The following is a 56,355-nucleotide window of genomic DNA, read 5'->3' on the forward strand; positions in this document are numbered from 1 at the left end:
GGCGTCGGCGGCGCTGCCGGCCGCGTGCGCGGAGGGTGCGGCGGCGGGGTTCAGCGGCGCTGCCGCACCGGCGGCGAGGGCGGCGTGGAGCAGGGTGCGGCGGGACAGGGAGGGCATACGGGGAAACCTCCGAGGAGGGGCGGGGGCGACGGAGTGGCGGGTGACACGCGGTCAGGTGCCCGGGGCCCTTCTGAGCACCTGTTCGTCTTGTCTTGCCTCCTGGCGGCCCCGCCCGAAACGCGACGGGGTGACCGGACGGACCGGCCACCCCACCGAGCCATACGCCGTATGCCGTAGGCGGTACCGCGTGTGCCGTACGCCGTGCTCAGTCGCGCGACGCCTTCTTCGCCGACGGCCGCGGCGACTGTTTCGACGACCGCTTGGCCACGGCCCCGTTGATCACGAACTGCGAGCCCGGTTCGATCAGGACGTCGCCCTCGGCCGAGCCGGTGATGCTCACGCCGGTCAGGGTGGCGCTGCCGCGTGCGCCGCCCATGGCGAGGATGCCCGACCCGTTGGTCGACTTGTCGATGTTCACGTTCGTGATCCGGACGCCGGGCATCGCGCCGCCGCCCGTCTTGAACTGGATGCCGTCGTACGTCGAATCGTGGATGTCGGTGTCGCGGATGGTGACGCCGGGGATGTCGGGCCCCTGAGCGAACAGGGTGATCGCGCCGAACTCCTGGTCCTCGTTCCAGAACGCCCCGCCCGTGCGGTACAGGCCGTTGTCGGCGATGAGGGTCTCACCCGAGAAGGGCAGCGGGTCGTGGTCGGTGGCCAGCATGATCCCCGGGTAGTTCATGGTGTCGGAGACCAGGTTGTTCTCGATGCTGTTGCCGTATCCGCCGTAGACGGCGATGCCGTTGGCGCGCCAGGGCAGCTGGACCGTGTTGTTGCGGAAGTGGTTGTCGTGGCCGACGTCGACCGAGGTGTCCTTCACGTACTTGCTGGCCCATACGGCGAGCGCGTCGTCACCGGTGTTGCGGAAGGACGAGTTGAACACGGTCGAGTCGCGGGTGCCGTTGGCGAAGTTCACGCCGTCGGCGTACGTGTCGCGGATGCGGACGCCGTGGAACTCCACACGGTCGCCGGGTCCCCACAGTTCGGGAATGTTGGAGTAGTCGCGGCCGACCCAGGCACCGACGTTGGCGTGCTCGATCCACACGTTGGTGATGCTGGTGTCCTTGCCGAAGCGTCCGTTGAGCGCGACGCCGCCCTCGGCGTTGCCGTCGCCGCCCCGGATGGTGCCCGAGCCGAAGATGGCGATGTCAGAGATCTTGGTGTTGTCGTCGATGTCGAAGCCGAAGTTGCCCTCGTGGGGGTGGTTGATACCGCCGGCTTGATGGGGCGGGATGAGCGAGTACAGCTGGGAGTGCCACATGCCGGCGCCCCGGACGGTGACGTCCCGGATGCCGACCTGGTTGTACTGCCCGCGGTCCTGTGGGTCGTCGGTGAGGATCTTCTTCTCCTGACGCCACTGCCCGGCCGGGATCCACACGCAGGGAATGTCACCCTTCTGGTCGGCCGTGACGGCACGCTGGACGGCGTCCGCGTCGTCGATGCCGTCGTTGGGCACCGCGCCGTACTCGGTGATGGACACACACCCGGTCGGCTTGTCCGCGGGCGCCGCGACCTGCTCCAGGTCGACCAGGTCGATGACGTAGAACGCCGCGTCGTCCCCGGCGTCCCGCTGGAGGCGGAACGTGGTGCCCGCCGGGTAGGTCTCGGTGAGCAGCGCGTGCGACTCGTCGAACAGGCGGCGGGCGTCACCTCCGGGCCGGTTCGTCAGCCCCTCCGGGTCGTCGGTCGTGCCGTAGAGCCAGCTGTGCTTGGAGGACAGCTGGAGCTTGCGGACGAACCTGCCGTCCGCGTAGAGGCTGATCGTCTTCTCCTGGCCGCCGCCGTCGGCCGCGTCGGGGATCGAGTTGCGTACGACGATCGAGTTGGAGGGCGCGGTGGAGGTGAACTCGACGTACTGGCCGGTGGAGTTCAGGCGCACCGACTGCCGGCCGGACGACTCGGAGGCGAAGTTGGTGTGTCCGAAGGTGCGGGTGGCGTCCGCCTTCAGCAGCGTGCCGTCGTAGCGGCCGGCCTCGGCCTCGTACTCGGCGTACGGCACCGCCGCGCCCCGCCCGACGACCAGGGAACGGGCGAAGGTGTTGTTGTTCTCGTCGGTCTCCGCGATCACGCCGGTGGCGTCGGCCGACGCGGTGAGCGTGGCTCCGCCGCCGACGGCTGTCCAGGTGCCGCTGATCGCGACCTCGGCCGAACCGCTCGCCGCGATGCCGCCCGTCGTCCCGCTCAGGGTCGTGTCACCGGCCGTGACCCGGGTGACGGTTCCGGCGGGCACGCCGCTCGTGCCTCGGTTGTGCACGGCGACGGTGAACGCGACCTTCGCGCCGACCGCCGGGTCGGCCGGGCTGGTGGTGATGCCGGTGACCTCCAGGTCCGGGCCGGGCGCCTGGCCCACGACGAGCCTGGAGGCGGCGTTGCGGCTGTTGTTGGTGTTGTCGAGTTCGGCGACCGCGTCCGTCGGGTCCACGACGGCGGAGACGGTGTAGCTGCCCATCGGGTGCGTGCCGGCCTTCACCGGGACCTTCACCGAGGCCCCGGCGGCGAGCGCGCCGACGTCGGCGCTGCCGGCGACCGTGCCCTCGAGGCTGACGTTCACCCGGGTGGCGGGCGCGCCGGCGGTTCCGGCGTTGCGTACGGTCGCGTCGACGGTGACGGGGTCGGTCTCGGACGGCGAGGCGGGTGACCAGGTCAGGTCGGTGACGGTCAGGTCGGGGGCGGGTGCCGCCGTGCCGACGACCTCGAACTCGGCGACCTGTCCCCCGCCCGCCCCGGTGTTGCCGGAGAACTGCAGGCGTACGTCCGCGTACCGGCCGGTGACGGGGATGGTCACGGTGTTCTCGTTGTCCACCGGGCTGAAGGTGTAGTCGGCGCGGTCCTTCAGGGAGGTGAAGCCGGTGGTTCCCGCCCTGCGTCCCAGGACCTGGATGCTCTGCGTCCGGGTGCCCCAGGCCGGGTCGGGGTTCAGCCTCAGGACGACACCGGTCAGATCGGCGTCGGCCCCGAGCATCGTGGTCAGCGTCGCGGACTGGCCGCCCGCCTCCCAATAGGTGGTGGCGCTGCCGTCGTTGGCGTGGGACGCGACGTAGTTCTGGGTGACGGAGGAGGCCTCGATCGGTTTGCGCAGGGCCAGGTTGGTGCCCGCGGGCGGATCGCCCGGGTCCTCTCCGCCGGCCGCGCCGCGAATCTCCACCTCGGACAACTGGGACGCGCTCCAGCCGGTGTTGCCGGTCACCCGTACCCGTACGTAGCGCGCTTCGGCGTCGACACCGAGGGTCACGGTGTTGCCTGCCGACGGCGAGAAGGCCTTGGCCGCGCCGGCCGACAGGGTGGTGAAGTCCCGCCCGTCGGTGCTGCCCTCCACGCTGACGGTCTCGCTGCGGGCCTCCCACGACGCGGGGAGCTTGAGCACGACGTCGTCGATGCCGGCCGTGTTCCCGAGGTCGACCTGTACCCACTGCGGGAAGGAACCGGCCGGCCCTTCCCAGTACGTCGCCTGGCTGCCGTCGGTGACGTTGGACGCCGCGTAGGAGCCGTGCGCCCCACTGGCCGTCACCGGCCTGCCGAGCGCCAGGTTCGTTGCCGCTTGCACCGCGTGGGCCTGCGTCACGGGCAACAGCCCGGCCGTCAGCATTCCCGTGGTCACCAGGCCGGCGAACAACCGCCGGCCCTGCACTCTCCCTCTCATGAGGCCCTCTCGTTCCCTTTCCCGGGGCGGCCGGCATCCCCGGCACCGCCGAGGGGCCCGCGGCATCCGTTCGACAGCCGTATCCGTCGTACGTCAGCGGGGTCCGTGCGGTGGGGCGGGCGGAGCCGGTGCGCCTGATGGACGACGACGCGTGAACACGCGTCAGCTGTGCGCTGGTGCGCTGGTGCGCTGAATCAGCCTGAGGTGAGCCGGATGGACGCCATCGGATGTCGCAATCAGAAAGTTGAGCGACTCTGTCAATCTTTTGCACCAGTTGAGTGACAGGTTTCTACCAGGTGTCGTCTTTGTCAACGCCCCCGCGTATGACAGCGATGACCGGGGTCAGTGGCAGACGCGCGCGAACACGTGCGCAGGTCCATGAAGAACGCCATGAGGAACCCGACGGGCCGTTCGCCGTCGACGACGAGGCGGGGCCACGCGACGCCGGGATGGACGTACGCCTCCGCCGGCGACTTCACGACGGGGTGACCAGGTGCGCTCCTGCTCCGGACGGACCCGCGCGCCGATCGCCGCCTCGAAGCCGGCTCCGGTGATCTCCCGCAGCCCGGGCGGGCTCGTCATCCGCGGACCCTCAATTCAGTTGCGGCGGCGCAGGTCGACCCGGTGAGGATAGGGGCATGGACAGTGCGGCGGACAAAGGGTTTCGGCGCACCGGACTGCCCGGCCGGCTGACGGTGGTCGCGGCCCTCATGCTGGCCGCGTTCACCTTCAACACGGCGGAGAACCTGCCGGTCGGCCTTCTGGAGCTCATCTCCGAAGGGCTGGGGGTCCCCGTGTCCTCGGTCGGCTACTTGATCACCGGCTACGGCGCGACGGTCGCCGCGGCGTCGTTACCGCTGGCCCACGTCACACGGGCCGTGCCCCGGCGCCACGTACTCACCGGGCTGCTGGCGGCACTCGTCGTGTCCAGCCTGGTCGCGGCCGCTGCCACCTCCTACCGGCTGCTGCTCGCGGCACGTCTGCTCACCGCGCTCGCCCAGGCGCTGTTCTGGGCGGTGACAGGGCCGGTCGCGGTCGGCCTGTTCGCACCGGGAGTGCGCGGGCGGGTGGTCGGGGCGCTGTCCGTCGCCGGTTCACTCGCCCTCGTGGCCGGAGTCCCCGCCGGGACCTGGCTCGGCCGGCACACCGACTGGCCGGTGCCGGTCGCGTCGCTGGCGGGCCTGGGTTCGGTCAGCCTCGTCACGATCGCCGTGCTGCTGCCCACGTCACGTCCGGAAGAAGGGCACGCGGCCTACGGGAGCCATCCCGACGCCCGCCGGTTCGGCGCCGTGCTGGCGGCCGGGACCCTGTCCGCCACCGGGGCGTTCGCGGGTTACACCTACATCGTGAGATTCCTCGGCGAGGTGAGCGGCTTCTCGCCGAGCGCGGTCAACGCCCTCTTCGTGGCGTTCGGCATCGCGTGCCTGGCCGGGGTGACCGTGACCGGGGCACTCCTGGACCGCTTCCCGCACTCCGCGCTCACCACGGCGGTGGCCACACAGACGGCGGGCATGCTCGGCCTGTACGCGGCGGGCACCGACCGCACGGCGACGGTGGCGTCGCTGCTGCTGGTGGGCGGAGCACTCGGTCCCGTCTTCATGGCCGCCCAGAACGAGATGCTCCACGTCGCGCCCCGCCGCACGGACCTCGCCCTCGCCGCCAATTCCGGCGCCTACAACGCCGGAATCGCGACCGGCGCCGCGCTCGGAGGCCTGCTCCTGCCGCACGTCGGCGTACGGAACACATTCCTCGCCGGCGGCCTCCTGACGGCCACGGCCTGCACGGTGCTCCTGATGGAACGTCTGCTCCCCACCCGCCAGGTCTGACAACTCCGGCGAACGACGCACAGCGATCCCCACCAGAAGCGTCACATCTCCTTCACCACTCCTCTACTCTTAGTGCTTCCACGTTCAACCAAGGGGAACGACGTGACCAACCCGTACACGACGCCGAACCGGCCCGCGCGGAAGTGGGCGCGGAAGCGCTACGTCCTGCCCGCCCTCGGCCTCGCCTTCCTCCTCGGCATCGGAGCCGGTGCGTCCGACTCGCAGCCGAACGACGACGCCGAACCGGCCGCGGCCACGGCGCGGCCCACCACGACCGTCACGGCCACGACCACCGCCACCACGACGGCGGAGCCCGACCCCGCGCCCACCGTCACACGAACCGTGAAGGTCAGGGTCACGGAAACCGTCACCGCCGCGCCGGCCGCCGGACCGGGCCCCGACGACAGCAGCGGCGGCGGCAGCGTCTCCTACCAGAACTGTGCCGCCGCCCGGGCCGCCGGAGCCGCACCCGTCCACCGCGGCGATCCCGGCTACGGCCGTCACCTCGACCGCGACGGCGACGGAACCGGCTGCGACTGGGGATGACGCCCACGCCCCACCCCGGCCCCCGGGCCCGGCCGGTCCGCCCGGCACATCACCCCGCGACCGCCTCCAGCTCCGCGCGGAAGCGCGAGGTGTACGGGTGCTCCGCCCCGAGGGTGCCGACGCTGACGTCGACCACCGTCTGCATCAGCGCCCGCGCCTGCCCGGCACGGCCCGCGGTGCTCAGCACCATCGCCAGGTCGGCCTGGGCCCTGAGCGTGTCCGGGTGTTCGGCGCCCTGGTGCCGCTGTCGTACGGCGATGACGTCCCGCGTGACGGTCTCGGCCTCCGCCAGCCGGCCCGCCGTACGCAGGACGACCGCCAGGAGATGGCGTGCGGACCAGCTGTCGCGATGCCCGGGGCCGAGCACCCGGTCGAGGTCCCGCAGCGCGGCGCGTACGACGGGCTCGGCCTCGTAAGGCCTGGTCAGGGCCAGCGCGCGGCCCAAGCTGAGGCGCGCGGTCAGCGCCACCGCATGGTCGGCGCCGAAGGCCCGCAGGGCGTGGGTGACGGCGCTGCGGGCGAGTTCGTAGGCGGGTGCGCAGCGGCGCTGCTCACCGAGGTTGTCGGCCAGCCGGGCCATCGTGGTCAGCGTGGCCGGGTGATCCGGGCCCAGCAGGCACTTCTGCCCTTCGAGGGCGTGCTGCAACTGGACCTCGGCGCGCGTGTACCGGGCGAGTCCGTTCAGGGCGAGCGCGTAGTCGGCGCGGGCCTGGAGGATGTCGGCGTCCTCGGTGTCCGGCCCGGTGGGCGGGCGGCCCAGGGCGCGGGCGTAGAGCCGCGCCGAGGTGGCGAAGTCGCCGTCGTCGAGGGCACGTCGGGCCTGCCGGAGGTCTTCGTCGACGGTGGGCGCGGTCATCGCGGCTGATCCTCCACGCGTGATCGAGTACGGGTGGGCTCACACGCCCCTGCCCCGGCACCGTGACGGCCGTGGGCGGTACGGACAGCGACGCGCACCGACCGTGTGGGAACGGCCGAGGACCCGCGATCGACGATCCGGCGGTCTCGGACGATCACCGAAGGGCCGCGTCCGGTGGGGCGGCGGTGCGGAGCGGGGCCGAGGAGGCGGGGCGGCGGGGCGGGCCCGGGCCCCGCCCGGCCGGGCTCCCGCCGCCCGGCATCCACCTACCGGCTCCCCTGTCCGCGACGATCACCGGCCGGCGAGCGCGGCGGCGCCGGAGATACGGCGGGATACGGCGGTGACGCATCGTCGGTACCGGCCGGGGACCGCGGCGCGTGCGTGAGCCCGCGCACCGGCGGCCGGTTGTCACGTCCCGCATACCGCGTGCCGCGCGCCGTCGAGCCGGTCAGTCGACCAGCGGGCCGCCGCCCAGTCGCTCGAACTGCTGCTGCACGTTGGCCGCGAAGGCCTGCGGCTCACCGCCGGAGTAGCCCTGCCCGCCGGTGCTCATGGCCACCGTGAGTACGCCCTTGAACGGGGCGCCCGGGGAGGTGCGCACCGGGGTGCACAGGAAGCTGTACTCCTGCGGCATCGGGGCGTCGCACGTCCTGAGCGCCACCTGAGGCACCGAGACGGGCCGGCCCGAGCCGAGCGCGTCGTCCATCGCCCGGAAGACACCGACCGCGTCGAGGCCGGGCAGCACCTGTCGGCCCGGGCTGAACTGGCGGACCATGCCGAAGGCCTGGCCCTGCCTGCCGTTGGCGTAGCGCAGCAGGTGCTCGGGGCCCTCGGTGAGCATGATGGGGAACGGCGCCCCGTCGAAGACCGCGAACAGCTCCTGCTGCTGGGCGAGCAGGCTGTCGCGCAGCCGGAACTCGGAGAGCAAGGTGTCCGTCAGCTCGTGCATGCCCTGGCGCAGCTGGCGGTCCCAGGCACGGGGCTTGAAGTCCGCGACGCACACGGTGCCGAGGATCATGCCCGTGTTGTCGCGCAGCGGGGTGCCGAGGTAGGAGCGCACGCCGAGGTCGTTGACGAGTGCGTTGCCCTTGAAGCGTGGGTAGTCGAAGACGTCGTCGAGGGCCAGCTGGGTCTGCTGGGCGACGACATGGGGGCAGAAGCCGTAGTCGCTCGGCGCCTCACGGGCGAGGTTGCTCAGGTCGAACGGGATTCCGCCGCCGTCCGCGTCCGCCGGGTCGTCGGGCGAGGACGTGGGCGTGTACAGGCCCCGGAACATCTGCCGCTCGTCGTTGATGAAGTTGACCATGGCCAACGGCGCATGGGTGAAACTGGCCGCGAGGCGCGCAATACGGTCAAACGTGGCTTCCGCCTCGTTCGTATTGAGGCCGAGAATCCTCAGCCGCAGCGTCCTCTGTTCGCCGGCGAGACGATCGTGTTCGGATGACAGGGATTCCATGAGAGCCGATCAAACCAGAGATTCGGCGCCGATGGGCCACCCCTCTCGGTCATTCCCTGCTCTGCTGTCACACCGTCACCATCATCGGTCCTCTGCGAACTTGACCCAAAGGCGGTCGGAACCGACCCTTCGGATCCGGTCGACAGGTGACCATTCGAGGATTCTGTCCACGTTTCCCGATGTTTGAACCTCGGCCGATCACTTCCCGTCATTTCTCGCATGGCGAAGAACGGAAACGGTTTTGCGCCGGACAATCGTGCGGTGGGCTTGTTTCCGTCGCCGGTTCCCCCAGACCGACGTGACACACACTACTCGAACACCCCTTCGAACCTGAGATGGCAGATGCCACAGGAATTGGTGTTACGCACGTTCACATCGCTCCTCTGGGGGGCAACACCCCCCACTGGGGGTCGCGGCCCGCGTCTGGCCCGTTCACAGCGGCCACCGCGTCAAGGCTGCCGTTGAAAGCGGCAGTTACGTTGGAGCAAGGTCAACTACGCCATAACGTAGAACAGTGGCGATCGCATGGAACGGAGTGCTCTCAATGAACAGGTCCGACGTGGACGCTCGGTCAGTGGCGGTGATCGGCATGGCCTGCCGGCTGCCCGGTGCGTCAGGACCGGACGAACTGTGGGCTCTGCTGCGCGCGGGCATCGACGCCACGAGCGAGACACCCGGTGACCGGTACGACGTGGATGCCCTCCATGCGCACGAGCCCACGCGTGGCCGGATAGCCGGTCGCCGCGGTGGCTACGTCGACGGCGTCGCCGACTTCGACGCCGAGTTCTTCGCCATGTCCCCCACCGAGGCCACCGAGCTCGACCCGCAGCAGCGCCTGTTGCTGATGACCGCCTGGGACGCGCTGGAGAACGCCGGCCAGCGTCCCGACGGTCTCGCGGGCACCCGGACCGGGGTGTTCGTGGGCAACGCCCGCGCCGACTACCTCGAAGTCAGCCTGCGCGGCCAGGAGACCGTGACGGCCGCCAACCTCAACAACTTCCGTTCCCTGCTGCCCGCCCGGCTCTCCCACTTCTTCGACTTCCGCGGCCCCAGCGTCGTGGTGGACACGGCCTGCGCCTCGTCGCTCGTCGCCGTGCACCAGGCCGTGCAGAGCCTGCGGGCCGGGGAGAGCCCGCTGGCCCTGGCCGCCGGTGTGAACATCCCGCTCCGTGCGGACGAGAGCCTCGTCCTCAGCCACGCCGGCGCCATGGCCCACGACGGACGCTCCAAGTTCGGCGACGCGAGCGCGGACGGATACGTGCCCAGCGACGCCGTGGCGGTCGTCGTGCTCAAGCCCCTGGCCGCCGCGCTCGCCGACGGCGACCGCATCCGCGCCGTCATCCAGGGCAGCGCCGTCGGCAACGACGGCCGCACCAGCGACACGGTCCTCAACCCGTCGCTGCAGGGCCAGATCGACGTACTCCGCTGGGCGTACGAGGACGCCGGGGTGAACCCGGCCGACGTCGACTACGTCGAGGCGCACGGCTCGGGTTCGCCCGCCCTCGACCCGCTGGAACTGACCGCGCTGGGCCAGGTGCTCGGCGCGGGCCGCCCCGACGACCGGCCACTGATGGTCGGCTCGGTCAAGACCAACATCGGGCACGCCGAGGCCGGCGGCGGCATGGCCGGCCTGATCAAGGCGGTGCTGTGCCTGGAGCACGGCCAGATCCCGGCCAGCCTGCACCTGAACACCCCCAACCCGAACGTCGAGTGGGAGCGGTTGCCCATCACCGTGCCACGCAGACTCACCCCGCTGCCCGAGCGCGGCAAAGCAGCCGTCGCCGGGATCAGCGGACAGGGCTCCTCGGCCCTCAACGCCCACGTGGTCCTGCGCCAGGCCCGCTTCCCCGTCTCCCCCGCCCTCCCCGCCCCGGACGGCACCCCCTATGTACTGACGATCTCCGCGCACAGCGCCACCGCCCTCCAGACGCTCGTCCAGTCCTACATCGACTGGCTGCGCCCCGGCGGCGCCGGAACCGCGTACGCGCTGCGCGACATCTGCTACAGCGCCCTGGCCCGTCGCGGGCACCACGCGTACCGGACGGCCGTCCTCGGCAGCAGCCACGCGGACCTGGTGGCCGCCCTCACCGGGACGCCGCAGCTGGACGGGCGCCCCCTGTCGGCCCTCGCCGAGCGCTACCGCCAGGGCGAGGACGTGGACTGGGCGGCCGTGTTCGGATCGCCCGGGAACTTCGTGCCACTGCCTCCCTACCCGTGGCAGACCCGCCGGTACTGGCCCGGCGCGGCGCCCGACGACGGCGGCGGCAGCGACCTCGCCGCCTGGGTGCTGCGCGAGCACGCGCGCACCGGCTTCGACGACGCCTCCTCTCTTACCGACATCGGTATCGACTCGCTGGCGAAGCTGCGGATCGTCGTGGAGCTGGCCAAGCGCTGCCGCCAGGAGGTCGACCCGGAGGGCTTCGGCCGGCTCCGCACGGTCGGCGAACTGCGGCAGTGGACCCGCGAACTGCAGACGGCCGGCCGATGAACGAACCGCGCACCGTCTACGACTGGTTCGCCCGTTCCGCCGCCGCGCATCCGGAGGAACCGGCCCTCGAAATCGACGGAAGACAGCTGACCTACGGGCAACTGCGCGACCTCGCGGAGCGCCTCGCCGCCCGCCTCACCGACACGGCCGGCGCCGCCCCCCGCCGGGTCGGACTGCTCGCCGCACGCTCGGTGACCGCGTACGCCGGATACCTCGCAGCGCTGCGGGCCGGTGCGGCCGTCGTGCCGCTCAACCCCGAGCACCCCGCCTCGCGCACCGCCCAGATCGTCAGGGCGGCCGGCCTCGACCTGGTCCTGGCCGAGGACCCGGCGGCGGCCACCACGGACCTGGGCGTGCCCGTCCAGGTCGCCGGACCCGCGGAGCTCGACGCCCTCGCCGCCGGCCCCGTACCGGACGTGCCGCACCGGCAGGCCGGACCGGACGACCTCGCCTACATCATCTTCACCTCCGGTTCGACCGGCGCCCCCAAGGGCGTCCCGGTACGGCACAGCAACATCTGCGCCTATCTGGAGCAGGTCGCCGGCCGGTACGACATCGGACCCGGCAGCCGTCTGTCGCAGACCTTCGAGCTGACCTTCGACGGTTCCGTCCACGACCTGTTCGTCGCCTGGGCGGGCGGGGGCACGCTCGTGGTGCCCCTGCGCAGCCAGCTGATGTCGCCGGTGAGCACGGTCAACACCCTGCGGCTCACCCACTGGTTCTCCGTGCCGTCGCTGATCTCCTTCGCCTCCCGCCTGGGCACCCTCAAGCCGGGCAGCATGCCCACGCTGCGCTGGAGCGTCTTCGGCGGCGAACCGCTCACCGTCGCAGCGGCCCGCGAATGGCGTACGGCCGCTCCGGCCAGCCGTCTCGAAGTCCTGTACGGGCCCACGGAACTGACCATCTCCTGTACCGCCTACCGGTTCCCCGACGACATGGCCGACTGGCCACGCACGCCCAACGGCACGGCGCCGATAGGAGTCTGCTACCCCGCCCTCGACCTGCTGCTGCTCGACGAGAAGGGCCGGCCCGGCGACAGCGGAGAGCTCTGTGTGCGCGGCGCCCTGCGGTTCTCCGGCTATCTGGAGGCCACGCACAACAGGGGCCGCTTCCTCACCGACGACCTGCGCCCCGCCGGCGACGGCCCGCCCCAGGAGAGTTACTGGTACCGCACGGGCGACCGGGTCACGGTGCGTGACGGCCAGCTGATCCACCTGGGCCGCACCGACCACCAGGTCAAGATCCGCGGACACCGGATCGAGCTGGGTGAGATCGAGGCCGCGCTGCGGCAGCAGCCCGGCGTGCGCGACGCGATAGCCGTCACCGTGCCGGCCCCCGACGGCGAGCCGGAACTCATGGCGGCCGTCAGCGGCTCCGGCTGCGACCCCGACCGGATCTACGCCTCGCTCGGCGGCCGGCTGCCGCCGTACATGATGCCCCGCCGGATCGCGGCCCTGGACCGACTGCCGCTCAACCCGAATGGCAAGATCGACCGCCGGGCCCTGCTCACCGAACTCGGCAACGCTCGCTGACCGACTGCGCCGCGGGCAACAACCCCCCACACCTTCCCGACTCATCCACGTCTGTTGTGAGGCATCCGCATGTACGACGCCATCGTGGTGGGGGCGCGCTGCGCCGGCGCGTCAACCGCCCTGCTGCTGACCCGAGCGGGACACCGGGTACTCCTGGTCGACAAGGGGACGTACGGCTCCGACACCCTCTCCACCCATCTGATCCACCAGCCCGGCGTGGCGGCGCTCGGCCGGTGGGGCCTGCTCGACCAGGTGCGCGCCTCGGGGTGCCCGCCGCTGACGCACACGAGGTACGAGGTCGCCGACATCCGTATCGAGGGGGGCGCCCGGGGAGTGGACGGGCACCACGAGGGTTTCGCGCCGCGCCGCCGCGTCCTGGACCCCCTGCTGATCGACGCGGCGGTCGCGGCGGGCGCCGAGTACCGCGAGCGCTGCCGGGTGACCGGCCTGCTGCGGGACGAGGCGGGACGCGTCGTCGGCATCGAGGGCACGTACGGCGGCCTGGCCTTCACCGAACGCGCGCCCCTGGTGATCGGCGCGGACGGCATGCGGTCCGCCGTCGCCGACGCGGTGGGGGCCCCGTACACGGCGCACGACGACCGGCTGACCTGCGCCTACTACACGTACTGGCCGGACGTGACGGGCTGCCTCGAGTTGTACGAGCGGCACGGCGGCTGGGTCGCCGCCGTGCCCACCAACGACGATGCCACCCTGGTCCTCGCCTACTTCCCGCAGGAACGCTTCGACGAGGTCCGCGCCGACGCCCGCCTCGCCTACCAGGAGCAGATCCGCAGTACGGCGCCCGCACTGAGCGACCGGCTGCGCGGCAGTGAGCCGGTGGAGCGCCTGCGCGGCACCGGCGACCAGCAGAACTTCTTCCGGCAGGCCGCCGGACCCGGCTGGGCCCTGGTCGGCGACTCCGGACACCACAAGGACTCCATCACGGCCCGCGGCATCAGCGACGCGTTCTGGCAGTCGGAGACCCTGGTGCGGGAGGTGCAGGGCACGCTGGGCGGTGACCCCGCACAGCTGGACGCGGCGCTCGCCCGGTTCGCCGAGGAACGCGACCGGCATCTCACTCCGGGCTACGAGGCAACGCTCGGCGTGGCCCGGCTCGACCCGCACGAGCAGCGCCTGTCGCTGCTGCGGGCCGTGCAGTCGGACCCGGAACTCACGGCGATCTACTTCGACATGGTGGCGGGGATAGCCTCCGCGGGCGCGCTCTACACTCCCCGTCTGCTGGCCCTGCTGTGACGGACTTACGCACCGGTCGGTACCGGGCATCGGACCCATCAGGACGCGAAGCGCTCAACTGCGCAGATGCACAGCGCAAGTTGCCTCGGCCCGAGGTGACGCTGCGCGACGCTACTGATAACGTGCAGCTCGCGCGATGCTCGATCACAGTGCGCCACCAGGCCACTGCGCGGGGAAGGTCGGCGCTGCGCACCCCCAAGACACCGGTGTATCGCTGCTGCACGAGGAATCAGATGCCAGGCACCCGCGACCGGCGGCCACGTCACCGCTCCGCTCCGCGCAGAACTCTGCGACCCTCGTTCGTCGTCCCGTTCCTCGTCCCCGCTGTCTGCCTGGGCGGACTGTGGGGCTATACGGCGGCCACCCTCGTAGACGAACAGATCCAACTCCACACGGACTCCGACCACATTTCGGCCGCCCGTCCGGTGCAGGAGGTGCTGACGCGGCTGCAGGAGGAGCGCCGGCTCACCGCACTGTGGCAGACCGGCCGTTCGAGCTCCGCACGCAAGAACCTCAACTCGGCGCGCGAGAAGACCGACGCCTCCGTCACGCAGTTCCGGCGCGTCACCTCCGCCCTCGACACGAGCGCCCTCCGGTCGGAGACCCGGGCGCTCGACGTGGCGCTGGAGTCGCTGACGGACCACCGCAGGGCCATCGACTCCCGGGCCGTGCCGACGGGGGACTCGTTCGCGTTCTTCACCGACGCGGTCAATCAGGGCCTCACCCTGCTGGCGTCGGCCGTGCACAGCGAGGACGGCGAACTCGACTCCGGCGCCGAAGCCATAGTCTCCCTGGCGCAGATCACGGAGATGCTCGCCCGCGAGGACACGCTCCTCGCCGGTTCGCTGCCCGGCGGCCGGCTCAGCGCCGCGGACCACACCCGGTTCTCCCAGTACCTGGCCGTCCAGCGGGCGGTCCGGGCACGTCTGACCACGGACGACCTGCCCGGCGACGCGGCCGCGATGTACCAGCAGATCACCGGCGGTGCCCAGTGGGGCACGGTGACCTCGGTCGAGCAGGCAGTCAGCGGTGGCGACGGCAAGTCCCTGCCGGATCAGGCGTCCACCTCCTGGCCGAGGGCCGCCGACGGGGTGGTCGGCGGTTTCCAGACCCTGGGCGGCGACTCGCTGGACGCGCTGACCGTCGAGGCCGAGGACCGCTCCCACGAACTGCTGCTGGCCACGCTCCTGGGCACGGCGGTCACGCTCGCGGCTCTGGTCGGTGGGGTGTTGCTGGCCCTGCGTTCCCGTCGCTCGACGACCGGCCGGCTCTCCGAGCTGCGGTCCAACACCCAGCAGCTGGCGGCGACCAAGCTGCCCGACATACTGGCCCGCAGCGCACGGGGCGAGCAGCTGGACCCGGCCGCGATGTCCCAGCACATGCAGCAGACGACCGACGAATACGGTCAGCTGTCCGCGGCCATCGACCAGCTGGTACAGGTCGCCGCGGACTCCACGCTCCAGCAGTCCCGGGGCCGTGAGGGCACCGAGAAGGTCGTCGCGCAGCTCATCCGCCGCGCGCAGATCCTGATCCACCGTCTGATCTCGCTGCTGGACGACCTCGAGCGCAAGCACGAGGACTCGGACCTGCTGAAGGACATCTTCAAGGTCGACCACCTGGCCACCCGTGTGCGTCGGCACACGGAAAACCTGATGATCCTCAGTGGTGCCGCGCCCAACCGTCGTATGACGCCACCCGTGCCGATCACCGACCTGATGCGCAGTGCGGTGTCGGAGACCGAGCAGTACACCCGGGTCAGGGTGCGGAACACGCCGGCGGACCGGCGGCTGGCGCTCAGCGGCCGGGCCGTCGCCGACGTCACGCACCTGCTCGCGGAGCTCCTCGAGAACGGCACCAGTTTCTCCCCGCCGCACACGCAGGTGGTCGTCAGCGCGCACCGGGTCGGCAAGGGCCTCGCGCTGCACGTCGAGGACCAGGGCCTCGGCATGCCGCACGAGCAGCGCGAGCACGCGAACCAGTTGCTCGCCCGGCCGCCGAAGGTCGACATGACGGCGCTGGGCGAGGACCCGCGCCTGGGCCACTTCGTGGTGGCGCGCCTCGCCGAACGGCACGGCATCAGGGTCTCCCTGCGCGAGTCGGACTACGGCGGCACCCTCGCCGTGGTGATCCTGCCCGTGGAGTTGCTGGAAGAGGTCTCCTCTCCGGTTCTCGACCAGCTCGAGTCGTCCGTCAGCGGCCGTCCCCTCGTCGACGGCCGGCCCAAGACCCCGCCGGCCGCCGTCGCCGACCGGCCGCCCGTGCGTCACGAAGCACTCGTGGGCGCGCCCGAGGATCCGCTCGCGGGCGACGTCATCACGCACTCACGGCTGTCGGACAGCAGCGGTTTCCCCGAGTACGGAGGTGCAGGCCTGTTGCCCCCACCGTCGGATCACCCCGCGCCCATGGCGCCGGAGCCTGCCGAGCCGATGGCCCAGCAGCCGATGCCTTCCTCCGCCATCTACCGCGATCCGCAGCCGGACCGGCAGGCGCCGTCCGCGCAACCCGTCTCAGCGCCGAGCGGGCCGTCGGGTCTGCCGCGCCGGGCCAGGGGGGCCACGCGGCCCCGGCCCGCCTCGTCCACGCAGGCGCCCGTACCCCCGAGGCGGGACTCCATTCCGTCCGGGCAGGGACTGACGCCGTCCGGGCAGGGGCTGGCTCCGTCCGGTCACGCGGTGAATCCGTCCGGTCCGTCCGGGCGAGGGGCGACTCCGCCCGGCCAGGGTCTGACGCCGCCGCCCGGGCGGGTTCCCCCACGGGACTCCGGCCGGCCGCCGGCCACTCCTTCGTCCCCGGTGCCGGAGACCCCCCGTCCGCTGAGCACTCCCTCGATTCTGCCGCAGCGGGTCAAGGGAGCCAGCCTGGCACAGCAGCTGCGCAAAGAGGCGACGCAGGGCAACGACCGGCACGAGGACGACGAAACCATCTCCCCCGCCGCGTCGGCCCGCGCGATGAGCGCCATCCACCAAGGGCTGAAGCGGGCCTGGACAGCCCAGGACGACGAGCCACCCGGTGAGTACGGGCGGCAGGACGATTCGGCAGGACCCAGTGCCCACGAACTGTGAGGAACGCATTCGCAATGACTGAGCAGGTACACACCGGACCTCAACTGGACTGGCTCCTTGATGCCCTGGTGGACCGGATTCCGGAGATCCGCTGCGCTATCGTGCTCACCGGAGACGGCCTCCTCATCGGCAAGTCCAAGGAGATGCTCCGCGACGACGCCGAGCACCTGTCCGCCGTGGCCTCGGGTGTGCACAGCCTCGCCCGCGGCGCCGCGCGTCACTTCCACAGCGGGTGGGTCCAGCAGACCGTCATCCAGATGGAAAAGGCGTTCCTCTTCGTCACGGCGGCGGGCAAGGGCGCACGACTGGCCGCGCTCGCCTCGCAGGAGGTGGACGTCGGGATGATGGCGTACGAGATGGGCACACTCGTCAAGCAGGTGGGTCAATACCTGTCGGCGGCACCGCGCGTACAGTCCCCTGACGGCTCCATCCACGATGCGTGAGCCGCGGTGGCGCGACGGCCCTGATGCCGGGCGCTACCTACGGCCCTACGCCATCACGGGCGGGCGCACCCGCCACAGCCAGCACGCGTTCACACTGATCACACTCATAGTGGCGCGGTCCGAGCAGAAGTCCGAGCATGGTCATCTCGAGCCGGAAGCGGCTCAGATCATGGACCTCTGCCGGGACCGCGCCATGGCGCTCGCCGAGGTCGCTGCCTTTCTGGACCTGCCCATCAGCGTGGTGAAGGTGCTGTGCGGTGATCTGCTCGAGTCCGAGCTGATCATCGTGCAGTCACCACCGGGGCGGGAGAGCCGGCCGAGCGTGGAACTCATCGAAAGGGTGATGGATGGTATCCGTCAACTCTGAGCCGGTCATGCCGACCGCGCTGAAGATCCTCATCGCGGGCGGCTTCGGCGTGGGCAAAACCACCATGGTGGGCTCGGTGAGTGAGGTTCCTCCTCTGGAGACCGAGGAGCGCATGACGGAGGCGAGCCTCGGCATCGACGACCTGTCCGGTGTGGAAGGCAAGTCGTCGACGACCGTCGCGATGGACTTCGGCCGCATCACGATCGCACCCGACCTGGTGCTGTACCTGTTCGGCACCCCGGGTCAGGACCGGTTCTGGTTCATGTGGGACGACCTGGCCGTGGGTGCCCTGGGCGCGGTCGTCCTCGCCGACACCAGGCGACTGGAGTCGTCGTTCGCGTCAATAGACTTCTTCGAGGAGCGTGGCATCCCGTTCGCCGTGGGTGTCAACTGCTTCCACGGGCGCCGCGACTGCTCGGCCGACCAGGTGCGTTCGGCGCTGGCGCTGGATCCGACGACCCCGGTCGTCCTGTGCGACGTGCGGGACCGGTACTCCAGCAAGCAGGTCCTGCTGTCCGTGCTGCAGGCGGCCCGCACCCGCGCCGCCCTGCACAGCGCCGTGAGCACGGGTCGCTGACCGTCCGATCATCACTTCGCCGGGTGCGGGCCTGTCCCGCACCCGGCGTTCTGCTGTCCCGGCCGGCCTGACGGCCTCTCCCTTTTTTCTGACGTGCTGACAGATCCAGTACAACCATGGGGATGTCTTGCGGGTCACACCAGGTAGGAGCAAGCGGCTCCAAGCCTCACAAGGGGGAAATATGCGATTCACCCGTTCTGCCATGGCCGCCGCAGCGTTGGCCGCGCTGGCGCTGGGCACGACCACGGCCCTGGCGGCGCCCGCCTCGGCCGCGCCCAACGTCACTCCGCAGAACGTTTGCGGCAGCGGCTACCAGACCGTGAACTCGGCGCCCATCGGCTCGCTGGGCACCGTGTACCTGACGTACAACGCCACGAGCGGCATGAACTGCGTCACGACCATCCGCAGCAACCCGGGCACGGCCGTGGACATGTCCGCCTGGATCTCCATCGCCGACAGCGAGGAGGGCGACTACGACTACGGGACGTACACCTCCTACGCCGGGCCGACCTACGCCTACGGCAAGGGTCACTGCGCCGACTGGGGCGGCAGCATCGAGAACATCTACGTGTCGGTGTACGGCTCCAACTGCGGCGCGCTGAAGGAGCACCGGGTCACCACCGTCCGCTGACCACCGCTTCCCGCGCGGCCCGCCACCGGCAGGCCGCGCGGGAAGCCGCACGTCCCCCGCTCGCCCTGGCAGAACACGCGACGCCGCCAGGGCGAGTACTCATGTCGCGGGGGTGCCGCGCGTCGCGAGGCCGGGCCGTCGGGCCGGACCGCCGGTAACCGCCGGGCCGCGCGGGGTGAAAGTTATTGACAGGCCACTTGTCGCTGATGAAACTAACTGCCACCCATGGGGAACATTCCCGTCCGCATGGCATCCCGATGATGGAGGGACGCCGTATGACCCCGCGTCTGCAGCATCAGGCTGAAGAGGCCGCCACGTCGCCGCGATCACGCAGAGCACTGCTGGCGGGGTCGGTGGGCAATTTCATCGAATGGTACGAATTCGGCGTCTACGGATATTTCGCCACCATCATCGCCGCCAACTTTTTCACTCCCGACGGCGGCAGTGACGCCGAAGGGCTCGTGAAGACGTACGCGTCCTTCGCGCTCGCCTTCTTCTTCCGGCCGATCGGCGCGGCCTTCTTCGGGCGCCTCGGTGACCGGATGGGACGACGGCCCGTGCTGATCATCGTCATCCTGCTGATGACCGGCGCGACGACCTTGATCGGCGTGCTGCCGACGTACGCCACGGTGGGGGCCGCGGCGCCCTGGCTGCTCACGCTGCTGCGCATCGTCCAGGGGCTGTCCGCGGGAGGGGAGTTCGGCGGGGCCGTCTCGATCATGACGGAGTTCGCCCCCCGGGGCAGACGCGGACTGTACGGGTCCTGGCAGTCCTTCACCGTGGCGCTCGGTCTGCTCGCCGGAGCCGGTATCGCAGCCGTGCTGGCCGGTGCGCTGTCCGAGGTGCAGCTCCACGACTGGGGCTGGCGGCTGCCGTTCCTGCTGACACTGCCCCTGGGTCTGATCGCCCTGTGGCTGCGCCTGAAGCTGGAGGAGACGCCGTCGTTCCGGCGGGCCCGGGGCGAGAAGGCCCCGTCCCCGACCCCCGAAGCCGCTGCGAAGCAGGCGGGGGCGGGCACCCCGGCGCCGCCCGCCCCCGTACGTGAGCAGGCCAGGGCCATCGCGCTCGGCGCCGGGCGGCTCATGGGCTGGTCCGCGGCGGGCTACACCTTCCTGGTCGTCCTGCCGTCGTACCTGCAGAACACGCTCGACGCCACGTTCCAGCAGGCCCTCGTCGCCACGGTCCTCGCCAACCTCGGGTTCGCCGCCTCCATCATCCCGGCGGGCGTGCTCAGCGACCGGGTCGGGCGGCGGGCGGTGATGACGGCGGGCGCGGTGCTCGTGGCCCTCCTCGCCTTCCCCCTCATGCATGTGCTGCAGGACTCGGGCGCCTCGACGACCGCGAAGGGCGTCGCCGTGTTCGTCGCGGGCGCGGTTGTCGGTCTGATGGCGGGGCCCGGGCCGGCCATGCTCGCCGAGATGTTCCCGACCAGTGCCCGCTACACGGGGCTCGGTCTGGCGTACTCGCTGTCCAACGCGGTGTTCTCCGGCTGCGCGGGACTGATCATCACCGAGGTGATCGAGCGGACCGGCAACATCGACATCCCGGCGTACTACGTGGTCGTGACCTGCGTCGTCAGTGCGGTCGCGCTGCTCACCCTGCGCGGCGACGACCATCGTCGGGCGCTGCGCGACTAGACGGCCCGACGGGCCCGGAGAGATCGGGAGAGAGACATGCGGGTGCTGGGGCTCATGTCGGGCACGTCCCACGACGCGGTCGACGCGGCGGCGGCCGATCTGCGGCTGGAGGGGGACACCCTCCTGCTCACCCCGCTGGGAATGGTGAGCGCGCCCTACCCGGAGGAACTGCGGGCCGGCCTGGCCGCCGCGCTGCCGCCCGCGGCGACCACGATGCGGGACGTGTGCCGTCTGGACACCCGGATCGGGCAGGCCTTCGCGGCGGTGGCCGGCCGGGCCGACCGGGAGGTGTGCGACGGGCGCGCAGACCTCGTCGTCTCGCACGGGCAGACGGTCTATCACTGGGTCGAGGACGGCCGGGTGCACGGCACGCTGCAGATCGGTTCGCCCGCCTGGATCGCCGAGGCCACCGGGTGCCCGGTGGTGTCCGACCTGCGCAGTCGTGATGTCGCGGCGGGCGGTCAGGGCGCGCCTCTGGTGAGCGTCTTCGACACCCTGTGGCTGAACGGCCGGCCCGGCGTGCCCGCCGCACTGAACCTCGGGGGCATCGCCAACGTCACCGTCGCCGCCGGTCCCGACGGTCCGGTCGCGTTCGACACCGGACCGGCGAACGCCCTGGTCGACGCGGCGGTGCACGCCCTCACCGGGGGCCGACTCGACTACGACCAGGACGGGCGCCTGGCGGCCCGGGGCAGCGTCGACGCCGCTCTGCTGCGGCGGCTCCTGGACGAGCCGTACTACGCGAAGCCGCCGCCGAAGACGACCGGGAAGGAACTGTTCCACTGGCCCTATCTGCGGGACGCGCTGGCCGGCCGCGAGTCCCTCCCCGTCGAGGACGTCGTGGCCACGGTCACCGAACTGACGGCTCGTACGGTCGCCGACGCGGTCCGCTCGGCGGGGGCGAGCGAGGTCGTCGCCTCGGGCGGCGGGACCCGCAACCCGATCCTCATGGCCATGCTCCGTGTCGCGCTGGGCGGCGGCATCCCGCTGCGGACCTCCGACGAGCTCGGACTGCCGTCGGCGGCGAAGGAGGCCTATGCCTTCGCCGTCCTGGGGTTCCTCACCGTGCACGGGCTGGCGGGGACGGTACCCACCTGCACCGGCGCCCGTGGGCCCAGTGTCCTGGGGTCGATCACGCCCGGGCGGCGGCCGCTGCGGCTGCCGGAGCCCGCCGCGGTGCCGCCCGTACGTCTCGTCCTGTGCCCGGGCGGCGGCGTGAGCGGAGGCTGAGACGGCCGGGTGAGGCGGCCCCCGGGGCGCCGCCTCACTCCGTCACCCACAAGTGCGGGCCGGCTGCGGGTCAGTCGCCGCGCCGGTGGAGTTCCAGGTCCGTGACCACGGGGCGGTGGTCCGAGGCATCGGTCGCCACCGCGTGAGCGGCTGTCACCGTGATGTCGGGCGAGACGGTGACGAAGTCGATCTGCTTGACCGGCGCGATGGCCGGGTAGGTCCCGCCGACGCCGTGCGTGGCGTCCCGCAGTTCCTCCCACAGCGGTGCCAACTCCGGGGCGGACGCCTCCGCGTTGAAGTCGCCGACCAGGACCTTCGGCCCGTCGTCGGCGGCGAGCACCTTGAGCGTGTCCGCGACCTGGGCCGCCCGGACCGACGGGTCGGCCCGGTAGTCCAGGTGCGTGACGTAGACGTGCGCGTGCGCGCCGCGCACGTTGACCGTCACCTCGGCGAAGCCGGGCGCCGGAGCCGGCGGGGAACCGGGCGTCTGGGTGGAGAGGCGGGTGATCTCGTGGTTCTCGGCCTCCAGCACCGGGTAGCGGCTCAGCACCGCCACGCCGTACTGCCGGCGCTCGTCGCCCGGTGCGGCCGGGTCCATGTCGTAGATCGGCGCGAAGAAGACCCGCATGCCGAGTTTCCCGGCCAGTGCCCGGGCCTCGTCCACGAAGTCACTGCGGGCGCCCCAGTGGACGTCGACCTCCTCGAGCCCGATCACGTCGGCGTCCAGGTCGCGCAGGGCCCGCGCGGTGCGGTCGAGGTCGAAGACGCCGTCCTCGCCGGCCCCGGCGTGGATGTTGTACGTCGCCACGCGCAGCGGTGTCGCGGGGGCCCGCGTGCCGGGCACGTCTGCGTCCGCGGCGGTCGCCGGTGCCGCTGTGGCGAGCACCGCGGCGGCCAGCAGGACGGCGGCGGCACGGCCGTGGGCGACGGGGCGGGCGGGACGTCTGAGTCTGAACTTCATGCCTTCTCCAGAGCGAGGTGAACGGGCGGAAGTGCGCGAGCAGAAGAGGGGGCGGTACGGGACCAGTGGATTCTGCTCCACCCCGTGCCCGCCCACCAGGGGTGCGGCCCGCCTCGGAGCGGCGGTTCTACCCGAATGCCGCGGAAGCGCCCCTTGTTGCCGTCGCACACCTCCATGGAGCCCTCGGCGGGGAGCGGCCGTTCGACGGGCCGCCCGTCCGTGTGCTGCCAGTTGCCCGCGGCGCGGCCGTGCCATCGAAGAAGGGGACGGCCGTGCCGCGCGGCCGGACGGTGATCAGGCCGACGGTGACGTGGACGTGGCCGCTGTCGCCGACGTCCACGCGATGCGGTCAGGTTCCGGGCGCGGCCGTTCCAGGAGGTGGCCCGGTGGTGCGGGCTCGTCGGCACGTCGGCGCGTGACGTCTGTCAGCGCGCCGCTGTCGCGGTTGCTGTCGACCGCGCTGCCGGGATGCGGTACACGGAGACGTGGGAGCGTGACTCGGCGGTGAAGGGGGAGCCCGTCCAGTCCGCGTGCCGCGACTCCAGTTCGAATCCGGCCAGTTGGGCCATGAGGTCGAGTTCGGCCGGCCAGACGTAGCGGTGCGGGCTGCGGAACAGGCGGGCCTGCTCAGTGTCGTCGAACCGGAAGTGGTGCGACTCGACGAGCTGGTTCAGCACGTCGTACGTGTCCAGGCCGATGTATCCGGGCTCCGACTGCCAGACGGTGGCCGCCTGCCCCGGCGGGAGGTTGCGCAGCTCGGGCACCCACAGTTCGACCACGAACCGGCCGCCGGGCGTGAGGTGACGGGCGGCGTTGCGGAAACACGCGACCTGCGCGGTCTGGGTGAGCAGGTTGGAGATCGTGTTGTAGACGAGGTAGACCAGGGTGTACTCGCCGGGGACGACGCTGGTCGTCATGTCGCCGACGGCCACGGGGATCGACGTCTCGTCCGCCTTGGTGCGCAGTCGCTCCACCATATGCGGCGACAACTCGACACCGGCGACCGGGACTCCCCGCCCGGCGAGGGGAACGGCAACCCGGCCCGTGCCGACGGCGAACTCGAGTGCCGCGCCGGTGCCCGCGAGTGCGGCGAGACGGTCCACCGTCGGTTCCAGTACCTCCGGTGCGAACATTCCGGTGCCGGGTGTGTCGTAGCGCCGGGCGGTGTCGGCGTCCCAGATCTCCTGCTGCTGCATCCACCTCACGCTCGCCCCCGGCGTACGTCCTGTCCAGTGGTTTTCCCTGGGCCGGACCGGGGCGATCACTAGAGTCCAGTCTCATGACGACGATTACCACGCGCACGGTCGAGTACCCGGCCGACGGTCTGACGATGACCGGGCACCTCGCACTCCCGGCCGGAGTCTCCCGCCGGCCCGCGGTGCTGCTCGGGCCAGAGGGCATGGGGCTCAGCGACGTCGAGCGCCGCCGGGCCGATGCACTCGCCGAGCTGGGATACGTGGTGCTGGCCTTCGACCTTCACGGCGGGCGCTATGTGGGCGACCCCGAGGAGATGCTGGCCCGTTGCATGCCGCTGCTCGCCGACCCCGACCGGATGCGGGCCGTCGGCCACGCGGCGCTCGACGTGCTCCGCGCCGAACCGCGGACCGACCCCGACCGGATCGCCGCCGTCGGCTACGGCACCGGGGGTGCGATCGCGCTGGAACTCGGGCGCGACGGCGTGGACCTGCGCGCGATCGGGACAGTCAACGCGCTGACCACGGGCCGACCGGGCGAGGCGGCGCGCATTCGCTGCCCGGTGTGGGCCGGTGTCGGGTCGGAAGACCCCATCATGCCGCCCGCGCAACGGGGCGCGTTCACCGCCGAGATGCAGGCCGCGGGCGTCGACTGGCGCCTCGTGGTCTACGGCGGCGCCTTGCACGCCTTCCACCACCCGCCGGTCGACCACGCCGTGGTCCCCGGCGTCGGCTACCACCCACGGCACGCGCAGCGAGCCTGGCGCGACCTCGTCGACCTTCTCTCCGAGTGCCTGCCCGTGACGGAGGATCTAGTCAGTCCAAGCTCGGCCACCCACTGACCCGCACTTACCGGTCCCTACGGAACAGGGAGAAGATCCCCACCCGCGCCACCAAGCGTCCCGACCTGGAGGCCGCCGTGAAGCTCGCCGGGGAGATCCGCTCCTCGGTGTCGCCGTCACCCTCGTCGCCCACGAGCACAGGCGCCTCGGCCTCGGCATCGAACTCGCCGTGCCGGCCGAGGAGCTGAAGGCGAGAGATCATCTCGCTGCCGCTCTGACGCGCATCCCGGTCACACCCCGGTTCGGCGCGCCGCACCGCCTCGGAGGCCAGGGCGCTGCCCACGCCCAGGCTGGCGAAGGGGGCAGGCCACGGCGCCGCTCCGGCGACCGAACTCCGCGCTCCTCACGGATGGTCGACGATGCTGGACAGGGTGAGCGGCCGGCCGGCCGTCGCGGGTGCGGTCGAGGCCGCCCGCGCCAGTCGAGGCATGTTCATAAATAATGAATATAAAAAAGCTATGCTTCGAGCATGAGTCGTCAAGACACCACTCCTGGCGTGTCCGCCGCCATCGGGGCAGCCCTCTACGGCCTGGCCACCAGGGCCGCGAGACGCCTGCCCCGGGACATGAGCCTGACGTCCGCCGCCACCCTGGCCACCCTGGACCGGACCGGCCCGCGGCGCATCACCGATCTGGCCGCGGTCGAGGGCGTCACCCAGCCCGCGATGACCGCCCTGGTCCGGGTGATGGAGGAGTCCGGCCTGGTCGAGCGGCGGGGCGACGCGTCCGACAAGCGGGTCACACTGGTGTGCCTGACCGGGGCCGGCGCCTCCTACGTCCGGACGCGGCGCCAGGCGGGCGTCCACGCGTTCGAGCGGTTGATCGGCGAGCTCACCGGCGACGAGGTCGAGGCGCTGGTGGCGGCCCTTCCGGCGCTGGAGCATCTGGCAGAGCTCGAAAGCCAGGACCGTGAAGGGCCGAAGCAGTGACCGGGCAGCCGGTCGGCGGCGCGGTGAAGGCGTCCCCGGTGGCGCGTTCCGAGGCGCGGCTGCTGGTCCCCGCCCTGCTGTTCATCGCTCTGGTCGTGGCGGCGGTCGCCAGCCTCGGGACGCCGCTCATCACCAGCGTGGCGACCTCGTTCCACGTCTCGCTCGGCAGCGCGCAGTGGACGCTGACCGTCGCGCTGCTCAGCGGCGCCGTCGCCACGCCCGTCCTGGGCCGGCTCGGAGCCGGCCCGCACCGGCGGGCCACGATCCTCGCCACGCTGGCGGTCGTCGTCGCCGGCAGCGCGCTCACCGTGCTGCCGCTGCCGTTCGCGTGGCTGCTGGCCGGGAGGGCGGCCCAGGGCGTCGGGCTAGGGCTGACGGCGCTGATGATGGGCGTGGCCCGGGACCACCTCCCCGAGGAGCGCAGCGCGGCCGTGATCGCCCTGATCTCGGTGGTCTCGATCATCGGGGCCGGCGTCGGCTACCCGCTGGCCGCGCTGCTCGCCGAGCTCGGCGGGGTACGGGCCGCCTACGGCCTCGGCCTGGTCGTCACCGCCGCCGCCCTCCTGACCGCGTGGCGCTCCATGCCCGAAGCCCCCGAGGGCCGCTCCGCCCGCGTGGATGTCACAGGCGCGGTCGTCCTGGCCGCTGCGCTGCTCCTGGTGCTGTTCCTGGCCGGCGAACGGTACCTGTGGAGGCGGCACCTCGCCGTGGCGGCGGGCCTCGCCGTCGTCGCGGTGGTGCTGCTCTGCGTCTGGGTCGTCATCGAGCTGCGCAGCACGACGCCCCTGGTCGATGTGCGGGCGGTGCGGCACCCGGCGGTCGCCGGGGCGAACCTCGCCATGTTCGTCGGCGCGATCGGCATGTACCTCCTGCTCACGCTCATCACCCGGTACGCGCAGACGCCGCACGGCGCCGGCTACGGCTTCGGGCTGACGACCTTCGTCGCCGGGCTGGTCCTCATCCCGTTCTCGGTGCTGGGGTTCGTCGCCGGCAAACTCACGCCGCGGGTCCGGACGCGGATCGCCGGCCCCCTGCTCCTGGCCGGCAGCGCCGTCGTGGTCGGCGGCGGGTTCGCCCTGTTCGCGGCGGCCCGGTCGGACCTGGCCGAACTGTTCGCGGCGATGGGCGTGCTCGGCTTCGGCGTCGGCGGCTTCTCGGCCGCGATGCCCGGCGTCATCCTGGCCGCCACCCCCAAGAGCGAGACGTCGAGCGCCATGAGCTTCAACTACGTCGTCCGCAGCGTCGGGTACTCCCTGGGCAGTGCCATCGGTGGCCTGATCCTCGCCGCGGGCACCGGCCCCGGCCGCCTCTTCCCCGACGACAGCGCCTACACCACCGCGGCGCTGGTCGGCATCGGCGCCATGGCGATCACGACGCTGACAAGCCTCGTTCTCGGCCGCCGACGCTCGTCCGGGACCAACCCGTAAATCAGATGCACTCATCTCGGCACTGGGGATTCCATGCCCAAGGGCTACCGGGTCAGCGCCTGTCGCACCATTTCAGACCCTGAGAAGCCGGCTGCCACACTCGGCACGTCCGCCGGCGACCCCGGTCCCCCTGGGCGAGCGGCCTCCTCGTCACGATCGCTCTCTCGGCCGCGCTCCCCTTCCGCGACGCCGTCGTGGGAGACCGCACGGCCGGGAAAGACGCCCGCCTGACGACGCGTCCGGGAACGGAACGGTTCGGACGTGATCGGCGTCGTCCCTCTCCGGGGCACGGTGGCCGTGCCCCGGAGAGGGGAACCCCGGTGCGTACGGGCGGGTTCGACACATGGGTACGGCAGTTCGAGGACGAGCGGGAGCGCAGGCACGCCCAGGGCGACCCCGACTGGGCGGGGGGCGCCGCACTGCACCGGGCGGTGTGGGCGAGCGTTCAGCGTTTCCAGGTGGGCGAGGACGGGGACGGCGCCAATCTCGTCGGCAAGGCGGACGCGGCCGGCGACGCCGACTACGCGCGGGCGGTCCGTCTCTTCGTGGCCGAGGAGCAGAACCACGCCCGTCTGCTCGCCCGGCTGCTGGACGCGGGCGGCATGCCGACGCTGAACGGCCACTGGAGCGACACGGTCTTCGTACGGTCGCGGCGTCTGATGGGACTGCGTCTGGAGCTGCTGGTGCTGATGATCGCGGAGGTGGTGGCGCTGCGCTACTACCGCGCGCTGCGCGACGGCGCCGGCGACGCGCTCACCTCGGACGTCGCGGGGCGCATCCTGGCCGACGAGGAGCGCCATGTCCCCTTCCACTGCCTGCGGTTGCACACTTCCCTCGCCGAACTGCCCCGTCCCGTGCGCCGACCGGTGATGGTGCTGTGGCAGGTTCTGCTGCTCGCCGCCTCGCTCGTCGTGACCGTCGACCACGGCCGGGCGTTGCGCCGCCTCGGCCTCGGCCATTGGAACTTCCTGGCGGACGTCATGGGGTCGTCACGGGCGGTGGTCGCCGCGGTTCTGTCGCCCCGTGCGGACACGTGGCCGACCGTGGACTGACGCCGGACGTACGCGGGTGCGTATGTCCTCGGGCCGTGCCCGGGTCCCCCGGTCCGCGCTCGGCGTGGGCTTCTCACGCGCTCCGCGCCGTGCCGCAGTCCAGTGCCCTGCCGAGGGCGGCGGTCACGGGGGCGGCGTGGTCGGGCAGGTGGCGGGCCGCCCAGGCCGCCGCCAGGGCCAGGAAGTCGTTCAGGTCGCGTTCGGCGCGGGTCAGCAGGTGGCGCAGCTCAGTGACGGGCAGTTCGATCACCGGGCTGTCGTCGCGTTCGGCGTCGACGGTCAGCCGTACGGCGTCGCCCCGGCGTTCGGCCCACGGCGAGGGGTCGTGGCCGAAGCCGGCCCGGCCACTTCCGTCGACGACGTTCCACCAGTCGCGCCTGTCGTCCATGCCCTGGCAGCAGCCCGGCACCAGGCTCGTGCCCGTGGCGGTGTCGGTGATCCGCAGTCCGCCGGGTGCGTAGAGCGGGTCCATGGTGAGCAGCCCGTGCAGAAGGCTCCCCCGGGGGTCGGCGGGGCGCGGCGGGCGGCCGTCCTCCTCGGGGTCGATGTCGTTGCAGTCGGCGATGCGCATGACCGCCGTGCCGATCTCTGCCGCGCCCAGCGTTCCGTCCAGCGTCAGGAAGCCGTACGGCTCGCGCTCGGCCACTGGCCACAGGTCGAAGCCTTCGCGGGTGTACGTCTCCAGCACGGGCTGCATCACCATCATCCGCGCAGTGTGCGGCACCCGGCGGCGAGCCGTCACCCGGCCTCGCACGGCGATGAGTCGGGCGGCCGCCGGTGAAGCGGACCCGCCGGGCCGTGGCGCCGCTGCCTGGGTACTCGAACGCCTCGACGGGCCGCTGACCGTGGAGGATCCGGCCCGCCGGTCAGGGACGAGCGCGCGGGACCTGGCCCGGCACCTCAGGGCGGCGGCCGGCACGACCCCGCTGCGCCGGCTGTGCCGTGCCGGCCGTTGCCGCTCGATGCCGGTCGTTGCCGGTCGTTGCCGGTCGTTGCCGGGGCACGGCAGGACGGCAACGGCCCGGCGCTGACCGGACATGGCACGGCCACGGTCCGGGTCGGCACGCGGGGAAGTGTCGTGCCGGCCCGGACCGTGGCTCGGGCCCACGTGTCCCGGCGCCCCGTCAGTTGGCCACCGGCTCGGCGAGGGCGACCGCGGTGAGGGCGTCGTAGTGGTCGCACAGCGAGCCGACCGACCGGGCGAGTCTGCGGACGCGTTCCACCTCGGCGTCCAGTCCGCAGCGTTCGGCCAGGTTCAGGCGCCGGCGCGCCTCGCCGACCGCCGCCAGGGCCAGCTCCCCGGGGACATCGCCCGTGGGGCGCTGGGCCGCGAGCTCCTCGATCAGCGGGATCAGCTGCCACAGGTCACGGCAGAAACCGTGCGCCCGGCGCTGCACCGCCTCGTACCGCGGCACTTCCTGACAGGTCAGGAAGAGGATCGCGACGTTCCGCATGGCCGAGACGTCCCGCGACAGCACACGGGCCCCCGGCGCCGTCACGCGCGGGGGCCGGGCGGTTCGGCGCTCCGGCGCCGAACATGCACACGCCGTACAGACGGTCTCGCGTCCGGGCTGGGTCGAGGCTGGAAATGGCACGGTTCGTGCGCTCCGTTTCTGGTTCGTGGGTCCGACTCGTCTGTTCCGGCGTTCCGAAGGCCGTACGTTCCGGCGGTCGCGCATTCCGGGGTCGTACGTGCGTCCGACCCGTTCGGCGAGGTGCCGGACGGACTAAACAGGCACATGTTCCAGCATGGGCGTATCGTTCCGCTTCCCCCACAAAGGGACCCCCATGACGGGTAGGCTCCCGGCCGTGCGAGACCGACAACTGCCGTCCGCGGGGCGGGCCGTCCGGTGACGGCATACGAACTCTGTACGGCGCTTCCGGCGGCGATTCTGGAGCGCGGGGCGGTGCGCGCCGCGCTCGCGGCCCACGACTTCGGTGCGGTCTTCGCCGTAGCGCGTGAGCAGGCGGGGATCAGCTACGCGAGGATCGCGGCGCAGTGCGGCATCAAGCCGGAGCGGGTGGGCGCGCTGGCGCGCGGCGAGGGCAGCGTCACCACGTACGAGAAGATCGTGCGCATCGCCGACGCGCTGCGGATTCCCGGTCATCTGGTCGGCCTGGCGCCCCGTCCCTGGGAGGCCGCCGTCGGCACCCGCACCGACGGCGGGGGCGCGGGCTGCGGGACGCGTCGCGGGTTCGGGGCGGCGGCGGGGGCCGGTCTGGCCGCCGCCCTGAGCGGTCTCGAACGTCCGCCCGCGGGGCGGGTCGGCAGGGACTATCCGCAGCGATTACGGGAGCGGACGGCTCGTCTGCGGCGTCTGGACACCGTGCTCGGGGGCGGCGACACCTACAAGGTGTACCTCGGGGAGTACCAGGCGACGAAGGCGCTGATCCGCGACACCAGTCACACCGAGGCGACCGGGCGCGCGCTGTGCTCCGTACTCGCCGAACAGGCACAGCAGGCGGGCTGGGCGGCCTTCGACGCCGGACGGGAGGCCGACGCGGCGGACCTGCACCGGGTGAGCCACCGGGCCGCCGTCGAGGCCGGTGACATGCCGCTGGCCGGGAACGCGCTCGCCTTTCTCGCCTACCAGCACCTCCTGCGGGATCCGCGGGGCGGGCTGGAGCTGGCCGTCCGGTCCGTCACGGAGGCGGGGGCCGGTGCGCCGCCCGGGGTGCGGGCCCTGCTCCACACGCGGCTGGCCTGGGCGCACACGGCGGCCGGGGAACCGTGTGCCGCCGAGCGCGCGCTGGACGCCGCCCAGGCGGCGCTCACCGAGATCGACGGTCCGCAGCCGGACTGGGCGACGTGGGTCGACGAGACCGAGGTGCAGGTCATGGCCGGCCGCTGCTGGACGGAGTTCCAGCGCCCGCTGCGGGCCGTACCCGTCCTGGAGAAGGCGATCGGCCGGTACGACGACGCGCACGCACGCGACAAGAGCATCTATCTGTCGTGGCTCGCCCGGTCGTACCTCACCGCCGGTGAACCCGAGGAGGCGGCGGTCGTCGTCGGCCGCGCGCTGGAACTGTCCGCCGACATCGCCTCGGCGCGGCCGAGCGCCCACCTGGCACCCGTATTGCGACAACTCGACGCGCATCGGGCGGTCGCGAAGGTAGCGGAGGTCCTGGGAAGGGCAGATGTCTCGGGTGGGTGAAACCTCCGCGCACCACCACGCTCCGCCGCCGCTCTCCGCGGCACCGCTCCGCCGCCCTCCTCACCTCAGGACCCGCGTCAGGACAGGAGAACCGACATGAGCCAGTTGCCGCCGTACGTTCTCGATCCCGCCGGCACCGACCGTCACGCCGAGCACCGTGCCCTTCGCGAGCGCGGGCCGGCCACCCGGGTCGACGTCCTCGGCGTCGAGGCCTGGTCGGTGAGCGACCCGCTGTTACTCAAGCAACTGCTCACCAGCCCCGACGTCTCCAAGGACGCCCGCGCCCACTGGCCGGGCTTCGCGAAGGCCGTCGACACCTGGCCGCTCGCCCTGTGGGTGGCCGTGGAGAGCATGTTCACCGCTTACGGCGCCCAGCACCGCAAGCTGCGCCGGCTGGTGGCGCCCGCCTTCAGCTCCCGCCGCATCGCCGCCATGAGACCCGCGGTCGAGGCCATGGTGACCGGGCTGCTCGACCACCTCGCGGCCCTGCCCGCGCACGAGCCGGTCGATCTGCGCCAGGAACTGGCCTACCCGCTGCCCATCGGTGTGATCAGCCACCTCATGGGTGTGCCGGACGACCAGCGAAACGACTTCCGCGAGCTCGTGGACGGCGTCTTCGACACCACCCTCACCCCGGAGCAGGCCCAGGACAACACCGTCGCCCTGTACGCGCTCATGGACCAGCTCATCGCGACCCGGCGCGGCGCGCCCGGCGACGACATGACGTCCCTGCTCATCGCCGCGCGGGACGACGAGAACGACGGCGCCCAGCTCAAGCCCGCGGAACTGCGCGACACGCTGTTGCTCATGATCAGCGCCGGGTACGAGACCACGGTCAACGTCATCGACCAGGCGGTGGTCACCCTGCTGACCCGCCCGGACCAACGGGAAATGGTCCGCAGCGGGGCCGTCACCTGGGAGGACGTGGTGGAGGAGACGCTGCGTCACGAACCGGCGGTCAAGCACCTGCCGTTGCGGTACGCCGTGACCGACATTCCGCTTCCGGACGGGCAGACCATCGCACGGGGTGAGGCCATCCTCGCGTCCTACGCCGCCGCCAACCGGCATCCCGACTGGCACGGCGACGCCGACACGTTCGACGCGGCACGCACGGTCAAGGACCACCTGGCCTTCGGCCACGGCGTCCACTTCTGCCTCGGCGCGCCTCTCGCCCGCCTCGAGGTCGCCCTCGCACTGCGGGGCCTCTTCGACCGCTTCCCCGACATCCACCTCGCCGTGCCGGCGGGCGAACTGCGTCCCACGGCGTCCCTGATCAGCAACGGACACCAGCGGCTTCCGGTCTATCTGCGGGCGCGCTGAGCACGGGGTACGCGGCGTGTCGGGGGGCCGGCCGAGGTGGAACCGGCTCGCCGGTGTTCACCCCGTGCGGCCGGGGCCGCCGCGGGCCCCACCGTCCGTGCCGATGCCCGGCGTCCGAGTCGGATGCCGGGCCGTCACAGCCGACTCGACGGACTCGACGGACTCGACGGACTTGACGGACTTGACGGACGACTGTTGCGGCGGATGCAACGGAGGCAGGCGGCGCACCTGACGCACCGGAAGCGGCCGGCACGGCAGCACTCTCGCCTGCCGCGTCAGCCGCTCACGGTCGTACTGGCCATGAGCTTCGCGAAGGACGCCATGCAGTCCGGACAGTGGGCCGCACGCTGTGCTCTGAGGCCCTCGACCCTGTGCGCGAGCCGCTGACCGCACAGGGTGGTGGTCGCCGGTTTCGCCATGACGTGCCATACCAGTGCTTCACCCGGCTTCTCGGAGCCGGCACACATCTCGTACATGATCGGCCTCCCCTCTGGACGCCTTCCTCAGCCCTCATCACACCCCGCGCGGCCGGTCCCCCGTAGCCGGGGCGGGCCATTCGGGTGAAACGCGTGTGACGGCCGTGTGCGGCCGAGGTCGTCGCCCAGCAGCCGAGGCCGCCGCTCGGAAGCGCCCCCCACCTGGGCAAACGGTCGGCTGCCGGGAAACCGCAAACATGACGCCGGAGACCTGACGTCAGGCGGCGGTCACTGCCCCACCCGCCCGTCGACGCACTCGCGCAGCAGGTCGGCGTGCCCGCAGTGCCGGGCGTACTCCTCGATCCTGTGGACCATCAGTTCCCGGATCGCGGTGCCGTCCTTGCCCACGCGCGCGCCCAGGTCAGGGTGTGCGGCGAGTGCCGCGTCGGTCGCCGCCTGCTCGCGCTCCAGATCGGCGTACGCGGCGTCGACCACGGCCTGCTCGGCGACGGCTTCGTCGAAGTCCGCGTCCCGTCGGCCGTACAGCTTCGGCAGCGGGTCGTCCTCGGTGATCCAGTTGCGCCAGTCCCGCTCCACCTCGGCGAGGTGCCGGATCAGGCCGAGCAGCGACATCGTGGACGGCGGCACCGACCGCCGGGCCAACTGCTCCGCGTCCAGGCCCTCGCACTTCATCCGCAGCGTCAGGCGGTAGTCCGACAGGAAGTCGTCCAGCGTCGCGAGCTCGCCCTCCGGGCTCGCGCCTTCCTTGTCGCGGGGGTCGTCGTCCGGGTCGGTCCACATGTCGGGGTAGACGGTGGCGCGGGTCCACCGTGCGGGCTGATCACTTGACCGACCATGCTGCCGATCACTCTGTTGATCACTCATACGTCGCATGGTGCGCCGCGCCGGTCCGGGACCGCCAGCCATTTCCGCATCACGGGGCGGGGCGAGCGGGCGCCCGACCTGCGGGCAGCGGTGGCGGACCGCACGCTGGGTTCATGGCGAGTGCGCGACCGATCGTGATCTACCCGCCCGTGGCGGACGGCGGACGGCGCGTCCGGGTCGACGGCCACTTCGTCGGGATGGCGTACGGCCTCCTGGACATCGTCGAGTTCCTCCGTCTCGCCGGCCTCGAACACGCGGACGAGGACTGGGTGCGAGAGTCCGCGCTGATCGAATGGCGCGGCCCCGGCCCCGGAGCCGAGGAGTGGGACGGGGGCACGCCGACGTGAGCGACTACGGTCCCGGCGCGCCCCGGCCGGCGTAAACGGGCCCTCCGGTCGCTCCCACGCCGGAGGGATGAGGTCCTGCGTCCGGCCCCCCACGGACCTCTGCGGCTCGACGACCGGGGTGCCACGGGGGGACGTGTACATCATCGGCCCACGTGCTCACTCCTCGGCGGATACCACCGTGACGTCGGCGGCGCCCACCCGGAGGGGGCTCGTCAGGGCACGGAAACCGCCGACAAGGGTCCGTGGGCGCCCGGCACCAGCACGGCCGACCAAGGGGGCGGGGGCTGCGGGCCTCAGTCCGGTGGGGGCGGCTGTTGGGTCCGCAGCCGCTTCCAGTACCGGTACACATGCTCTTCGGCCTCCTCCACGAGGACGGCCGTCTCGCGTTCCCGCGGCGCTCCAAGATCGCGGTTCGGCGCCGCCGCGGGCGCGTCAGCGGCCGGGGTGCGACGCCACGGCGGGCGGGCGGCACTCGCGCCGTGCCGCCTGCCGCCCCGCCACGAGCGGGCCGACATCCGTCGCAGCAGCAGGACCATGCCGGTGGCCGCGCCCGCGGTCAGCGCGGGCACCGCGTGACGAGCAGACACGATCAGAGCCTTTCGTACGAGTACGAGTGCGAGGGTGGCGGGTGCGGCGCCGTCCCGTCCGGGTGCGGCGCTCCGGGCCGGAGGCCGCCGCGCCTCGTCACATCCACCTCACCCTGACGGCCGCCTCACCTTCGCGGCCGCCGCATCCTTGGGCGCGGCCGCCTACCCCCCTGGCACGCGGCCGCCTGTTCCTTGGCTACGGCCGCGATGTTCTCTGATCTACGGCGGCCTTCGCCGGGGCGGGTACCTGACGTCTGTCCGGACGGGTGGTTCCTGAACCGTGCCACCCAGTTGGTGGCGGGTCCGCTCCGCTGCCCGCCCGTTCCTCGGGGCCGACGGCGGTGGGTTCGTCGTGGGGCGGCTGGATCATCTCCGTGCACTCTCCTTCGTCGCACCCGCGTCCGGCCGCGGCGTCGACGGTCTGCCGCGGTCGGCGGGTGAGTACCCCCCGACCGTGCGTTGAGACACCCGCCCCGCCCCGTCTCCCACCGTCCCACTTGCCGCTACCTATCGTTTCTCGATATGTTCTTATCGTTGGTCGATCGAAGGAGATGTGATGGGCAAGCTGACCGTCCTGGCGCTGCGTGCCGTGCTCGTGGCGCTGCTGACCGGCTCGGTGGGGATCCAAACGGTGATGGTGCCCCTGCTGGCCATCGACATGGAGGGCCTCGACCCGGACGTCGCGCATCTGCGTCTCCCGGTCCTCGTGATCGTGGTCCTGGGCGTCGCGACGGCTCAGGTCGTCCTGGTCTGCGTGTGGCGGCTGGTGACGATGGTGCGGCTCGGCACGGTCTTCTCGCACGCGGCGTTCCGCTACGTACACCTGGTGACGGGCGCGTTCGTGGCGGCGGCCGGGCTGGTGTTCGCCCTCGGGACCGTCCTGGCGCCGGGTGAGGCCGTGGCCCCCGGCATCGTCCTGCTGATCGGTGGCGTCGGCGTTGCGGTCCTCGGGGTGGCGCTCATCGTGCTCGTCCTGCGGATGCTGCTCGCCCAGGCCGTCGCGCGGGACGTCGAGGCGTCACAGCTGCGGGCCGAGCTGTCGGAGGTGATCTGATGCCGATCGCCGTCGACATCGACGTCATGCTGGCCAAGCGGAAGATGTCCGTGGGCGAGCTCGCCGAGCGTGTCGGGATCACACCCGCCAACCTGGCCGTACTCAAGAACGGCCGCGCGAAGGCGGTCCGCTTCACGACGCTCGCCGCGCTGTGCGAGGTGCTGGAGTGCCAGCCGGGAGATCTGCTGCGCTGGGAGACCGAGGAGCCCGGCGCCGCCGTGCGCACCGGGCACCCGGAGCACACCGCACGCCCGGAGCCGAAGAACGCCGCGGCCGGCTGAGAGTCAGCCCCCGCCACGGGTGAGCCGCGCGAGATGGGCGTCGAGAGGCTGCGTACGACCGGGGAGATCCTCCCGCGGATCCCACCACTGGATGGCGGCGATCTCCTCGGTGGCCTCGAAGTGCCGGACGCGGGTGGTGCGGCCGGAGAACAGGGCCGCGTACTCGGTCCGTTCGTCCGGCGCGAGGACGAACCGGGCGTGGCCGATGAACCGCAGGGGCCCGTCGGCCCGCTGACCGCTCTCCTCGGACAGCTCCCTGACGGCCGCCCGCCTCGGGGACTCCCCCGCTTCCCGTCGCCCGCCGGGCAGTTCCCATTGCCCGCGGAACCTGTCGAAGACCATGAGGACCCGTCCGCCGCACCAGAGGGCCACCAGCGCGGCCGGCAACGGGGCATCACCCGGGGGTGCCCCTTCGTCCCCGCACCCGAAGGCCGTCAACGCGTTGCCCCGGCCGTCGACTTCGAGCGGCGGCGGGTGGAAGTCGGACACCGGGTGATGATGCCCCGCCCCACGCCACCCACACCACTCGGGCCGGCCCGGCCGGCCCGCCCTGGACCGGGCGACCAGCACCCTGCCTGCCACCCCCTCTCCCCCCTTCCCCACAGGGATCGGGTCCGACATCGAGGACCTCAAAACCGCTCCCTCATCAACCAGTAATCATCATTGCGGATCAATTCCGGTCGGGATGACCGGCGTTGGGAAAACAGAATCGCCGGGACCCCGGATGTTGCAGGCGGGCGGCGACACGATTACGCAAGATTGGCGCATGCACATTCCCCCGGCCGCCGGTGCCACCCCTGCCGCGGTGCGGCCCTCCGGGCCAGCCCGGGACCCGCGACTGCGCTCCGCGCGCACCCCCGAGGAGGCCTTCGACGCGCTGTACGCCCACGCGGCCCCGGCGATCGTCCACCAGACGTACCTCCTCACCGGGGACCGCGGACGTGCGTTCGAATCCACGGAACACGCCTTCCACCAGGCCTGGGACCACTGGCCCGAGATCGCCGTCGATTCCGATCCCGTCGGGTGGGTGCGGGCGCAGGCCCACGAGTACGCACTGTCGCCCTGGCACCGTCTGCGGCGTGCGCCCAGGCGCCGGACCGGACAGGCGCCCACCGACCCGCTCGTCGCCGCACTGCTCGCACTGCCGCCCCGGTGGCGCCGGACCGTTCTCCTGTGCGAAGGCCTCGGCATGAGCGTGGCGCAGGCCGCCGCCGAGACAGCGGCCAGCACCCACGCCGCCCGCAGCCGGCTGCGGCTCGGACGCGCCGCCGTCGCGGAGTACGTCCCCGAGATCCGGGACCCCCAGGAGCTGGGACGGCGTCTCGCCACGCTCGTGTCCACGGTGTCGACGGCGACCCTCCCGAACGCGCGTTCCGTACGCGCCGGCAGCGAGGAACGCATGCGCACGCTGACCCGGACGGTGTTCGGCGCGACCGCGGCGCTCGTCGGCCTCATCGTCTTCACGGCCGCCACCGCGTCACCCTGGTGCGGCCCGTCCGTACCGTCCGCCCCGAACCGTGCCGTCACCACCGCCCAACCGGACACCCCACGGCCGTCGACGACCCCCTGAAGCGGAATGGTCAGGCGGCGATCCGAGCACCGGGTCGAGCCTCGTCGGCGCACCGCGCGTCACCGGACCGGTATCTCCCGGACCGGCACCTCCCGGTCCGTCGGCTGCCGGGGAGGGGCGACGGTCCGGAACCACCTGGAACTCCGTTGTGCGGGTGGCCAGTTGATCACTTCCCCACCCGCACCCGCGTCGTGGTCACCTCGGCCGGAAGCAGGGTGGCACGTCCATGCCATCCACCCTTGCGCCTGCGGCTCACGTGCTCCATGGTTGACGCGCGTAACATCGCTCCACACCTCAACCTCCCCGCCCCGCAACCCCACAGGAGATCGCATGCTCAGACGCTTCGCCCGCCTCCTCGCCGCGTTTGTCATGATCACGTCTGGTATCGCGGTGGGTACTGTCGCGACCGCGGGAACCGCGCACGCGGACGGCTGCTACACCTGGTCCCGCACCCTCTCCGAGGGCGCCTCGGGCTCCGACGTCACTCAGCTCCAGGTCCGGCTCGGCGGCTACGCCGGTTACGGGTCGGTGCTCGCCGTGGACGGCTCCTTCGGGCCGGCCACCTCCGCCGCCCTCAAGCGCTTCCAGTCCGCGTACGGCCTGGCCGCCGACGGTGTCGCGGGTGCCAACACGTTCAACAAGCTGTACTCCCTCCAGGACGACGACTGCACGCCGATCCACTTCAGCTACGCCGAGTTGAACAACTGCAACTCGGACTGGTCGGGCGGCGCGGTCAGCGCGGCGACGGCCAAGTCCAACGCTCTGCGCACGATGTGGAAGCTCGAGGCCATGCGGCACGCGCTCGGCGACGCCCCGCTCCGGGTGACGAGCGGCTTCCGCTCCTACGCCTGCAACAGCGCGGTGGGCGGTGCCAGCAGCAGCCGTCACCTGTACGGTGACGCGGCCGACCTCGGTGCCGGATCGCACTCCCTGTGCACGATGGCCAAGCAGGCCCGCAACCACGGCTTCAACGGCATCCTCGGCCCGGGCTACCCGGACCACAACGACCACACCCACGTCGACCACCGCAGCAGCCGGTACTGGTCGGCCCCCACCTGCGGCGTCTGACACGGACACACCGCACAGGACCGAGTGGGCCCGCTTCCCGTGGCGGGCCCACTCTCCGTGTCCGGGACGCCTCACCCCCGGGCCAGGACGTCCGGCCGGGGTACGTACGCCACCACCACGCGCCCTCGTCAACCGCCCGTGCCCGGCGCCCCCTTCGCCTCCGGAGCGGGGCGCGGGATCCTTCCCGGCGCGTCAGGGCACGTCACCGCGCCAGTCGAGGCGGAGTACGCCGGGGCCGCGCGATGCGTAGAGGGCGCCGCCGCCCGGACCGTGGCGGCCCATCTCCGTCGGCAGGACGACACCACCGCGCAGGTCGCGTTCCGCGCGGTCGGTGACATCGAGGAGCAAGCCGTCGAGCGGGCCGCCCACCAGCTCCGCGTACACGCGCCCGGGCCGGGGCGCGGGGTCCTCGTGGTCGGCGCCGTACACCCGGCCCCGCATGAACTCCAGCTCATCCATACCGGCCAGGATCACAGCCGCCACTGACAACCGGCCCGCACCTGCGCGCTCACACACAGGGGCGGGCCCGGGCGGCGCCCGCACACGGTCACCCGCATCGCTCACGCCACGCCGCACCACGGCGAGCCGGAGACCCCCCGATCACCGGCGCCACGCCGGGGCTCCCGCTGTCGCGGCGGGGAGGCGGGGCCGGGTGACCGGGGCAGGGCCGTTCCCGCCGATTCCGGGTTCGCGGTGAACCGAGTGCCGCTTCACGGCGTGCAACCGGGCAGAGACCGAACGCAGTCAAGCCCGCGAAAGGACACCGCATCGTGCCCACTGACTACGCGTGCCAGACGGCGGCCGAGCGGGCCGCCCACTGCCTCACCCCCGTATGCGCGGTACTGGCGCCCGGCCGGCGCACGTCCGATCCCGAGGCGGAGGTCATGCCGGTCGTGCTGCGCAACTATCTGGGCGCCGGGCCCGCCGCACCGACCGCCCCCAGGGTGTCCGCTCCGGTGGTCCGGATCACGACCGGAGCGGCCGTCCTGCGGCTCTGTCTCGACGGTTTACGCGCGGAGATGGAGGGGTCGCTCGCGCTGTGGCACGCGAGCGTGGTCCAGCAGCTGCCGCAGATCCTGAAGCGCGCGCAGGCGTCGAAGGCGGACTGGGCGGTCCTTCAGGAGTTGCAGTCCGCGGCCCAGGAAGTACTCACGCATCTCGCAGGGGTGGCACCGCACAGCTCCTCGTGGGCGCGCTCGCTCGGCGGGCAGGTGGCACTGCTGGAGGACGTCCTGAGCGGGGCGTTACGGAGGCTGTCGGTGCCCCCGGAGTATGCCGCCTCGTGCGCGAGCGGACTCGCCTCGGCCGTCGCCTCGCTGTTCGGCCTGGTGGCGTCACCTGCCCGGCAGTGAGCCCGCCCCGCCCCGCCGCCACCCGCCCCACGTCCTGACGCACCGCTCGGCCTCCGCCTCCGCGCCCCACGGGGTCGGCACGACGTGCGCGACCCCGAGGAGTCGGCACGAGGGCGCCGGGCATTTCCTGGACACATGTTCAGTTAAGATGGACACCTGTCCAGCAAGCCATGTGCGTCATGCCGCGAAGGGCCCCTCCATGCAGACAACCGCGAACGTCCTGGTGGGCCTGGTGGCCGCCCTGCACGTGTACATCCTGGTTCTCGAGATGTTCCTGTGGGAGAAGGCGCCGGGCCGCGGCCTCTCCGGCTTCGACGCCGGGATGGCCCGTGCCACCGCGCCCCTGGCCGCCAACCAGGGGCTTTACAACGGCTTCCTGGCCGCCGGGCTGATCTGGGGCCTGATCGTCGGGGGCCGTACGGGGTCCGACATCCAGGTCTTCTTCCTGGCGTGCGTCCTGGTGGCCGGGCTGTACGGCGCCGCCACCGCGAACCGCCGCATCCTGGTCGCCCAGGCCCTCCCGGCGACACTCACGCTCATCGCCGTCCTGGCCGCCCGGTGACGGAGCTCCCCGACCCGCGCGCGGCACGGACCCGGGCGAAGCTGCGCCGGGCTCTTCTGGACGAGTGCGCCGGGCGCCCGCTCTCGGAGGTCAACGTGGCCGCCGTGGTGCGGCGCGCGGGTGTCGGCCGGGCGACGTTCTATCTGCACTACCGCGACTTGCAGGAGGTGGCCGTCGATGCCTGTGCCGGTGTCGTCCGCGATGCCGTGGAGGCGTTGCACGCGTGGCGCGGCGCCCCCGACCCGGCGAGCCCGCCGCCCGCCCTGACCGCCTTCTGCACCGCGCTGGTCCCGCACGCCGACGTGTACCGGACCCTGCTGGCGCCAGGTGGTGGCGGCCCTCTCGGACGGGTGCTGCACGAGGAGTTGCGGGCACGCAGTCTCGCCGAGCGCACTCTCGCCGGTGCGCCGCAGGCCGAGCTGATCGCGTCGGCCGTCGCCGCGACGTTCTCCGGGGTGCTCGCCGACTGGCTCCACGGGCACATCGACACGGACCCCGCCCGCTTCGCCGAGCACGTCTGGCTGCTCCTGGTCACGCTGCACAGCGCCGCCGTGCGCTGACCGCGGCATCCCGTGCCCGGGCCGGGCTTACGGCGAGGTCGGTCGAGCGTCGGGCCCGTACGGGACCCGGTTCGGCGGCAGGTTCGCGGCGCCGTGGGCGTGCGGCGGGTGGGCATGGGCGTGCGGCGGGTCCGCGTGGGGCGCGTGCGTCGCGTGGGCGTGCGTCGCGTCGCCGTACAACGCATGGACGTGCCCCGATTCGCCGTGCGGCGTGTGGGCGTGCGGTGCGCGGGTGGGGCGGGTGATGCGGCCCGGCACCGAGTGGCCCGGGAGTGTGCGGCGGCTCACGGAGGGCTCGGCCGTGCCCGGCACCGGCCGGGAGGATCCGTCCCGCTCGGTCCGCTCCGTGTGCCCGGTCGGAGCGCCCGCCCTGCGCCACGGCAGCTCGGCCCAGACCACGGAGCCGCCGGTGCCCGGGCTCGCGGCGATGCCCCAGGTCGCGGCGAGGTGCGCCACGATCATCAGCCCGCGTCCGTTCTCGTCGTCCGGGCGGCACTGGCCCGGCTGCGGCCTGCCGCTGTCGCCGCAGCGGTCCTCGACCTCGATGCGCAGACGGCTCGCGTCGAGGCGCAGGGTGAGGATCATGAGGGGGCTGTCGGTGTGCGCGATGACGTTCGTGGCCAGCTCGGAGACCACCAGGATCGCGTCGTCGACCACCCCGGGGTGCGCCTCCCACTGCGCCAGCGCGTCACGGACCTGGCGGCGGGCCACACCGACGGAGCCGTCGTGCGAGGGGAACTGCCAGCGTCTCTTCGGCTCCGGACCGGCATCCGGGTGTCGCCGTGACGGGCCCACTGGGGAAGGGGGAGCCATAGGGACGGCCTCTCGTCATGCAGGGTCGACGGACGGTGCGGCAGCACCTGCGTCCCGGTGTGCCGGAACTCCCCCCGTGACCGGACCCCGGATGGGTGAGGGCTCTCAAAAGGCCTGTGGGCGGCGTCAACGGGCCTGGCGGATGACCTGAAGCCTGTCGAGCCGACCGAGGCCGGTGACACACAAGCGGGATGAGATGTGCTGCCGACCATACTGTCGCAAGTAGGCATTACGCAAAGGGCAAACTGCAATTTGCAGATTACCGAATTCCTCCTCACCCCCAAGAAGTTGAATGCTGTTCTATTGCGGGATCACGCGGCGGAACGTGAAACTCTGGCGGCCTACGGAAACGGGAGGCGAGCAGTGACCGACAGAGCCGAACGGGGCGGATCCGCGGCCGTCCTGCGGCTGATCCTGGGCAAGCAGCTCGAGCAGCTGCGCAAGCGGGCCGGACTGACCTACGCCCAGGCGGCGTCGGCGATCGGCGTGAGCGACGCGACGATCCGCCGAATGGAGAACGCCAAGGTCGCCCGCCTCCGCCCCGCCGAAGTGGAGAAACTGCTGTGCCTGTACGGGGTCACCGGCGAGCGGGAGATCGCCGCCTTCCTGCAGTCGGTGGACGAGGCCGGTCACCGCGGCTGGTGGCACACCTACCGGGACGTCATGCCCGACTGGTACGGCGCCTACCTGAGCCTCGAGCAGGCCGCGACCCAGATCCGCGCCTACGAGCCACAGTTCGTGCACGGCCTGCTGCAGACCGAGGCGTACATCCGCGCGACGCTGACCTCGGGCAACCCGCGCGTGTCACAGGAGGCGACCGAGCGGCGGGTGGCGCTGCGGCTGCGCCGGCAGAACCTCCTGCACCGGCGGAATCCGCCGCACCTGTGGGTCGTCATGGACGAGACGGTGCTGCGCCGGCCGGTCGGCGGGCCCGAGGTGCTGGACGCACAGATCGGGCATCTCCTGGCACTCTCGGAACTCCCGCACGTGGTGCTGCAGATCATGCGGTTCGACCGCGGACTCCACCCCGCCATGTCGACCGGGGCTTTCCACCTGTTCCGGTTCCAGGCGCGGGAAATGCCCGACGTCGTCTATTTGAGCGGACTGCTCGACGCCTCCTATTTGGACAAACCGGAGGACGTCGTGGTCTACCGGGAGACTCTGGACCGACTCAGCGCCCAGGCGCCCTCGATCAACACCACCAGAGCGACCCTGGAAAAGCTCAGAAAATATATTTGAGAGTCACTTTCAGTTTTTTCCGCGCAGGGCGGCTGGCAACTTTCTGCATTCCCGCAAGGCGGCTGGCAACTTTCTGTATTTCCCGTGAACCGGGTGCCGCCCGCATGCGTGAATAGAGGGGAAGCCGACACGAAGGAGCGCTGGTGCCCGACGACGGATGGCCCGCTGACCGGATCGACACCGCCAGCCCGCATCCCGCGCGCATCTCCGACTACCTCCTGGGCGGCAAGGACTACTATCCCGCCGACCAGGAGGCGGGTGAGGCGCTGTGCCGGGAGTGGCCCGCCCTGCCGGTCCACATGCGGGCCAGTCGTGACTTCATGCACCGCACGGTCCGCCATCTGGCCGCCGAAGAGGGCATACGCCAGTTCCTCGACATCGGAACCGGCATCCCCACCTCCCCGAACCTGCACGAGATCGCCCAGGGGATCGCTCCCGACTCCCGCGTCGTGTACGTCGCCAACGACCCGATCGTGCTGACCCTGTCCCAGGGGCTCCTCAGCAGCAGCCCCGAGGGCAGGACGGCCTACGTCGAGGCCGACATGCGCGACCCGGCCGCGATCCTGTCGGCCCCCGCGCTGCGGGAGACCCTGGACCTGTCGCGGCCGGTCGCGCTGACGGTGATCGCCATCGTGCACTTCGTGCTGGACGAGGACGACGCGTACGGCATCATCCGCAGGCTGCTCGAGCCGCTGGCCCCGGGCAGTTTCCTGGCGATGTCCGTGGGGACGGGGGACTCCGCACCGGACGAGGCACGGCGGGTCGCCGACGAGTACGCGGCCCGCGGCATGCCGATGCGGTTGCGTGACCGGGCGGAGGCCGCCGAGTTCTTCCGGGGACTCGACCTCGTAGCCCCGGGCCTGACCCAGGTGCACAAGTGGCGGCCCGACGCGTCGTGCGACGGCATGCGGGACGGGGACATCGGCATGTACGGCGCCCTCGGCCGCAAAGCCTGAGCGGCGCCCGCGCCGAGCGCGGGCGCCGCTGTCGGTGCCGTGGCCTAGAGGGTGCGTTCGGCCCTGTCCGCCACCAGCTTCACGAACCGTGCCGGCTCCTTGGGCCGGCCGCCCTCGGCGAGAACCGCGAGGGCGTGGAGGAGTTCGGCCGTCTCGGCCAGCTCGGAACGGTCCTCGCGCTCGCCGAAGGCCCGGTTGAGGGCCTTCACGAGCTGGTGCTCCGGGTTGAGTTCGAGGATCCGCTTGGACTGCGGGACCTCCTGGCCCATCGCCCGGTACATGTTCTCCAGCGCGGGTGTCAGGTCACCCGCGTCGGAGACCACGCAGGCCGGGGAGACCGTGAGGCGGGAGGAGAGGCGGACCTCCTTGACGTCCTCGCCGAGGTGCTCCGTCATCCAGCCGAGCAGCCCGGCGTACTCCTCGCCCTGCTTCTCCTTCTCGGCGTCGGCCGTGCCGTCCTCGTCGTCGCCGAGGTCGATCTCGCCCTTGGCGACCGACCGCAGCTTCTTGCCCTCGAACTCGCCGACCGCGTCCACCCACACCTCGTCGACGGCGTCGGTGAGCAGCAGCACCTCGATGCCCCTGGCACGGAAGGCCTCCATGTGCGGGGAGCTCTCCATGGCCTGCCGGGACTCGCCCGTCATGAAGTAGATGTCGTCCTGGCCGTCCTTCATGCGCTCCACGTACTGCCGCAGCGTGGTGGGCTGCTCCGCGTCGTGCGTGGACGCGAAGGAGGACGCGGCGAGGATCGCGTCGCGGTTGTCGGCGTCGGTGACCAGGCCCTCCTTGAGGACGGCGCCGAACTCCCGCCAGAACGTGGCGTAGCGGTCCGCGTCCTGCGTCCTCATGTCCTTGACCGTGGCGAGGACCTTCTTCGTCAGGCGGCGCTGCATCATGCGGATGTGGCGGTCCTGCTGGAGGATCTCGCGGGAGACGTTCAGCGAGAGGTCCTGCGCGTCGACCACGCCCTTGACGAACCGCAGGTAGGGCGGGAGCAGTTCTTCGCAGTCGTCCATGATGAAGACGCGCTTCACGTACAGCTGCACGCCGCGCTGGTAACCCTGGGTGAACAGGTCGTGCGGGGCGTGGGAGGGGACGAAGAGGAGCGCCTGGTACTCGAAGGTGCCCTCGGCCTGGAGGCGGATCGTCTCCAGCGGGTCGCGCCAGTCGTGGCTGATGTGCTTGTACAGCTCGTGGTATTCGTCGTCGGACACCTCGTCGCGCGGACGCGCCCAGAGGGCCTTCATCGAATTGAGCGTCTCGGGCTCGGGCGCCTTGTCCTCGTCGCCGTCCTGGCCGGCGGCCTCGGGGACGAGCCGGATCGGCCAGGTGATGAAGTCCGAGTACCGCTTGACGATCTCCTTGATCTTCCAGGTCGAGGTGTAGTCGTGCAGCTGGTTCTCGGCGTCGGCCGGCTTGAGGCGGAGCGTGACGGTCGTGCCCTGCGGTGCCTCCTCGACCGTGTCCAGCGTGTACGTGCCCTCGCCGCGGGAGGTCCAGCGGGTGCCCTGGGTCTCACCGGCCCGGCGGGTCAGCAGGGTGACCTCGTCGGCCACCATGAACGCGGAGTAGAACCCGACGCCGAACTGGCCGATGAGCCCGTCGGCCCCGGCCCCGTCCTTCGCCTCGCGCAGCTCCTTCAGGAACGTGGCCGTCCCGGAGTTGGCGATGGTGCCGATCAGCTGAGTGACCTCGTCGTACGACATTCCGACGCCGTTGTCCCGCACGGTGAGGGTGCGGGCGTTCTTGTCGATGTCGATCTCGATGTGCAGGTCGGTGACGTCGGCGTCGGGTGCGTCGTCCTTCAGGGAGGCGAGGCGCAGTTTGTCCAGCGCGTCGGAGGCGTTGGAGACGAGCTCCCGCAGGAAGACATCCTTGTTCGAGTAGACCGAGTGGATCATCAGCTGCAGGAGCTGACGGGCCTCTACCTGGAACTCAAACGTTTCGGTCGGCATGGTTCGCGACTACCTCACAGGTCCACTGTTCGCCTGAACTGGTCGTGTCACTCTAAAACAGCGCGTCGCATCGCAACGCCAGTCTTCCGGCCGGTGGCACCCACGACTTTCGGCCGGATCACGCGCCCGTCGCGACGGGCGGGGTCACGGGCGGAATCACAGGCGGAGCGTGCGGGTCGCGGACCCGTTCAGGGGAACGGACGACGCGAAGCGGCCGCCGGGTGCGGTGCCCGGGGCGCGCCACTCGGCGAGAACACACCGAGGACGTGGTCCACCCGCAGGCTTGTCCCGTGTTCATTTCTTCCCCACCGACCACGACCGCCACCACCGGCACGGGCTCGGGCACGGCATCCACTCGTACGCGACGGCGCGACGCCCGGGCTGAGGCGGGCGGCTGCCCCCGCCGGTGAAGGCAGCCGCCCGCCGTCGCGCGCCGCCCGAGGGGGTCGCGGCGCGGTATCGCCCCACGTGCCGGTGGGCGGCCCCGAAGGGCTCACCACAGGCGGGAAAAGCCTGTCCGTTCCCGGCACGGGGCGGTAGCTCGAGCGTCCCGCACCGACGGCGGTCGCGCATCCCTTTCCGAGGAACATCCGTGCACGGAAGGGTGGTCGGCACACCGATCGGGATACGTATCCGCCGCTATCCCCCGTCTTTGCCGAAGCCCGTAGAACCACCAGGTGTTTCGGACTTCAGCGGAAATGGATCACCCCCTCAAGGGCTGCCGTACCAGCGACCCCTCCGCCGGGGCTCCGGGCTACGCCCCTGCGCACACCCCTGCGGCTTTTCCGGACGTGCGGCGGGCTGCCACTCCCTCCCGCCACACCCTCCCCACCCGGACGTACATTGGCATGGACCTGTTCATGATCAACAGCTAAACTCCGCGATGAGAGCGCTCTCAGAGTTCTGCCGTTCCACCCCCACCCCTGCTGGAACAACGAAGGGCAACTCCTCGTGAGACGCATGCCACGTACCGTCCTGGCCCTGACCACGCTGCTAGTCCTGGGCAGCACGGCCGCCGCACAGGCCCTCCCCGCCGCCGACGGCGCTTCTTCCTCCAAGGCTTCCGCCGCCGAGCAGCCGGCTTCGGCCGGGCTGCTCACCGCCATGCAGCGAGACCTGGGCCTCACCCCCGCGCAGGCCAAGACGCGCCTGTCCGCCGAGAAGAAGGCGACCGCACTGGAGCCGAAGGTCCGGCGCACCGCCGGCGCGGCCTACGGCGGCTCCTGGTTCGACGCGGCCACCAATCGGCTGACCGTCGCCGTCACCGACGACGCCTCCGGCGCGACCGTCCGCGAACTGCGCGCCGCCGGCGTCACCGTGCGCACCGCCGAGCACACCGCCAAGGAACTCGACGCTGCCAAGGCCCGCCTCGACACACTGTCCGCGCCCGACGGCGTGGCGAGCTGGCACGTCGACCCGAAGGCCGGCACGGTCGTGGTCGGTGTCGTACGCGGTGAGCGCGACGACGCGGACGTGCAGCGGTTCCTGGACCGCGCCCGCGACGCGGGTCCGGTCGCCGTCAAGGAGACGGCCACCGCACCCAAGACGTTCGCCGCCGGAACCGTCGGCGGCGACCCGTACTACACGGGGAACGTCCGCTGCTCCATCGGCTTCTCCGTGTACGGCGGCTTCGTGACCGCGGGCCACTGCGGCGGGGCGGGCCAGAGCGTGAGCGGCTGGGACGGGTCCTACATCGGAAACTTCCAGGGCTCCTCGTTCCCCGACAACGACTACGCCTGGGTCAACGTCGGCAGCGGCTGGTGGACGGTGCCGGTCGTGCTCGGCTGGGGCACCGTGCCCGACCAGCTCGTGCGCGGCTCGGGCGTGGCGCCGATCGGTGCCTCGATCTGCCGCTCGGGTTCGACGACGCACTGGCACTGCGGCAACGTCCTGGCCATGAACGAGACGGTCAACTACAGCCAGGGCGCGGTGCACCAGATGACCAAGACCAGCGTCTGCGCCGAGCCCGGTGACTCCGGCGGCTCGTTCATCAGCGGCGACCAGGCGCAGGGCGTCACCTCCGGCGGCTGGGGCAACTGCAGCGGCGGCGGCGAGACCTGGTTCCAGCCGATCAACGAGATCCTCGGCCGGTTCGGTCTGACGCTCCACACGGCCTGACACTCGGGCACACGACGGCGGGTCCCCGGCACGAGCACGGGGGCCCGCCCGCTTTCACGGGCCCCGTGGGTGTGCGTGCCCGTACCGGGTGCGCGTGGACCTGCGCGCATACGGGCGGACGCGTTCTCGGTGCGGCCCGCGCGGGCCCGCGTCACATCGCGCGGCGCCTGGTCCGCAGGAGCAGGACACAGCCGGCGACCAGCAGGACACCCCCGGCGGCGGCAGGCCACCACCCGAGACCGGCGCCTGTCTCGGCGAGCACGCCCTGGACCTGGGGGCCGGTCTGTGCCGCGGCCTCGGTGCCGTCGCCGTCACCCTTGCCGTCGCCCTTGCCGTCGCCCTTTTCCTTGCCACTGCCGCTACCACTGCCACCGCCGCTGTCGCTGTCGCTGTCGATGGCATCTGCGGCTGGGGGCTCGGACGGGTCGGTGGCCGACCGGGTCGTGGCCGCACGGGATACGGACCTGCCCGACGGCGTCGGCGAATCGACGGGGGCGTCGGGGCGTGCGGTGGGCTCGAAAATCTGATCGCCGGCGTCACCGCCTCCCTGGCCGTTGCCGTCCCCGCCACCCGGCCCGCCACTCTGGGCGTTACCGTCCCCGTCGCCCTTACCGTCCCCGTCGCCCTTGCCGTCTCCGCTGTCCTTGCCGTCCTGCGGTTGCTCGGCGGTGGGCGTCGGGGTGTCCGGGGCCGTGGTCGGGGGATCGGTGGGCGTGCCCGGGGCCCGCGTCGGCTGCGGCGGGGTCTCCTGCCCCGCTCCGTCTCCGGGTTCTTGCGGGACGTCGTCCGATCCGCACGCGCGACCCTCGTTGATGCAGTCGACCATCTCCCGCATCAGGTCCTCGTCGAACACGTTGATGAAGTCACCGTGGTCCGTCACCGGCTTGTGCACCTGCTCGGGGAAGGAATCCACCGCGAACAGCGGGGTGCTACGACCGCCGTCCTCGACGCTGGGCCGGTCCACGTCGTACACGATGCGCTGGACGAGCTGCGGGACCGCCCTGAAACCCTCGGGGCAGGCGCCGTCCGGGGCGGCGAAGGCCATGTGGGTGCGGTGGTTGGCGCTGTCGGTGTTCCGGCCGTCCCAGCAGCTCTGGAAGCGGAACGTACGCACCACCTCGCTGCCGTCCGGGCACAGCGGGTACTTGTCCCTGAGCTGCCGGTCCTCGAAGCCGGTGCAGCTCCAGGAGGCGTTGGCGTTGGTGGTGCCGTTGACGAAGGCCTTGGCGTCGCCGGTGATGATGCGCAGCAGGCGGGGCATGGCCGTGACGTCGCCGCGCGGGTTGCCGACGAAGGTGAGCGTCACGTCCTCGGGGGTGACGATCTCGCCCGCGTTGCCCTCGATGCCACCGCCGGGCGCGGCGGCGTCCTGTTCCCGCTCGCCGTTCTGCAGCCGCAGTACGGGCCAGTAGTAGGAGGACTTGTCACCCTCGTCGACGCAGGTGGTGTCGGCGACGGCGAGATCCCCGTCGGCGGCGAAGGCGTTGTTGGCCTGGTTGCCGACGTAGTCGTGGAAGTGGTGAGCGCCGTTGGTGACGCCCGGGGCCGCGATGACGTTGTCGGAGTTGAACAGGCCGTTCTGGTTCACGCCGCAGTCGGAGCTGAAGGTGCCGGACGCGGCCTTTTCCCGGGCGGCCGTGTTCGGCTGGACGGTGGTGATGTCCGCGTAGTCGGCCGCGACGGGCCCGTTGCCGGCCTGGCCACCGTTGTCCGGCGGCCGGCCCTTCCCGTCGCCTTCCCGGCCGTCACCGCCTCCGCCGCGACCTGCCTCGCCCTTCTCGCCGGTCTCGCCGGCGGGCTCGGTGCCGCGCAGGGTGCAGTCGGCGAGGCTGTCCAGGTCCCGGGGCCGCTCGCCCTCCCGGCCGATGGCCGCGGCGATGCGCCCCAAGGTCTCGGCGCGCTGTTTCTCCAGCGGCCGGACGATCGTCGTGTCGGGGTCCGCGGTGCCGCCACCGTCCTGTCGGGCGGTCTTGGCCGCGTCCTGGAGCTGCTGGTAGGCGGCGGCGACCTGTTCGTCGAGTGCGGCGAGTTCACCGTCGACGTCGCCCTTCGCCTGCTGCGGGATCTCCGTCAGCCGGCTGCCGACGTCCGGGCAGTCGATCGTGACGGCCCCGGCCGGCCGGGACGACGCGCCGGTGCCGTCCGGACCGGCTTCGGTGGCGGAGGCGTACACGCCGACCACCACCAAACCACCGCCGCCCAGGATCAGGGCGACGGCTGCGGAGGTCGCGCGTCGTGCGCCGGTCGGACGTCTGCGCGTATTGCGTCCCAAGGCGTGCTCCTACACATCGGTGGGGGGTGGGCCGAAAGGTGCCCCCGCCCCATACGCATGCCGGGAGCGCTGTGTTCAGGCGTCCCCCGAACCGGCGCGGACCTCTTCCACCGCGGGCCCCGAAGGGATAGGTCCGGTGTACGTCCCCTGCCCGAGGCGCGCGGAGTGCCCGCGGCCGACGCGGACCGGGCCTGCCGACGCCTCGGCCGCAGAGGGGGCGCCCGACGCCGCGGCTACAGTGTTCCGCTCCAGGTGGGAGGGGATGCAGGGGTGGGGAACGAAGGACGCGCGGCTGCTGTTTGCGCGGCGCTGCTGGTGGGGGTTCTGGCGGGTTGTTCGGGTGGCGGCGCCGGGCCGGACGCGAAGCGGTCCTCGGACGCGAAGCCGGCGCCGGACCGCGGCAACGGGGTAGCCAGGAGCGGCGGCCGGATCGGTGCCGCGGGCTCGGCGTGCGAGCTGCCGGTGGTCTTCGACACGGCGGCGGACTGGACGGCCGAGGCCGTGGACGGCGTGCCGGGCGGCTCCGCAAGCTCCGACACCTCGGGCCACGGCGACGGCGACGGCGACGGCGACGGATCGGGGGCCGATGACGAACTGGCCCAGGAGATCGCCGACTCGCTCCTGCACCAGGGTCCGGTCACGGCCGCGTGCGAGATCGACGCCAAGCCGGCGGGGCACATCGGGTTCCTGCGCGTATGGACCGGCGAGCCGGACACCGGCGGCGACGCCCGCTCCGTACTGGAGGACTTCGTCGCCGCGGAGGACGGTGCGAGCAGGGCGAAGTACCGGGCCCTGGCCGGTGGCGGGCTCGAGGGTGCGGAGGTGACGTACCTCTGCACGAGCAAGCTCCTCGGCGAGACGAAGACGGAGCGCGCGCTCGCCGTCGAGACGCCCGACGGTCCGGTCGTCCTGCACCTCGGCGGCATGGACGGCGCGGAGCACGAGGCGATGCTCCCCGCGTACGAACTCGCCAAGCGCACGCTGCGCCTGTCCTGACGGGGCCGGCCGCCCGCCGGCCGCGCTTCCGAGCCCGGCCCGTCCTCGGCGCACCGGCCGCGGCGCGGCGCCCGGGACTCGGCGCCCGGGACTCGGCGCGCCGGCCGCGGCGCCCCGGGACTCGGCGCGTGGCACGCTCCGGTCGCGTTCACCCGGCAGGGCGTAATGGCCCCGTACGACTCGACGAGCGGCCGGGGCGCCCCCGCCCGCCCGCTCACCGTCGCGTGGGCGGCCCGTACGGCTCTCGGTGGAGGGCCGTGCCCGTCACCCCGTAGGACGTCCCTCGCCTCCCGGGGCCGTGCAGTGTAGACATGAGCACATGGTCCGACTGATGGGTCGCTCCGGGACCCGGTCGACCCGGCGCCCCGGCGGCCCCGCGCCGGACCGGGAGCCCGACCGGCAGCGGCAGGACGGGAAGTGGCCCCGCCTGCTGCGTGCCGCCGGGCTGCGGACGGCGCTGGGCCGGCGCAGTGTCGCCGGGCAGGTGTTCCTGCTGGTCGTGGTGATCGTGCTGCTCCTGGTGCTGTCCGCGGTCGCGGCGCTGGTGCTGCAGGTGCGGCACGACAGCGACGACGAGGCCCGCAGCCGTTCGCTGGCCGTCGCCGAGACGTTCGCCAACGCGCCGGGCATCCGTGAGGCGCTGGACTCCCCCCGTCCCACGGCCGTACTGCAGCCCCGCGCGGAGGCGGCCCGCAAGCGGGCCGAGGTCGACTTCATCGTCGTCATGAACACCGACGGCATCCGCTACACCCATCCCAAGCCGGACCGCATCGGCAAGAAGTTCGTGGGGACCCTCGGCCCGGCCCTCGCGGGGCGGAGCGTGATCGAGGAGGTCCGGGGCACGATCGGCCCGCTGGTGCAGGCGGTGGTTCCGGTCGAGGACTCCGACGGGCGGGTCGTCGGCCTGGTCTCGGCGGGCATCACGACCGCGCACGTCGGCGGCGCCACCGCGCGTCAGCTGCCGCTGGTGCTGGCCACGGCCGGCGGGGCGCTGGCCCTGGCGACAGCGGGCGCCGCCCTGGTGAGACGGCGGCTGCTGCGCCAGACGCGTGGCCTGGGCCCGCACGAGATGACCCGGATGTACGAGCACCACGACGCCGTGCTGCACGCCGTCAAGGAGGGCGTGCTGATCGTCGGCGGCAGCGGCACGCTCCTGCTCGCCAACGACGAGGCGCGCCGGCTGCTCGGCCTGCCCGAGGACGCCGAGGGCCGGCACGTACTGGCCCTCTCCCTCGAACCGGGCACCGCCGACCTGCTGGCTTCCGGGCGGGTCGCCACGGACGAGGTGCACCGGGTCAAGGACCGGCTGCTGGCCATCAACCAGCGGCCCACGGACCGCGGCGGGGGCCCGCCGGGCAGCGTCGCCACCCTGCGCGACTCCACGGAGCTGCGGGCCCTGTCCGGCCGTGCCGAGGTGACGCGGGAGCGCCTGGACATGCTGTACGAGGCGGGCGTGGGCATCGGGACCAGCCTGGACGTCACCCGCACGGCCGAGGAGCTGGCGGAGCTGGCCGTGCCGCGCTTCGCGGACTTCCTCACGGTGGACCTGTTCGACCCGGTGCTCGGCGGCGGCCAGCCCGACGCGGCGGCGGTGCTGCGCCGTACGGCCCTGGCCGGGGTCCGCGAGGAGGTCCCGCTGTACGGCGTGGGCATGCGCATCCGGTTCGTGGAGTCGTCGCCGCAGAGCCGCTGTCTGCGCAGCGGGCGGACGCTGCTGGAGCCGGACCTGAGCCGGGCGCCGGGCTGGCGTGCGCAGGACGTCGAGCGCGCCGCGCAGATCGTCGGGTTCGGCATCCACTCGCTGATCACGGTGCCGTTGCGGGCCGGTGCGCTGGTGCTGGGCGTGGTGAGCTTCTGGCGGTCGGAGAAGCCCGAGCCGTTCGACGAGGACGAGGTGGCACTCGCGGAGGAACTCGTCGCCCGCGCGGCGGTGTCCATCGACAACGCGCGGCGCTACACGCGCGAGCACAGCATGGCGGTCACGCTCCAGCAGAGCCTGCTGCCCCGGCGGCTGCCCGAGCAGGACGCGCTCGACGTCGCCTACCGCTATCAGCCGGCGCAGGCCGGGGTCGGCGGCGACTGGTTCGACGTACTGCCGCTGTCGGGGGCCCGGGTGGCGCTGGTGGTGGGTGATGTGGTGGGGCACGGCCTGCACGCGGCTGCCACGATGGGCCGGCTGCGTACGGCGGTGCACAACTTCTCCTCGCTCGACCTGCCGCCCGACGAACTGCTCACCCTTCTCGACGAGCTGGTCGGGCGCATCGACCAGGACGAGACACCGGCCCAGGCGCAGACGGCGTATGCGACGGCCGAGGGCAGCACGGCGCCGGTCACGGGTGCGACCTGCCTGTACGCGGTGTACGACCCGGTGTCGCGGCGCTGCACGGTGGCCCGTGCCGGGCATCCGCCGCCCGCCCTGGTGCACCCGGACGGCCGCGTGGAGTTCCCGGAGGTGCCGGCCGGCCCGCCGCTCGGGCTCGGCGGGCTGCCGTTCGAGACGGCGGAGCTGGATTTGGCGGAGGGCAGCAGGCTCGTGCTGTACACGGACGGGCTGGTGGAGGACCGTACGCGGGACATCGACGTGGGTCTCGGGATGCTGCGCACAGCGCTCGAGGGGGCGGGTCCGTCGCCGGAGGAGACCTGCCGGGCCGTGCTGGACGCCCGGGTGCCGGTGCCGGCCCGCTCGACGGACGACATCGCGCTGCTGGTGGCGCGGACCCGGGCGCTGGGCCCGGACCGGATCGCGCAGTGGCCGGTGCGTCCGGACCCGGCGGCGGTCGGCGAGGTGCGGGCGGCGGTGAGCAGGCGGCTGTCGGAGTGGGGTCTCGACGAGCTGGCCTTCACCACGGAGCTGATCCTGAGCGAGCTGGTCACCAACGCGATCCGGTACGGCGGCGCACCGGTCCAGGTGCGGGTGCTGCGCGGGCGGAACCTGATCTGCGAGGTGTTCGACGGCAGCAGCACCTCCCCGCACCTGCGCTACGCGGCGATGACCGACGAGGGCGGGCGCGGGCTCTTCCTGGTGGCGCAGCTCGCGGAGCGCTGGGGCACGCGGTACACGCCGGACGGCAAGGTCATCTGGGCGCAGCAGTTGCTGCCCGGGCCCGGTGTGGAGCCGACGCTCCCCCGGTTCGACGTCGACGTCGACCTGCCATAAGCGCGCCTTATGGGCCCATAGGCCGGACCCGCGTACCAACTTAGGGTTGCCTCAGCTTAGGCTTCCCATCGAGTCGCTTGCCATCGCTCGAAGGGAACCTGATCATGTCCCGCCCGCTGCGGGTAGCCATCGTCGGATCCGGCCCGGCCGGGATCTACGCCGCCGACGCGTTGCTCAAGTCCGACGTCGCCTCCGAACCCGGCGTGTCCATCGACATCTTCGAGCGCATGCCCGCCCCGTTCGGGCTGATCCGTTACGGCGTGGCTCCGGACCATCCGCGGATCAAGGGCATCGTCACGGCCCTGCACCAGGTGCTCGACAAGCCGCAGATCCGCCTGTTCGGCAACGTGGACTACCCGTCCGACATCGGCCTGGACGACCTGCGCGCGTTCTACGACGGCGTGATCTTCGCGACGGGCGCGACCGCGGACCGGGCGCTGCCGGTCCCCGGCATCGACCTGGACGGTTCCTACGGCGCCGCGGACTTCGTCTCCTGGTACGACGGGCATCCGGACGTGCCGCGCACGTGGCCGCTGGAGGCGGAGAAGGTCGCGGTCCTCGGCGTCGGGAACGTCGCCCTGGACGTGGCGCGCATCCTCGCCAAGACGGCGGACGAGTTGCTGGCGACGGAGATCCCGCCCAACGTCCACGAGGGCCTGAAGGCCAACAGGGCGCGGGAGATCCACGTGTTCGGCCGGCGCGGCCCGGCCCAGGCGAAGTTCAGCCCGATGGAACTGCGGGAGCTGGACCACTCTCCCACCATCGAGGTGATCGTCGACCCCGAGGACATCGACTACGACGACGGCTCGATCGCGACGCGGCGCGGCAACAAGCAGGCCGACATGGTCGCCAAGACCCTGGAGAACTGGGCGATCCGCGACACCGGCGACCGGCCGCACAAGCTGTACCTGCACTTCTTCGAATCGCCCACGGAGATCCTCGGCGAGGACGGCCGCGTCGTCGGCCTGCGCACCGAGCGCACGGAACTGGACGGCACCGGGAACGTGCGCGGCACGGGCGAGTTCACCGACTGGGACGTCGCCGCGGTCTACCGCGCGGTCGGCTACCTGTCCGACAAGCTGCCCAAGCTGCCCTGGGATCTCGAGTCCGGCACCGTTCCGGACCTGGGCGGCCGGGTCGTGACGGAGAGCGGTGAGCACGTCCAGTCGACGTACGTCACCGGCTGGGTCCGGCGCGGTCCGGTGGGCCTGATCGGTCACACCAAGGGGGACGCCAACGAGACGGTGGCGAACCTGCTGGCCGACTTCGCGAACGGCCGGCTGCACGCGCCCGCCGCGCCCGAGCCGGAGGCCGTGGACGCGTTCCTCGCCGAGCACGAGGTGCGCTTCACGACGTGGGACGGCTGGTACCGGCTGGACGCCGCCGAGAAGGCACTGGGCGAACCGCAGGGCCGTGAGCGCGTGAAGATCGTCGAGCGCGAGGACATGCTGCGGGAGAGCGGCGCGTAACCGCCAAGTTCGCGCAGCCACGCACATGTCGACGCGGAAGGGCCCGGAGGCGGACACCTCCGGGCCCTTCCGCGTTCCTCCCCGCCCTCCCCGCGTCTCCGCGGGCCCCTCCGACGTCGCTCGCCTCCTGGTGCCGCCCTCGCCCGTCCATGCCC

The 56,355-nt window shown here is 72.1% G+C and carries 50 protein-coding genes and 2 pseudogenes (1 of these 52 running past the window's edge); 34 read left to right on the forward strand and 18 right to left on the reverse strand.

Annotated features, from left to right (window positions below; genetic code table 11):
* The 3 genes and pseudogenes from ABZ354_RS12135 to ABZ354_RS12145 form a co-directional block, all read right to left on the reverse strand.
* Positions 1–117, reverse strand: partial view of a polysaccharide lyase family 8 super-sandwich domain-containing protein gene (locus ABZ354_RS12135; RefSeq protein ID WP_358655663.1) — the 5' end (the start) only. It extends 2,088 nt beyond the left edge of the window; 117 of the gene's 2,205 nt are visible here — the first part of the coding sequence; its start codon is at positions 115–117; its stop codon lies beyond the left edge, outside the window.
* A 208-nt stretch (positions 118–325) separates the two neighbouring features.
* Complete coding sequence (locus ABZ354_RS12140; RefSeq protein WP_358655665.1) at positions 326–3,760, reverse strand: CARDB domain-containing protein; 3,435 nt, start codon at positions 3,758–3,760, stop codon at positions 326–328.
* Between the two features lie 380 nt (positions 3,761–4,140).
* Positions 4,141–4,342 (reverse strand): annotated as a pseudogene (locus tag ABZ354_RS12145) (GNAT family N-acetyltransferase); the annotation flags it as partial.
* A gap of 128 nt (positions 4,343–4,470) precedes the next feature.
* Here ABZ354_RS12145 and ABZ354_RS12150 point away from each other — a divergent pair.
* Both ABZ354_RS12150 and ABZ354_RS12155 read left to right on the forward strand, forming a co-directional pair.
* A complete protein-coding gene (locus ABZ354_RS12150) occupies positions 4,471–5,586 on the forward strand; it encodes an MFS transporter (RefSeq protein ID WP_358655833.1) in 1,116 nt (371 codons plus the stop codon).
* 102 nt (positions 5,587–5,688) lie between these two features.
* Positions 5,689–6,132: an excalibur calcium-binding domain-containing protein gene (locus tag ABZ354_RS12155; RefSeq protein ID WP_358655667.1), complete on the forward strand. Its 444-nt coding sequence runs from the start codon at positions 5,689–5,691 to the stop codon at positions 6,130–6,132.
* Positions 6,133–6,181: 49 nt separating this feature from the next.
* On the opposite strand, the gene ABZ354_RS12160 is transcribed toward ABZ354_RS12155, so the two are convergent.
* The gene (locus ABZ354_RS12160) at positions 6,182–6,988 is read right to left on the reverse strand and encodes a tetratricopeptide repeat protein (protein WP_358655669.1); all 807 of its coding nucleotides are present in this window, start codon (positions 6,986–6,988) and stop codon (positions 6,182–6,184) included.
* A 448-nt stretch (positions 6,989–7,436) separates the two neighbouring features.
* On the reverse strand, positions 7,437–8,300 hold the full coding sequence (locus ABZ354_RS12165) for a GAF domain-containing protein (RefSeq protein ID WP_358655671.1): 864 nt from the start codon (positions 8,298–8,300) through the stop codon (positions 7,437–7,439).
* Between the two features lie 6 nt (positions 8,301–8,306).
* Here ABZ354_RS12165 and ABZ354_RS12170 point away from each other — a divergent pair, with 6 nt between their 5' ends.
* From ABZ354_RS12170 to ABZ354_RS12220, 11 genes are all read left to right on the forward strand, one after another.
* The gene (locus tag ABZ354_RS12170) at positions 8,307–8,432 is read left to right on the forward strand and encodes a hypothetical protein (protein ID WP_358655672.1); all 126 of its coding nucleotides are present in this window, start codon (positions 8,307–8,309) and stop codon (positions 8,430–8,432) included.
* 556 nt (positions 8,433–8,988) lie between these two features.
* The gene (locus ABZ354_RS12175; RefSeq protein WP_358655674.1) at positions 8,989–10,932 is read left to right on the forward strand and encodes a beta-ketoacyl synthase N-terminal-like domain-containing protein; all 1,944 of its coding nucleotides are present in this window, start codon (positions 8,989–8,991) and stop codon (positions 10,930–10,932) included.
* Positions 10,929–12,464, forward strand: a complete 1,536-nt coding sequence (locus ABZ354_RS12180) for an amino acid adenylation domain-containing protein (RefSeq protein ID WP_358655676.1) — start codon at positions 10,929–10,931, stop codon at positions 12,462–12,464. Before ABZ354_RS12175 ends, ABZ354_RS12180 begins: the two co-directional genes overlap by 4 nt.
* 69 nt (positions 12,465–12,533) lie before the next feature.
* Entirely contained in the window at positions 12,534–13,718 is a 1,185-nt protein-coding gene (locus ABZ354_RS12185; protein ID WP_358655678.1) for an NAD(P)/FAD-dependent oxidoreductase, read from the forward strand.
* Between the two features lie 233 nt (positions 13,719–13,951).
* Positions 13,952–16,780 (forward strand): nitrate- and nitrite sensing domain-containing protein, encoded by a 2,829-nt coding sequence (locus ABZ354_RS12190; protein WP_358655680.1) that lies wholly within the window; start codon positions 13,952–13,954, stop codon positions 16,778–16,780.
* Positions 16,781–16,794: 14 nt separating this feature from the next.
* On the forward strand, positions 16,795–17,223 hold the full coding sequence (locus tag ABZ354_RS12195) for a roadblock/LC7 domain-containing protein (RefSeq protein ID WP_279547413.1): 429 nt from the start codon (positions 16,795–16,797) through the stop codon (positions 17,221–17,223).
* Complete coding sequence (locus ABZ354_RS12200; protein WP_358655682.1) at positions 17,216–17,590, forward strand: DUF742 domain-containing protein; 375 nt, start codon at positions 17,216–17,218, stop codon at positions 17,588–17,590. The genes ABZ354_RS12195 and ABZ354_RS12200 overlap by 8 nt, the downstream gene beginning before the upstream one ends.
* Positions 17,571–18,167: an ATP/GTP-binding protein gene (locus tag ABZ354_RS12205; protein WP_358655684.1), complete on the forward strand. Its 597-nt coding sequence runs from the start codon at positions 17,571–17,573 to the stop codon at positions 18,165–18,167. The genes ABZ354_RS12200 and ABZ354_RS12205 overlap by 20 nt, the downstream gene beginning before the upstream one ends.
* A 181-nt stretch (positions 18,168–18,348) precedes the next feature.
* Positions 18,349–18,798 (forward strand): spore-associated protein, encoded by a 450-nt coding sequence (locus tag ABZ354_RS12210; protein WP_358655686.1) that lies wholly within the window; start codon positions 18,349–18,351, stop codon positions 18,796–18,798.
* A 275-nt stretch (positions 18,799–19,073) separates the two neighbouring features.
* Positions 19,074–20,435 carry an MFS transporter gene (locus tag ABZ354_RS12215; protein WP_358655688.1) on the forward strand — a complete coding sequence of 454 codons (1,362 nt, stop codon included), beginning with the start codon at positions 19,074–19,076 and terminating at the stop codon, positions 20,433–20,435.
* A gap of 36 nt (positions 20,436–20,471) precedes the next feature.
* Positions 20,472–21,665, forward strand: coding sequence for an anhydro-N-acetylmuramic acid kinase (locus tag ABZ354_RS12220; protein WP_358655690.1), 1,194 nt, complete (start codon positions 20,472–20,474; stop codon positions 21,663–21,665).
* 70 nt (positions 21,666–21,735) lie between these two features.
* On the opposite strand, the gene ABZ354_RS12225 is transcribed toward ABZ354_RS12220, so the two are convergent.
* Both ABZ354_RS12225 and ABZ354_RS12230 read right to left on the reverse strand, forming a co-directional pair.
* Positions 21,736–22,626: an endonuclease/exonuclease/phosphatase family protein gene (locus ABZ354_RS12225; protein ID WP_358655692.1), complete on the reverse strand. Its 891-nt coding sequence runs from the start codon at positions 22,624–22,626 to the stop codon at positions 21,736–21,738.
* 425 nt (positions 22,627–23,051) lie between these two features.
* Complete coding sequence (locus tag ABZ354_RS12230) at positions 23,052–23,822, reverse strand: class I SAM-dependent methyltransferase (RefSeq protein WP_358655694.1); 771 nt, start codon at positions 23,820–23,822, stop codon at positions 23,052–23,054.
* 83 nt (positions 23,823–23,905) lie between these two features.
* On the opposite strand from ABZ354_RS12230, the gene ABZ354_RS12235 reads away from it, so the two are divergent.
* On the forward strand, positions 23,906–24,661 hold the full coding sequence (locus ABZ354_RS12235) for a dienelactone hydrolase family protein (protein WP_358655696.1): 756 nt from the start codon (positions 23,906–23,908) through the stop codon (positions 24,659–24,661).
* Positions 24,662–24,668: 7 nt separating this feature from the next.
* Here the strand turns inward: ABZ354_RS12235 and ABZ354_RS12240 are convergent, their stop codons facing one another.
* Positions 24,669–24,863 carry a hypothetical protein gene (locus ABZ354_RS12240; protein WP_358655697.1) on the reverse strand — a complete coding sequence of 65 codons (195 nt, stop codon included), beginning with the start codon at positions 24,861–24,863 and terminating at the stop codon, positions 24,669–24,671.
* A gap of 363 nt (positions 24,864–25,226) precedes the next feature.
* On the opposite strand from ABZ354_RS12240, the gene ABZ354_RS12245 reads away from it, so the two are divergent.
* From ABZ354_RS12245 to ABZ354_RS12255, 3 genes are all read left to right on the forward strand, one after another.
* The gene (locus ABZ354_RS12245) at positions 25,227–25,589 is read left to right on the forward strand and encodes a MarR family transcriptional regulator (protein WP_358655835.1); all 363 of its coding nucleotides are present in this window, start codon (positions 25,227–25,229) and stop codon (positions 25,587–25,589) included.
* The gene (locus ABZ354_RS12250; protein WP_358655699.1) at positions 25,586–27,016 is read left to right on the forward strand and encodes an MFS transporter; all 1,431 of its coding nucleotides are present in this window, start codon (positions 25,586–25,588) and stop codon (positions 27,014–27,016) included. The genes ABZ354_RS12245 and ABZ354_RS12250 overlap by 4 nt, the downstream gene beginning before the upstream one ends.
* 320 nt (positions 27,017–27,336) lie before the next feature.
* Positions 27,337–28,068, forward strand: a complete 732-nt coding sequence (locus tag ABZ354_RS12255; RefSeq protein ID WP_358655701.1) for a ferritin-like domain-containing protein — start codon at positions 27,337–27,339, stop codon at positions 28,066–28,068.
* A gap of 73 nt (positions 28,069–28,141) precedes the next feature.
* On the opposite strand, the gene ABZ354_RS12260 is transcribed toward ABZ354_RS12255, so the two are convergent.
* On the reverse strand, positions 28,142–28,774 hold the full coding sequence (locus tag ABZ354_RS12260; protein WP_358655703.1) for a hypothetical protein: 633 nt from the start codon (positions 28,772–28,774) through the stop codon (positions 28,142–28,144).
* Positions 28,775–28,880: 106 nt separating this feature from the next.
* On the opposite strand from ABZ354_RS12260, the pseudogene ABZ354_RS12265 reads away from it, so the two are divergent.
* A pseudogene (locus ABZ354_RS12265) lies at positions 28,881–29,006 on the forward strand (AraC family transcriptional regulator); the annotation flags it as partial.
* A gap of 186 nt (positions 29,007–29,192) precedes the next feature.
* On the opposite strand, the gene ABZ354_RS12270 reads toward ABZ354_RS12265, so the two are convergent.
* Positions 29,193–29,522 carry a DUF6415 family natural product biosynthesis protein gene (locus tag ABZ354_RS12270; protein WP_358655705.1) on the reverse strand — a complete coding sequence of 110 codons (330 nt, stop codon included), beginning with the start codon at positions 29,520–29,522 and terminating at the stop codon, positions 29,193–29,195.
* Positions 29,523–29,918: 396 nt separating this feature from the next.
* Between ABZ354_RS12270 and ABZ354_RS12275 the strand changes: the two genes are divergently transcribed.
* Together ABZ354_RS12275 and ABZ354_RS12280 are read left to right on the forward strand one after the other, a co-directional pair.
* Positions 29,919–31,223, forward strand: a complete 1,305-nt coding sequence (locus tag ABZ354_RS12275; RefSeq protein WP_358655707.1) for a helix-turn-helix transcriptional regulator — start codon at positions 29,919–29,921, stop codon at positions 31,221–31,223.
* A gap of 96 nt (positions 31,224–31,319) precedes the next feature.
* Complete coding sequence (locus ABZ354_RS12280; RefSeq protein ID WP_358655709.1) at positions 31,320–32,543, forward strand: cytochrome P450; 1,224 nt, start codon at positions 31,320–31,322, stop codon at positions 32,541–32,543.
* A gap of 275 nt (positions 32,544–32,818) precedes the next feature.
* On the opposite strand, the gene ABZ354_RS12285 is transcribed toward ABZ354_RS12280, so the two are convergent.
* The gene (locus ABZ354_RS12285) at positions 32,819–33,019 is read right to left on the reverse strand and encodes a hypothetical protein (RefSeq protein WP_358655711.1); all 201 of its coding nucleotides are present in this window, start codon (positions 33,017–33,019) and stop codon (positions 32,819–32,821) included.
* 228 nt (positions 33,020–33,247) lie between these two features.
* Positions 33,248–33,844 carry a DUF664 domain-containing protein gene (locus ABZ354_RS12290; protein WP_358655713.1) on the reverse strand — a complete coding sequence of 199 codons (597 nt, stop codon included), beginning with the start codon at positions 33,842–33,844 and terminating at the stop codon, positions 33,248–33,250.
* 113 nt (positions 33,845–33,957) lie between these two features.
* Here ABZ354_RS12290 and ABZ354_RS12295 point away from each other — a divergent pair, with 113 nt between their 5' ends.
* Complete coding sequence (locus tag ABZ354_RS12295) at positions 33,958–34,191, forward strand: hypothetical protein (protein WP_358655715.1); 234 nt, start codon at positions 33,958–33,960, stop codon at positions 34,189–34,191.
* Between the two features lie 293 nt (positions 34,192–34,484).
* Here ABZ354_RS12295 and ABZ354_RS12300 read toward each other — a convergent pair whose 3' ends face one another.
* On the reverse strand, positions 34,485–34,778 hold the full coding sequence (locus ABZ354_RS12300) for a hypothetical protein (protein WP_358655717.1): 294 nt from the start codon (positions 34,776–34,778) through the stop codon (positions 34,485–34,487).
* Between the two features lie 556 nt (positions 34,779–35,334).
* Here ABZ354_RS12300 and ABZ354_RS12305 point away from each other — a divergent pair.
* Positions 35,335–35,832 carry a DUF2975 domain-containing protein gene (locus tag ABZ354_RS12305; protein ID WP_358655719.1) on the forward strand — a complete coding sequence of 166 codons (498 nt, stop codon included), beginning with the start codon at positions 35,335–35,337 and terminating at the stop codon, positions 35,830–35,832.
* On the forward strand, positions 35,832–36,113 hold the full coding sequence (locus ABZ354_RS12310) for a helix-turn-helix transcriptional regulator (RefSeq protein ID WP_358655721.1): 282 nt from the start codon (positions 35,832–35,834) through the stop codon (positions 36,111–36,113). The genes ABZ354_RS12305 and ABZ354_RS12310 overlap by 1 nt, the downstream gene beginning before the upstream one ends.
* Before the next feature lie 3 nt (positions 36,114–36,116).
* On the opposite strand, the gene ABZ354_RS12315 is transcribed toward ABZ354_RS12310, so the two are convergent.
* Positions 36,117–36,602: an NUDIX hydrolase gene (locus tag ABZ354_RS12315; RefSeq protein WP_358655723.1), complete on the reverse strand. Its 486-nt coding sequence runs from the start codon at positions 36,600–36,602 to the stop codon at positions 36,117–36,119.
* A 277-nt stretch (positions 36,603–36,879) separates the two neighbouring features.
* Between ABZ354_RS12315 and ABZ354_RS12320 the strand changes: the two genes are divergently transcribed.
* Both ABZ354_RS12320 and ABZ354_RS12325 read left to right on the forward strand, forming a co-directional pair.
* Positions 36,880–37,683, forward strand: coding sequence for a sigma factor-like helix-turn-helix DNA-binding protein (locus ABZ354_RS12320; protein ID WP_358655725.1), 804 nt, complete (start codon positions 36,880–36,882; stop codon positions 37,681–37,683).
* A gap of 330 nt (positions 37,684–38,013) precedes the next feature.
* A complete protein-coding gene (locus ABZ354_RS12325) occupies positions 38,014–38,751 on the forward strand; it encodes a D-Ala-D-Ala carboxypeptidase family metallohydrolase (protein ID WP_358655727.1) in 738 nt (245 codons plus the stop codon).
* Between the two features lie 192 nt (positions 38,752–38,943).
* On the opposite strand, the gene ABZ354_RS12330 is transcribed toward ABZ354_RS12325, so the two are convergent.
* Positions 38,944–39,210: a hypothetical protein gene (locus ABZ354_RS12330; RefSeq protein ID WP_358655729.1), complete on the reverse strand. Its 267-nt coding sequence runs from the start codon at positions 39,208–39,210 to the stop codon at positions 38,944–38,946.
* A 311-nt stretch (positions 39,211–39,521) separates the two neighbouring features.
* Here ABZ354_RS12330 and ABZ354_RS12335 point away from each other — a divergent pair, with 311 nt between their 5' ends.
* The 3 genes from ABZ354_RS12335 (at position 39,522) to ABZ354_RS12345 (ending at position 41,225) form a co-directional block, all read left to right on the forward strand.
* A complete protein-coding gene (locus tag ABZ354_RS12335) occupies positions 39,522–40,103 on the forward strand; it encodes a hypothetical protein (RefSeq protein ID WP_358655731.1) in 582 nt (193 codons plus the stop codon).
* Between the two features lie 199 nt (positions 40,104–40,302).
* Positions 40,303–40,665 (forward strand): DUF1304 domain-containing protein, encoded by a 363-nt coding sequence (locus tag ABZ354_RS12340; protein WP_358655733.1) that lies wholly within the window; start codon positions 40,303–40,305, stop codon positions 40,663–40,665.
* A complete protein-coding gene (locus ABZ354_RS12345; protein ID WP_358655735.1) occupies positions 40,662–41,225 on the forward strand; it encodes a TetR/AcrR family transcriptional regulator in 564 nt (187 codons plus the stop codon). Before ABZ354_RS12340 ends, ABZ354_RS12345 begins: the two co-directional genes overlap by 4 nt.
* Positions 41,226–41,252: 27 nt before the next feature.
* On the opposite strand, the gene ABZ354_RS12350 is transcribed toward ABZ354_RS12345, so the two are convergent.
* Positions 41,253–42,038 (reverse strand): ATP-binding protein, encoded by a 786-nt coding sequence (locus ABZ354_RS12350; protein ID WP_358655737.1) that lies wholly within the window; start codon positions 42,036–42,038, stop codon positions 41,253–41,255.
* A 363-nt stretch (positions 42,039–42,401) separates the two neighbouring features.
* Between ABZ354_RS12350 and ABZ354_RS12355 the strand changes: the two genes are divergently transcribed.
* Both ABZ354_RS12355 and ABZ354_RS12360 read left to right on the forward strand, forming a co-directional pair.
* Positions 42,402–43,277, forward strand: a complete 876-nt coding sequence (locus ABZ354_RS12355) for a helix-turn-helix transcriptional regulator (RefSeq protein WP_358655739.1) — start codon at positions 42,402–42,404, stop codon at positions 43,275–43,277.
* Positions 43,278–43,420: 143 nt separating this feature from the next.
* Positions 43,421–44,233, forward strand: a complete 813-nt coding sequence (locus tag ABZ354_RS12360; protein ID WP_358655741.1) for an SAM-dependent methyltransferase — start codon at positions 43,421–43,423, stop codon at positions 44,231–44,233.
* A gap of 44 nt (positions 44,234–44,277) precedes the next feature.
* Here the strand turns inward: ABZ354_RS12360 and htpG are convergent, their stop codons facing one another.
* On the reverse strand, positions 44,278–46,188 hold the full coding sequence (gene htpG, locus ABZ354_RS12365; RefSeq protein ID WP_358655743.1) for a molecular chaperone HtpG: 1,911 nt from the start codon (positions 46,186–46,188) through the stop codon (positions 44,278–44,280).
* A 960-nt stretch (positions 46,189–47,148) separates the two neighbouring features.
* Between htpG and ABZ354_RS12370 the strand changes: the two genes are divergently transcribed.
* Entirely contained in the window at positions 47,149–48,306 is a 1,158-nt protein-coding gene (locus ABZ354_RS12370) for a S1 family peptidase (protein WP_358655745.1), read from the forward strand.
* Between the two features lie 151 nt (positions 48,307–48,457).
* On the opposite strand, the gene ABZ354_RS12375 is transcribed toward ABZ354_RS12370, so the two are convergent.
* Positions 48,458–50,578: a DUF1996 domain-containing protein gene (locus ABZ354_RS12375; RefSeq protein ID WP_358655747.1), complete on the reverse strand. Its 2,121-nt coding sequence runs from the start codon at positions 50,576–50,578 to the stop codon at positions 48,458–48,460.
* 270 nt (positions 50,579–50,848) lie between these two features.
* Between ABZ354_RS12375 and ABZ354_RS12380 the strand changes: the two genes are divergently transcribed.
* The 3 genes from ABZ354_RS12380 to ABZ354_RS12390 all read left to right on the forward strand — a co-directional run bounded on the left by ABZ354_RS12380 (position 50,849) and on the right by ABZ354_RS12390 (position 56,200).
* On the forward strand, positions 50,849–51,574 hold the full coding sequence (locus ABZ354_RS12380; RefSeq protein WP_358655749.1) for a lipoprotein: 726 nt from the start codon (positions 50,849–50,851) through the stop codon (positions 51,572–51,574).
* A gap of 319 nt (positions 51,575–51,893) precedes the next feature.
* A complete protein-coding gene (locus tag ABZ354_RS12385; protein ID WP_358655751.1) occupies positions 51,894–54,731 on the forward strand; it encodes a SpoIIE family protein phosphatase in 2,838 nt (945 codons plus the stop codon).
* 104 nt (positions 54,732–54,835) lie between these two features.
* Entirely contained in the window at positions 54,836–56,200 is a 1,365-nt protein-coding gene (locus tag ABZ354_RS12390; RefSeq protein ID WP_358655753.1) for an FAD-dependent oxidoreductase, read from the forward strand.
* Positions 56,201–56,355 lie beyond the last annotated feature (155 nt).

The organism is Streptomyces sp. NPDC005925 (assembly GCF_040638805.1).
Lineage (GTDB): Bacteria > Actinomycetota > Actinomycetes > Streptomycetales > Streptomycetaceae > Streptomyces.

Excerpts from the sequence above, each read along its gene's own strand:
- ABZ354_RS12140 (WP_358655665.1), bottom strand. The coding sequence starts at position 3,760 with ATGAGAGGGAGAGTGCAGGGCCGGCGGTTGTTCGCCGGCCTGGTGACC.
- ABZ354_RS12150 (WP_358655833.1), top strand. The coding sequence starts at position 4,471 with ATGCTGGCCGCGTTCACCTTCAACACGGCGGAGAACCTGCCGGTCGGC.
- ABZ354_RS12160 (WP_358655669.1), bottom strand. The coding sequence starts at position 6,988 with ATGACCGCGCCCACCGTCGACGAAGACCTCCGGCAGGCCCGACGTGCC.
- ABZ354_RS12170 (WP_358655672.1), top strand. The coding sequence starts at position 8,307 with ATGGGTGAAACTGGCCGCGAGGCGCGCAATACGGTCAAACGTGGCTTC.
- ABZ354_RS12175 (WP_358655674.1), top strand. The coding sequence starts at position 8,989 with ATGAACAGGTCCGACGTGGACGCTCGGTCAGTGGCGGTGATCGGCATG.
- ABZ354_RS12180 (WP_358655676.1), top strand. The coding sequence starts at position 10,929 with ATGAACGAACCGCGCACCGTCTACGACTGGTTCGCCCGTTCCGCCGCC.
- ABZ354_RS12185 (WP_358655678.1), top strand. The coding sequence starts at position 12,534 with ATGTACGACGCCATCGTGGTGGGGGCGCGCTGCGCCGGCGCGTCAACC.
- ABZ354_RS12190 (WP_358655680.1), top strand. The coding sequence starts at position 13,952 with ATGCCAGGCACCCGCGACCGGCGGCCACGTCACCGCTCCGCTCCGCGC.
- ABZ354_RS12195 (WP_279547413.1), top strand. The coding sequence starts at position 16,795 with ATGACTGAGCAGGTACACACCGGACCTCAACTGGACTGGCTCCTTGAT.
- ABZ354_RS12200 (WP_358655682.1), top strand. The coding sequence starts at position 17,216 with ATGCGTGAGCCGCGGTGGCGCGACGGCCCTGATGCCGGGCGCTACCTA.
- ABZ354_RS12205 (WP_358655684.1), top strand. The coding sequence starts at position 17,571 with ATGGTATCCGTCAACTCTGAGCCGGTCATGCCGACCGCGCTGAAGATC.
- ABZ354_RS12210 (WP_358655686.1), top strand. The coding sequence starts at position 18,349 with ATGCGATTCACCCGTTCTGCCATGGCCGCCGCAGCGTTGGCCGCGCTG.
- ABZ354_RS12215 (WP_358655688.1), top strand. The coding sequence starts at position 19,074 with ATGACCCCGCGTCTGCAGCATCAGGCTGAAGAGGCCGCCACGTCGCCG.
- ABZ354_RS12220 (WP_358655690.1), top strand. The coding sequence starts at position 20,472 with ATGCGGGTGCTGGGGCTCATGTCGGGCACGTCCCACGACGCGGTCGAC.
- ABZ354_RS12225 (WP_358655692.1), bottom strand. The coding sequence starts at position 22,626 with ATGAAGTTCAGACTCAGACGTCCCGCCCGCCCCGTCGCCCACGGCCGT.
- ABZ354_RS12230 (WP_358655694.1), bottom strand. The coding sequence starts at position 23,822 with ATGCAGCAGCAGGAGATCTGGGACGCCGACACCGCCCGGCGCTACGAC.
- ABZ354_RS12235 (WP_358655696.1), top strand. The coding sequence starts at position 23,906 with ATGACGACGATTACCACGCGCACGGTCGAGTACCCGGCCGACGGTCTG.
- ABZ354_RS12240 (WP_358655697.1), bottom strand. The coding sequence starts at position 24,863 with ATGATCTCTCGCCTTCAGCTCCTCGGCCGGCACGGCGAGTTCGATGCC.
- ABZ354_RS12245 (WP_358655835.1), top strand. The coding sequence starts at position 25,227 with ATGAGCCTGACGTCCGCCGCCACCCTGGCCACCCTGGACCGGACCGGC.
- ABZ354_RS12260 (WP_358655703.1), bottom strand. The coding sequence starts at position 28,774 with ATGATGGTGATGCAGCCCGTGCTGGAGACGTACACCCGCGAAGGCTTC.
- ABZ354_RS12270 (WP_358655705.1), bottom strand. The coding sequence starts at position 29,522 with ATGCGGAACGTCGCGATCCTCTTCCTGACCTGTCAGGAAGTGCCGCGG.
- ABZ354_RS12280 (WP_358655709.1), top strand. The coding sequence starts at position 31,320 with ATGAGCCAGTTGCCGCCGTACGTTCTCGATCCCGCCGGCACCGACCGT.
- ABZ354_RS12285 (WP_358655711.1), bottom strand. The coding sequence starts at position 33,019 with ATGTACGAGATGTGTGCCGGCTCCGAGAAGCCGGGTGAAGCACTGGTA.
- ABZ354_RS12290 (WP_358655713.1), bottom strand. The coding sequence starts at position 33,844 with ATGAGTGATCAACAGAGTGATCGGCAGCATGGTCGGTCAAGTGATCAG.
- ABZ354_RS12295 (WP_358655715.1), top strand. The coding sequence starts at position 33,958 with ATGGCGAGTGCGCGACCGATCGTGATCTACCCGCCCGTGGCGGACGGC.
- ABZ354_RS12305 (WP_358655719.1), top strand. The coding sequence starts at position 35,335 with ATGGGCAAGCTGACCGTCCTGGCGCTGCGTGCCGTGCTCGTGGCGCTG.
- ABZ354_RS12310 (WP_358655721.1), top strand. The coding sequence starts at position 35,832 with ATGCCGATCGCCGTCGACATCGACGTCATGCTGGCCAAGCGGAAGATG.
- ABZ354_RS12320 (WP_358655725.1), top strand. The coding sequence starts at position 36,880 with ATGCACATTCCCCCGGCCGCCGGTGCCACCCCTGCCGCGGTGCGGCCC.
- ABZ354_RS12325 (WP_358655727.1), top strand. The coding sequence starts at position 38,014 with ATGCTCAGACGCTTCGCCCGCCTCCTCGCCGCGTTTGTCATGATCACG.
- ABZ354_RS12330 (WP_358655729.1), bottom strand. The coding sequence starts at position 39,210 with ATGGATGAGCTGGAGTTCATGCGGGGCCGGGTGTACGGCGCCGACCAC.
- ABZ354_RS12340 (WP_358655733.1), top strand. The coding sequence starts at position 40,303 with ATGCAGACAACCGCGAACGTCCTGGTGGGCCTGGTGGCCGCCCTGCAC.
- ABZ354_RS12350 (WP_358655737.1), bottom strand. The coding sequence starts at position 42,038 with ATGGCTCCCCCTTCCCCAGTGGGCCCGTCACGGCGACACCCGGATGCC.
- htpG (WP_358655743.1), bottom strand. The coding sequence starts at position 46,188 with ATGCCGACCGAAACGTTTGAGTTCCAGGTAGAGGCCCGTCAGCTCCTG.
- ABZ354_RS12370 (WP_358655745.1), top strand. The coding sequence starts at position 47,149 with ATGCCACGTACCGTCCTGGCCCTGACCACGCTGCTAGTCCTGGGCAGC.
- ABZ354_RS12385 (WP_358655751.1), top strand. The coding sequence starts at position 51,894 with ATGGTCCGACTGATGGGTCGCTCCGGGACCCGGTCGACCCGGCGCCCC.
- ABZ354_RS12390 (WP_358655753.1), top strand. The coding sequence starts at position 54,836 with ATGTCCCGCCCGCTGCGGGTAGCCATCGTCGGATCCGGCCCGGCCGGG.